This window comes from Pseudomonas sp. EB271-G4-1, assembly GCF_058791355.1.
Genome location: NZ_JBYTEO010000051.1, coordinates 1 through 51198, shown reverse-complemented (window position 1 = coordinate 51198; position 51198 = coordinate 1). Strand labels below are relative to the sequence as shown.

Below are 51198 nucleotides of genomic sequence, written 5' to 3'. Positions count from 1 at the left end.
AATGAGCGGTCACGCGTTAGCGAAAGGGTCGGTCACGATGTACCGAAACGGGCGGTCACGATGGGCCGAAATACGCATTGATGCGGGTGAACGTGGCGGCGAGACTATCAGTGGGCTTTGGGGGTTCACTACTGTGAAAGATGACAAGACGCCATAGGAGCCTGGGCCAAATCTTCGCCGCCTTCTGGCGGATGTACGGCTGGAGAAAATATACCATTCACCAGTAGTAATTGGTGCAGGCCGGCAAACAAGCGGGCGTTTTTGAGTCTACGAACGCTAGAGGCTCAACATTGAGGGCGTCACTCGAAGCGTGCCTTCGGAATATCTCCGCGTTTGTTTTGCAGATAGATCGAGTATGGCAGTACTACCGTGTCTGCCACGCCAGATAGGGCCAAGTCGAAAAGTATTAATGAAGCCGAAGGGTAGCCATCAAAGCCGACAGAATGACGGGGCTCTGCATCCAACGTGCAGTAATTCAGCGCGGCGCCGCTATAGATTCTTGGAATTGAGTCGCAATGTGAGTGCCATCGGGCAAGCTTGTTGCTCGCGATCGTGTCATCTCTGAAGACAGTGTTGAACGTCCCGCAACCCGCTAACAAGGTCGAAATTATTAGAATGCTCGCGAATTTCATTTATGGCGTCCGTGCTTGAGTTGATCATGATGTTCTGGGAAATACTTGGATATTCTGTACGATCCTCGATGGATTGACCACATCCTCATCGGCTTTGGCACTGGAAAGTCGTTCCGATGTCATCATCACCGCCCGCGTCATCTTGATGAATTCCTCATTTTTGTCGATGGTGTCCATCGCGCTTCGGACGTTGTCGGCAACGTCGGTTGATCCATGCTGCTCGGCCCTGTTCGCCAGTTCCAGGATGGCGGTCTCTAGGGCGAGCTGGTTTTCGTTGATCTTGAAGTAGAGGGAAGGGAGCAGGTCTGAGTATGGCATCGGGAATCCTCTGTAGAGATTTCAACGTAGCACCAGGGAATAGTGAAAGTTTGGGATGGTGTTCGTCGGCAGGACGTTGGGGAGGGAATGAAGACACGCGTGACTTTTGCGTGACTTTCTTACGCATTACGTTGCTAGCCATAGGACAACGCAGCCCATGGCTAGCACGCTTTCGTAGCTGCTTGGCGAAAGTGTCAGTTTTCTGCAGAAGCGGCCGATGACCGCGAACCGATGGACCGATGATGCATCAGGGATGAATTAGTGGCCGCTATCGAATAAGGAAGTATCTGGGTGTAAGCCTGCCCGAGTTGCTGGCTCAGGCGCTGCAAATCGTATCGCGTGGCCCGTTCCCGCGCGGCTTCTCCCATAGCAAGAATCTTTTGTGGTTCTCGGCATAGCTGGCGCAACTGATCGGCCACGGCCGCAATGTCTCCATATTCGAAGGTGAAGCCATTGATACCGTCGTCGATCAGCTCCGGCAACGCGCCCCAGCGGTAAGCCAAGACCGGGCGGCGAGCCGCCATGCCTTCCAGCAGGGTACGTCCAAAGGTTTCCTGGCAATGGGACAGGTTAAGCACGATGTTCGCCTGGGCAATCGCGGCCTGCGGGCTTGATGTGTAGGGCATCAGTCGCAAGTTGTCGGGCAGTTCACCGCGTGCTTGTGCCTGACGCAGCGCATCGACACTCGCGTTATCCGGCCCAATTAGCACAAGATGGAGATTCGGTGTATTGCAAGCCAGTTCATGGGCAAGTTTCAGCAAATCCTGCAAACCCTTCTTCGGCAGGTTACTGCTGATCAAGGCTGCGGTTATGCATTGTGGGTTGACAGGGTTGGGTAGGTCGAAGATTTCCGGGTCGATGATGTTGCCGACCACATGTGTCGCGCCGGGCTTGGAAACGTGCTGTGCTGTGAAGTCAGAGTTGGCCAATACATGATCAGCTCGCTCGAGTGCCTCGGCGACAATCAGGGCAGACGGCATGCCAATGCCTTCGCAGAGCTCGGCATCATGGGCAGGGGACTCGTGGATATGGAGGACGCCCGGTATGTTCGCCTGACGCGCCGCGAGCAGCGGCTCTCGCAGCATGATGGTGTTGGCGTGCACCAGATCCACCGCATGGGCGCGAATGAGCTCGCCAAAGCGCTCCACCGCGACTGGACAGGGCGCCGTATCGGCCCGCCAGGGCATTATTGGGATACACGCGACCAAAAGCGAGCGCGCCTGCAGTTCGCCAATATAGGCTGTATTGACCACGCTAGGCACGCTGACCAGAACATTCAGTTCCAGCGCGACACAGGCATCCAGCACATCCAGCAGGCAGCGCTCAGCGCCGAATAGTTGCTCATCGGCAGCATGAGCGCATAACAGCACAGTGGGTCGGCCGGGACGATGGGGTTGGTCCCCGGTCAAAGTGGGGTGGCCGGCTTCATAACCAAGCTGACGGCCGACCTTCATGTAATGCAGCAGTGGCGAAACGTCACCCTCACGAGCCTGCGAGCATTGCTTCAGATACCAGGCCGTATTGAAGTCGGGGCCCGGATCACGGCCCTCTGAAGCACCGTTAGCCAGATAGTGTTGCCAAGGATCGATGCCAGCGGCACGTACGTCCGGATAGCGTTGCAGGTACCAATCTGCTTGGAATAGAGCAGGTGGCGCTGCGTCGATGCTTGCCGAGAAAGCCGGAAGCGCCCTGGCTTCCTGGAGAGAGTCGATTACCTGGCAATCGTGCAGGCGATGAATATGAGGTACCTGGTCCAGAGGGTGGGCCAGCAGGTGACGACCGACGATCAAAACACGGCCTACATCCAATCGTTGCTCGGCCAACACCATGTCCACGCGCCCCTGTACCGCATGGCGGAGGAATGCCCGATCAATCGCGCCCGGGCGTCGATAATCGGGCCAGTGAAACAGAGCGACCCTTCCACCGCTCGCAAGCAGTCGATCCAGCACAGCCCTGGTGGTAGCCCCAGTCTGTGCATCGCTGCTCAGGTCACTAATCAGCAACCAGTCGTAGCTGGCAATGGCTAGTGCATTGCGCAACAGCGGCGCCGGGGCTGGAAATGCGCGTCTGGACGAAGAGGGGGGCAAGCATAGCTCGGCCGAGGTATCCGCCATGGCATGCCAGGTTTCAGCGAGCTCGCTATACAGTTGGCGAAGGCCAAAGAAAGTCGAGCGCAAATGTGTGGCCGACGCCATGGTCAGCGATTCGAGCAATTGCCTGGCAATCACCAGCGGTACACCTGGTTGCACATGAAGGATGGATTCGGCTCCATGGCAGCGCAGAAGACGCTGGCGCAGTTCATGGTCGGCCGCGACCCGGACTTCATCCCATCCACCGATCAGTCGCACGGCTTCACGACGCAACATTATCGTGGATACGCTCGGTTCGATCAGGCGGTCCGCGATACGCCAGCACTGAAAATGCAGACCAGTATCGGCTCTCACCCAATCAGCCAAGGTGCCGACAAGCTTTTTGTCCTGTAAAAAGGGGCCGGCCATGAGTTCCAGGCGTTGTGGGTGCGACCAATCATCACTGTCGTGGTTGGTCAACAACTCACCGGTTGCCTGTTGCAGTGCGGCATTGCGCGCGGCATAAGCGCCGCGATTCTGCGGCTGGCGCAGCAGTATGATCCGTGAGTCCTCCCGAGCGATGAGCGATACAAGCTCTACAGTGGCATCTGTACTGCAGTCATCGACCACAATGATTTCCAGATTGCTCCAGCTTTGCGCCAGCAGGCTGCGCAGGGCTGTCTCGATAAACGCCTCGGCATTGAATGCAGGCATGATCACGCTGATTTTCGGCTGGGCCTTGCGTGGCATGCGAGGTGTGCGCTCGACTTGCAGATTATCCAGGCTCAGCGGCGCATCAGGATTGCGCAGGGTCACGGGGATCAGATCGGCGGCCGCGAAGGCACGGTTGAGCCAGAGTAGACGCAGCGCCGCTTCCGGTTTTTCTTGCCCGAAACCGGTCGGCAGGTATGCGTTAGCCGCCGCCAGACACAGATCAGCCTGCATTCCGTGGCGATCTATAGCCTGTTGCAGGCACGCCTTGGCGAGAGCGTGGCGGTCATTGCGAAGTAGCACTTCAGCGCTCAGCAAAACCGGTCCAAGCTGCCCAAGGTACGGTGGAAGCTTCTCCGCCAGATTAGCGATGAAAGGCAGTGCACTTGACCATGCCGAGGCACTGGCATACCAGCGGGCTAATGCCCAGGAGGCATAGGCCCGCTCGTCAGCATCGTCAGTTTGCTGCCACCAGGCCTCCAATTCAGGCAGCGCCTGTCTTGCGAAACCTCCCCATAAGGCGTCCTCCAGTTGCCGCGCTTGCAGAAGACGAGGAAAGCGGCCTTCTGCGCAGCCGTGCTGTTCATAATGCTGTTGCGGATCAACGCCGGCAGCCGCGACATCCGGATAGGTCGCCAGGTACCACGCGGCATCAACAACATTCTGATCCGGGAGTTCGGGCAGTAACTCAGACATGGGCAGCCATTCGGCTTATCACGTTACGAGCGCGATGCAGGGTGTGCTCGGACTGCCCCATGGCTGCGAGGATCTCGCGATTGGCCAGGTAGTAGTTTTCCAGCTCTTCCTGAACCAAGTGCAGTTGCGCAAGCAGTAGTTCGTTTTCCTCGGTGAGGGACTGCGAGCCTGTGGCAATATCCGCCAGTTCCTTTCGCAGGCGAGCCTCCTCTTGCGCCAGCTTCTCGCGCGCCTGTTCCGCTCTGGTTGCAGCCGCCCGCGCAACCTCCAGCTCCTTGGTCGATTGCTGCTGGACCGCCATCGCCTGAGTCAGCTCTTGCATCTGAGTAGCGTGCTGTTCTTTGAGCGCAACGTTATCCAGATAGTGTTTCTCCAGTTCCTCTTGCACCTGATGCATTTGGGCGAGCAATAGCTCGCTTTCGTCCTTAAGGCTTTGCTCGGCAGCCAGCAGTTTATCTACCTCCTGACGCAAGCCCAGTACGGCCTGCTCGCTCTCGACAAGCTGCATGCTAGCCTCGTGCTGGGCATTGTCCGCTTGTGCCTGGATAGTTTTCAGCTCCTCGCCAGCGCCCTGTAATGCCTTATTGCTCTCACCAAGTTGCTGGGTAATGGTTGGTAGCTGCCTGGCGGCGTGGATCAGATCCAGTAACTCGCTCAGCCCTTCCTTAGGCGGTAAAACGCGATTGGAGCGGAACTCCGGTTCACCCTGAGGCAGCCAGGCTACGGCTTCCAACGCCTCATACAGCGTCCAACATTCGGGAGCCGTTTGTTCGAACAGGCCGGCTAGCACCGATGCCAACGGCGTAGCAGTGGCTATAGCTGATTGCTCATCATGGCACGACAAGCCAAGACGTTCAGCCAGAGGCTGCGCTGCAACCCGGTCGACGTTGACCAAAATGAGGCGCTGGCGAAGGTTGCGGCGCAACTGCAACACAGCACGTTGCTGTACCTGCCACTGCTGCAGCGCAGCCGCAGCGTTGGAGCTATCGCCCTCAGCCAGCCAGGCCCAGGGCGCGCGGTACAACCATACCCATTGGCGTGTGTGCTCCCCAGTGGCCATTTCTGCTTCAGCGATAAACAGCGAAGCAGGTTGCCAGTCCATTGCAAAAGCGCCGTCCAAGGGGGCACCTACACAGGCGAGGCAGGCCTGTTCATTCAGGCCCGAGATTAGGGTTTGCATCGATATCTCCATAGTTAAAACGGCGGCCATTGACGTTGGCGGCGCTCAGTCCTTGCCAAATAGGTCACGGGTGTAAACCTTGTCGCGTATATCGCTAATTTCACGGGTCAGCCTATTGGCAACCACCACATCGCAGCTTCGCTTGAAGACCTCGAGATCGCGCACCACCCGTGAGTTGAAAAAGGTTTCTTCCTCCAATACCGGCTCGTAGACCACAACTTCCACACCCTTCGCCTTGAGACGTTTCATGATGCCCTGAATGGACGAGGTGCGGAAATTGTCCGAACCGACCTTCATGATCAGCCGATAAATACCCACTCGCCGCGGTTGGCGCTTGAGTATGGATTCGGCGATGAAATCCTTGCGTGTGCTGTTGGAGTCGACAATGGCGCGGATCAGCGTTTGCGGTACATCGCTGTAGTTGGCCAACAGCTGCTTAGTGTCCTTGGGTAGGCAGTAGCCACCATAGCCGAAGGAGGGGTTGTTGTAATGGCTGCCGATGCGCGGGTCGAGGCCGACCCCCTCGATAATCTGCCGCGCATCCAGGCCGTGCGTTTCCGCATAGCTGTCAAGCTCGTTGAAATAGGCTACGCGCATGGCCAGATAGGTATTGGAGAACAGCTTGATTGCCTCAGCCTCGGTCGAGTCGGTGAACAGCATCGGCGCATCCTTCTTGATCGCCCCCTGCAGCATCAGCTCGGCGAACAGCTCGGCACGCTGGGAACGCTCGCCGATGACGATGCGCGACGGATACAGGTTGTCGTACAGCGCTCGGCCTTCGCGCAAAAACTCCGGCGAGTAGATGATATTGTCGCAACCGAACTCGCGGCGCATACGCTCGGTGAAGCCTACTGGCACCGTGGACTTGACCACGATAGTTGCCGCTGGATTGATCGCCAGCACATCGCGGATGACCGATTCGACCGAGCTTGTATCAAACCGACTGGTTTCAAAATCGTAGTCCGTCGGTGTGGCAATAATAACGAACTCTGCTCCGTGATAAGCTGCCTCACCGTTGAGAGTGGCGTGCAATTCGAGAGTCCTGGTAAGGAGAAAGTCTTCCAGTTCTTTATCAACGATAGGAGCACGGTGCTGGTTAATGGCTTCCACCTTCGCAGGGTCACAGTCCAGCGTGATTACCTGAGAATGCTGTGCCAGCAGAGCTGCATTGGCGAGGCCTACATAGCCCATTCCGACAACGGCAATTTTCATCGTGTCTTGGCCTTAGGCGAAGCCTTGGATGATTTCAGTCGGTTGACCTCAATCATGTCTTGCCACACCCGGCGAGGCTCGAAGTTCGAGGTGTCATTCGGTTTGTACAATCCCATGTCAATTAACCACTGCTTCCGGTTGCGTTTTGAATATTCGGTCCAGGTGGAGAACTCGGCTCGTAGCCTTGCTTATTATGCTGGACCACACCTCTGCTTTGTTCGCGCTCTTCGTCCGCGTGACATGCGTCATCTCAAACAGAGATGCAGTTGGGGTACCAGCGCTTCAAGGCGCTGGCCAACCTCTGTGCCGTTAGCTCGCTGGGCTGCACCCGCGACGGCCTGGCGTATCGCCGCATATCCCCAGGGTTTATGAGTGCGGATCAACAGCGATTGCTGAACGTCGGCCTTAGAGAACTCTTGATACAAGCTGGTATTGGGGGAAGGCAGTTCCTGCAACCAGTCATCTGGACGCGCGATGGCTATCATGGGAATGTTGCGCTGCTTGCAGAATACAGACAGATATAGGTCAGCCATGCCAGATTCTTGGAAATGTTGGATATCCAGCCCACGCAGCAGCGATGAGTGAAACGCAACAGTGCCAGTACCCAGGTTGTTCACCAGCGCATCATGCTCAAGTTCTCTCTTGAACATCAATACCTTGCGATACACGGAAAAATACCCCTGCGCCTCCTCCGGGAGCAGCACGCCATGCACGCCTATCACCGCCTCACGGCCATAGTGCTCGATTCGCCGGATCATGCTGGCGACATAATCAGGCGGATAGAGGATGTCGTCGTCTGCCGTGAAGTAATAGCAATCCCCGGGCTGCGCCGCGAACGCCAGGAACTTGCCATTGTCGCGGAGCCCTGGATAGTCGTGCGACAGGTAAACCTGGACCTGTGGATGACAGTCTCGGACAAAATCTGGTATCGACTCGTAGCGATCCAGATACACATGCAAGGCATCTACCTGGGGCGCCAGGCTGGCCAACGTCTGGCGCAACAGTTCGGCGCGCTCTGGAATAGAGCACAGGCTAGCTACCACCGGCTGCGTAGGATTGGTTAGGTAGCTCATGTCCGGCATTACCGGTATCAGGTCGCGAATGACCGGATAACGAAAAAAATCCCGGAAACGCTCTACACCAAGCTCATGGTGCTGACGAGTAAAGGCCTCTACATAGTGGGCGCGTGACGCTGATGGGGGGGGCTCGATCGTGCTGTCGACCGCTGGGTCGTTGGAGATCATGTCGGCGTATGGCGACCCCTCGCGCAAGGTGTTGTAGTACAGCGGCAGCTCCAGGTTGCGGACCTCCCTACCTTTATGAGCAACCCAAGCATTCAGCCGCTGAAAAAACTCCTCATCCGAGGCCTTGCTGGTGCAGTTAAAGAAGCCGACCTCATCGAATACCTGACGGCGCACGCCCAGAGTAATCAGGCCGAGCTTGCTAACCATGCCGTTAATAGGCAATACCTGTCCCGAAGGGAAAAGCACCCGCGAATACGCGCCGCGCACACAGACTACGTTCGGCTGCATCAAGTGCTGCATGCCCAGGCGGATGCGCTCGGGGTGGCAAAGGTCGTCGCCGTCCTGGAAGAAAATGAATTCACCGCGAGACAGCTGCAGAGCGTGGTTTTTGGCAAAGTAGGTACCAAGGTTGCTGTTGAGCCGACGGCAGCGTAGGTTGCCGACCGACTTCTGCAGGCGCTGTAGAATCGACCAAGTAGCATCCGTGCTCGCATCGTCTACTATTAGCAGCTCCAGATTCGACCAGTTCTGGCGCAATACCGATATCACCGCTTCCTCGATGGTGTCGGCGACATTGTGTGATGTCATCAGTACCGACACTAATGGCAGCTGTGTGCCATGCATGCCGGGCAAGCTCCGCATGGCCTCGGCCACTCTAAAATACAGATCCTCAAGCATCACCTTGCATCCGTTGGCTGCGTCAACACGGGGCGACGACAATTCGGTCGGCACAGGCGAGGATAGGGACATCACTGGCAAATCCCGTTCGGACAGGGGATCTAGCCCCAGCTTCCTGCGGGCCATGTTCAGCGTGATCAAGTAGAGGTGGGCTAGCTCAGGCTGTTCGGCCATGGCGCGCTGATACAAATCAGCGGCTAGCAGATATTGGCCTGAGAAGAAGGCTGTCTTGGCGTGGCTTATTAGCTGCATTTGGCTGAACTCAAGTTGGAGGGCGTTGTTTTCATGTGTGGTAAAGATCGAAAGTCTCTAGGGAACTTCGAACAGGTCATTCAAGCAGGGTGCCCTCCAATGATGACGCGGGCTCTGGCTGACTATCTGGTTAAAAAACAGAATTATTCTGAGTGTTGCCTAGGGCTTGTTGGAATTTCTCGCTAACCCGCTTACCGAAGCTCGCACACCGAAAAAACGCAAGCTAGCAATGCCCAATTGCTGCTCGGTGATGAGCTACCGTCGAGCAAGAAAAATTTTGCTCAGGGAGCCATTTTAATTAGCACAATTTAAGTATAACAGGGGAGCATATCTTGTACCGCATGCGAGTGGTTACTCCTAGCGATTTGCCCAAGGCGATGCTGGAGCACTGCGACTCGACGCTTGTGAAGCCGAAGCCATTGGCAAATGCCGACGACTGTTCAATGTGATTGCCACTCTGCCGCGACACTCACAAGCAGCCATTTTGTACTTGATTTTCTGTCACGGGGTTTGGGTCAGGTTGTGTTCCGGCTAATAGGTTGGCACGACAACCATAAGAGCAATTGCAGTCTCACTTAAGCGCCTTGCGCCCCACAGGGCTGAGCGATGGCTGCTTGAACATCGGGTGCAACAATCGCGACAGCTTATGGCGACCTTTTTTAAGAGGGAGATCGCGTCTCTAGGACGGTGTCCGTGCGTCACATTGCCGGTAGTTTTTGATAAATTAGCTTACCATGGCTGCTCAGATAGTCTGGATCATAGAGGTGGTCAGCTAGAGGGCCGACGGCTCCGGTGGCAAGTTCATTGGACTCTAGGAATTAGGAGACGTGTGAAAAATAATCTTGCGTGCGCCAGCCAAGCTAGCAAGACTATGGCTTAGATATTCGTAACGGCGAGTGCTGATCACCTTACCAGTAATTGTCATAAGGACTTTGCAAGTCATATCGTCAATGTCGCGCGATAATCTCGCTTACCACGGTTCGTGAAAGTTGCTGGCGCGTGCGTGGTAAATGTAAGTATTTTCATGCCGCCCAGCGAACAACTGGATACGGTGTTGATGGCGATTCCCGTACGAAAACACATTCTCAACGTTTACGGTTGCCGTCGTTAGGAAACCGAGCGGCCACTGCAGGCAAGCTCGATAAGAGATCCAAAAAAGCATGATCAGTCCCAGTGCGCTGGCCATGCTTTCAACCACCTAGTACCTCAATCGCCTGCCATTGCACCGTTTCGAAATCGTACTGAGTCGACCCGATTGGGATATTCTACAGCGGACACCGGCGAACTGGGTGATACAGTGTAGCGATACCACCGGTCCTTTGATGAATTTAATGCTTGACCGGTTGTTGGGAAGTCCGGTGATCCACTGTGATCAAACAAGGGGCCAGGTTGTGAAGGCGCCGGATCGGGACTCATCCAGCTAATCGTGGATATAGGTGCAAGCCGCCGGATTGAATCTTGTGCTGTTCGAATACACCGCCAGTCGTACGCAGGGTGTGCCGTTTAGCCTACTGGAAAGTTATCGCCACTTCGTGATGACTAATACCTACGCGGCTTGCCACTGTTTGGCGTTGCAGCCTAGTGTCGAGCGGTTGGCGTGCATCGCGCATGCACTACGCAGGTTTGTAAACGTGTAGACATGCAGCCAAAGGATAAGATCTGACGCGTCGATATCTCACCTGGCGATGATCTACAAAGTTTTAGGTACGACCGTGAGCTAAAAGAATTCAGCGATGAATAGCTTTTATCGGCAGTAAGTAGTAATGGCTCCCTATCCTGGGTCAGTTGAAAAGCTGGCTTGATAAAACGTTCGCATGTGGGACCACTAAGGGATTGGGTAAGTTTGTGAATTATTTGACCAGTGACTGGAGCTGATTCGTGCGTTACGTCGATGCCGGTTATTTCACTAACGACAAGTCCTAGGCAGAGTTCGTAATAAAACCGTTTGCTATCTGGCGCAAGGCATGCTCGTTGAGTAACACCCTAAAAGGTAAGATCTACGGCCAAGAACTCTCAAGGTGGCTGTGTCATTTACCGGCGCGGCTGCCGCAAGCATAGCCGCTGGAAGATTATAAAGCGCTGTTGCCGTGGGATAGCGCAACAGAGGTCCCACGGTAAACAAGTGCCTAATTTGTTGTGAATCGGTTACTTACCAACCCTAGCGGGCTCACTCTTCTCATGCGCCGCTTGAGGCCAGAGTCAAAGTGGACCTTGAGCACGGTGTAGACCAGTCGACCACAATGCAAATAAGTTTCATGTGGGCGTCTTTTCATTGTTGAGTTGTGTTCACTATAAGCCTGGTACTTCAAGAAGCCGAGGAGAGGGGAAGTCCATCCCATTGTTTTGGGTGTCAACGGTATTCGGGTATAAAGATTGCACTTTTCACCGCCTGATGAAAACACTGATCGTTAGGCCAAGCTATTGACCTTTGCATGATACGAACACGGCTGCTGATTGGACGAAAAATGTTCAATTAATACGAAGAAGTGACATGAAAGGCCGTCGCTCAGGGATGAAAACAAGTTAAGGACAGAAAATGTTTGAATCTGATCAGTCAGCGTTTTTTCAAGCTCTACGCCGAGTTGATCAAGAATACTGAATGTTTAGGGTTTTTCTAGCGAAAATTCAGATGTTGAGACGTAGGCGAACTGCTTAATTTTGTGAATGCCAGATACGCCGCTTAACTTTTTTCAGAGTAACTGCTAGTATCCTAAGAGTGCAGTCTGTTAGTCTAGGTAACTAAAGTTTGGGTAATCATCATTCTAATTGAAGTGGATATTGTGGGGCCCTTACGTGCTATTTGTCTGTCGTGTAGCAAGTCATATAAATGAGGAAAATAGTTTGAGGCTGAATTTAGAAGAGGTTTTAAGCATAAGCTCAACATCGGATGCGATTATAAGTACCGAGCAATGTATCGCTACCATTAGATCAATAGATAATGGAGATAAAATACTTTTTATTGAAATAAATCCTGATACAGAAGTTTTGATAGCGCATGCGCCAGTGCTCTCAAGTAAAAAGCTTGATTTAAAATACAGGTCGCCAAATGTAGATAATCGTTATGGCTATAATAAGCTTACTGGTTGGCAGTTATTAGCAGATTGCGAGCGCTACAGTTTTATATCTAGTAAGCAATATATTTATAGAGAATTGAAGGAGGGTGACTCAAAGCTTCTTGAGTTAATTGAGGAGCGGCCTCTGCAACACTTGCTCGCTGAGGGAGAGCTGAAAATATCTCGTACGGAGTATTCATCCAGTGTGTGCATAGTAATTAGCTCTCATGAATTGTTTGAAAGTGAAGAAAGTCTGGATGCTTATTTGTCAATGTACTATGGTGAGCTTTACGCAAATAATGCCGCCTGCAGTAGCTGGTACTTACCTTATGCTTTAAATACGAAGCTTGCAGAGTCAATAATTCCATATACGCCTGATGGTTATCAAGTTAGCGTTCATCACAGTTCAAAAAAAGAATTGCTACCTTTATTCAGAAAATATCATGATCGTTTTTTGTATAATCTTTTGGTTAATGCGGTTGTGACTGTTACCGAGCACCATCCTAAGGCTGATGGATTGTTTCTTACAACATTCACTTCTTCGTGGTTGTTTAAACGGTACGGGCTTTCTGCGCCATATATTGATACACGACTTAATGAGACATTTTCGAATGCATATGAAGATATAAGAAAAGAGATACCTTCATTGAGTGGGGTTGATATAAGCTTTAATTATGCGGAGTTTCTACTTAGGAAAGAAAAAGGCAACGGGGTTTATCGAACAAAAAATGGACTTTTCTTTCCGGATTATTTTGATCTTGATAGCAAGCACTTTACGCACACTTCCCTAAATCATCAATTGGGGATTGCTTCGTACTTCCTAAAAAAATATGAACAATCCAAAAAATGCATATATTTAGAAACTTATAAAAAGTTAGTGGATTTTATAAGGGATACTGCGCAAAATTGGATTGATAATTGTTCTGGGGATTTATTCTATGAGATAATAAAAGGGAGTGATGGTAGTTGGAAGTTTCAATCGAAAGATTATGTGTATGTGACCCTTAATGACTTGCTTAACGTTCTTAAGAATTACAGATCGTTATTCTTAAGTGATATACCTGAAATAGAGTTATTGATTAAGTCCAAGCTTAATTTTTTAGATGATAGCGGTTTTGGTATTTTTGATTCTTACGCACCAGCGCCATCTGGTGAGGGAATGATGAGTAAGGAAGTGGCAAAGAGGTTGCTTAAAGAAACCGGCATGGACAGGTTTTCAAAGAAAAATTATTTCAAAAAAGATGAACTGCACAACTATTCTTACAACTTTGAGCTAGCCTTGCCTCTACCGGTTTCTCGTGCAATTTCTCGCCTTCAGTTTATTGAATACTCTCAGGGCTCTATTCGTTTCAATGATCCTGCAGTTTTTCATTGGAGTTATGCTATCGAAATTTATAACGATATAGAAATGATTGGGCGAAGTGGGTATTTGTCTAATCCGCTATTCAAAACACCATTTAATAGCAATAAAATTACAAAGCTGAACATATTTATCAAAGATGAAGATTCAAATAGCAGGATAGCTAAAGTCACCTTAACTCCAGTAAATGATAGTGAAGTGCCTTGGCTTAACTAGCTCGTGCTAGTTTTAAATATGATTTAGACTGATTGGTTGCAGAAAGCTATTATGTGCTTTAGAGTTTAAATCAACTACCAAGCTGAAGATGGCCAACTCAATACGCATGAATAAATTTACGCTTAAACATTATTTCAATGATGTCATCGCAAGTGAAGATTTTCATATTGCAATCGATCATGCTGATTGCATAACAGATGAAGGTATATCAATTCCGCCATTAACAGGCTATGAGTTTGCTTGCTATATAAATTATAAAGAGAAAGCTATAATTGATCATAAATACTACCAGTTCATCAACATAATATTTGAACCAGATCTGGAAATTGTTTCCTTCGAGATTTTCGCAAGAAAAAATACCGGTGGAAGGCCGTGGCGTATCATCGGTCGCCCTGTTGAGCGCTTCATAACACTGGAAAACGGCACCACCATCCCTTACAAATTGACTGAAGGGCAAAGTAAAGATCTCGTTATTTATTTTGACTATAGCCGCCTAGTCTCCAAAGTGATGCTTCATGAAGAGTACTGTCCTAGCTTTGGGTTTAAAACTGATAAAAACGTTCTCGTTTTATCCAATAATTTTGGATACTGGGGTACTGCATCTTTATTCGACTCGAATGGAAAATTTATTGTCCCGGGTATATTGAAATTCATAAGCAAAACAATTGAGGAGTTGGGGTGTGAGCGCGTGTTCTTGGTTGGAGCATCTCAAGGCGGTGTCTCTGCCCTTGTATATGGAAGTCTTATTGAAAAATGCACAGAGATTTTTTCCTGTGTTCCTATGCCGATAAACAAAAAAGTAATGCTGAAGCATATGTCGCATACAATTAACTCTGACGACATATGGTTTTCTTCAAAGCTTTTTACGGACTGTTTGTCGCGCCGCAATGTTAATCTTTATTCCACCGTTGGTGATCCCATTTGGGAGTATCATAAGAAACTGGCTGAGATAGGGGGAGATAACATTCGATTCGCCCTGTGCCAAGATTCAAATGTCGGGCACGAGAAATGTCTAAAATATTTCATCAAGGAAATATATCAACGCATAGAGAGTTTATAGTTCCCTATAGTCCGGTCGGGATGATAATCAAAACTATGATACGGCATCGCTCAAGTCAAGTATAGGTTTTTGGCCTGCGCGATTACTAACAATGGGCTGTGATTCTCTAAGTATGCGGGCCATAAGTCCTCAGTAGCTAAACGTCGATGCTGTGCTCCTGAGTTCTCTCCGGAGCCAGCACATCATACTACCAACCGACACCCAACTCGAAAACCGCCCAATCCAGAAACACCGGCTAGCATTTTGCAGCTATCAAACCAGTGTAATACGATTCTTCGTGGATGTGGAATTGGTATGGAGCTTACTACAAAACGATTATGCGAAAAGTCTTCATCAACTTTGAGTTGAAGCTGCAAGGCTCGTCGGAGGAGAAAGGCATTTTGGCGCACAAACGTGTCAGGAGAACTGGCTCATTCGGACGCTGAGAGAATCTCCATTGTATTCGCGACCGGTTCTAAGCAATGAGCTCGACTAGAAACCAGGGCGTATAAATTGAGAAACTCAGCCTCGGTACTTCGAGAGCATGAAGTTTAAACATCGATGGCCACAGTGCGGCGGCTTATTATCTTTAGTCAAAGCGTCTGGAGTCCGAGCGATTTAAACCTTTGCGGATGCAGTCGACGAGGGCATTGTGTTGAGTGTCCGGGAATAGAACTGATTGCTCGACAGTTTTGACATTTGGCACAACTGCCAGGATTAGGTTTTACTCCAACTTCATCACCTGACAGGTATTATCCATGACATGATTTCGATGCCTGTATGTTTACCGAAGATCCAACTCTTCAAGTCCATATGCTTGACGTGTTCGACGCGCTCGCTCGGCAGTAGGTGGTAGGTCACGCATACCGAACACATATTGTTGACCTTTTAGAACAGAACAAGCTGCTGCTTGACCGTTTGATCGATTATAAATCGGAACAAACGGTCGAGCAAATGACGACACAATTGACGTTATTCAACGAGCTGGTGAGCGAATCGTCAAGGTAAGGCAATAATCAGTATGCACAGAGAAAAGCTGGGAGCAATAAGATTGTTTCATTGACTTGACCGATCAAACCATTTGTTTACGCGATTTCCAGGAAGAGATCTTTTACAGATTGAGAAAATATATCAATGTTGTAACTGGCTTGCACGAGGGCGCGACCATCCTCAGATTCGGACTTTATGGAATCTGGTGATTTGCTGAGATCTAAAATTTTCTCTACGATTTCGCTGACTTCCTTACAAATGGATTTTTCCGGCCATATGTATTCTGCACCAGGCCAATACCGTATTATTGATACAGCTCCCCCGGCAAATCCATCTGCTATGGCAAGGTGAAAGCTTTCAGGGCCAGGAAATCCAAAGTCTGTTTCACTCACTGAAAGCACGTAGCCGACACGCTCGTTCTCAAGTGCAGTGGTAATATCGGCATGTCCAAGGAACTGTATGGAGTTGTTTAATTGATTTTCTGAAATTAGCTTGCTGCAGGATGTAAAGTAGCTCATCTCCGACACGTCTTTCGCGATCCAGTTCAACTCTTCTGGGCGTTTACCGAATACTTTTAAGTTGAAGCGTGCATCTCGCTCACGGAGTTTTGCCAGAATTTCCAGTGCGGTTATAAATCCTTTTCTTGATGGTAAAATACCAATAATACCTAAAGTGAAACGTCGATCGTCATGCCATGAACGTCCATATTGCTCAGTTCGAACATAGTTATGAATTAATCTAGCTTTTTTTCTTGGGATATTGGGGTATCGTTCAAGAAGGCGCTCAAAGAAAAAGGTCGAAACTGCTATCACAGCATCGACTGATTCCATCTTCAATCGTTCACCATGCGTTCTTCCAAGTTCCATGCGGTGCATGCGTATTACTAGGCGTTGATTTGGCTTTTTATGCTTCGAATACCATTCCGCATTTCCAAGCAACCACTCGCACCAGATATATTCTGCCCATTCAAGGTGTTCAAGGCTAGTGGCTTCATCATGGGCTTCATGCCCTTTCCACTGATCGATACGTATATCAAAGTATGCGTCAAGCTCTGAAATCGCATCAGCGATAAATTTTAAATCATAGCCAGCAATAAGCAGGCGAGGTCGAATTAGCGAGGAAAAAGTTAGGAAGTCCCCTGCTCTTGTAGCAGCAAGAACATCTTTTAAACGCTGCGTGTAATTGAAGTTCTGAATCAGCAACCAATAACGGTTGACGAATCTGGCTAGGCCCTTGAAAGTTTCATCGTCTATATCGCCACGATTACGAAAAAGGAGAGACTCCAGAGCAACACGCAAACCGACATGGAGTCTTTTCGTGATGTAATTGACTCCGGCTGGCTTCATGATTTCCTGTACAGTTTCCCAGACCTCCAGGTGATCTCGTAGTTCACGGCGCCCATAACGCTGAGTACTTGCTGGTGTGAGTGATGGCAGCTTGTAGTAAATATAAGCTGGTGCTGTAAGGTATTCGATTCGCTCTGAGTTAGACAGGACCTTAGCAAGAAAAACAGTGTCCTCCCCCATGCGTAAATGTTCAGGCCAGTAAATGTTGTTTCTTAAAAGAAGATCTTTTCGAATAAAACTGTCTACTGTGGTGCTTTGCCCAGAAATAATCATCTCTCTGCGCTGTTGTGGCGTAAGGTTTTCGTTCCAGTGAGAAAGCCTGTTCATCACCTTGCGCTGTTTTCCATCCTCAGCAATCAACTCAGAACGAACAAGGTCGGCGCCGGTATTTTCGGCAAGTTTATATAGCTCTTTTAGAGCAGCTGGAATTATTTCATCGTCACAGTCCAAGAAATAAATATATTTCCCTTTGGCTTCTTTGATTCCTCTATTGCGTGGTCTTGATGGAGATCCACTGTTTTTTTCAAGGCAAAATACACGCCAATTTAGTTCTTTTTCACTCTCTTTTTTTATAAGTTCATATGTGCCGTCAGTTGAACAGTCATCGATGAAAATAGCTTCGAACTTATTGCCTTGAAACTCGATTTTTCTAAGAGAAGAAAGGCATCGCCCAATTTTGTCTGCGGCATTGAAGCATGGTATGACTATCGAAATATTTATGGAGGTGCTCATACATAATACCCATACTTGCTTTCATTTCTACTTGTCAGCCATGTGCCAAAACTATTAGCTGGATTGATTGTCATGGCCCCTTCTGCTATCGGAAGGATGCAGTATTTTTTACTGCTGTCATTGGTTAGTACAATAGGGTGTTCTTGCATGTACTGAAGATGTAGGAGGCTGTCTTTAATATGATCCGGGTTTGCAAGGTGGCTTTCATTTATTTCGATAAAGTGCGTTGTTTCAATTGGCTGATAGCGGTCTGGCATTGCGTAGAGTGAAGCATGACTGAAGGAGGTGACGGTTACACCAAAGCGATTGAACTCCTTATAAAAACTGCCGATTTCGAGTTCGGGCATGTCTTTGGAGGCAACTAGCAACAACTTTGAATCATTCAGTGATGCGCCATGCTGTTGAAACCATGCAATGGCTGACAAGGCGTCTGCACGCTTTGTGATTTTTGCGACAAACGTCAATGTGTTATCTCGCTTTGCATAACGGATTCCAATTTTTGTTAATATGCTATGCCAGCGTTGGGTATAAGTATGTTCACTCAGTGCCTTTTTAAGAGCCCTTGCACGAATATCGTCGACCTCGTCCTTCGAGATCGTGCGCAGCCGGTCTGGTTCTTTATCTGGGTAGATTATCAAGTCGCCAAACATTTCCCTTGTTCCCGCGGAATCATTTGAGATGACGAGCGTGTTAGAGGACATCAACTCAAAAACTCGGCGAGCAAACATTGTTGGCGAGTTTGTGACAGTGTTGAAATTTAAGCCGAATAAGCCAGATTTATAGACTTTTGGCATTTCATTGTGAGGCTTAGATGGAAGCAAGAAATTTTCGTATTTTTCCGGCCATTTATGCAGCGGGTCTGAGTCGCCATAGTAGCGATCATAGATTTCAAGTTTAAAACCGTCAGCCACGATGCTGTCGAGTATATCCGACATGTCCATGCTACGTTTTTTGTGATTGGCGTACCAACTACCGGCAAAGACTACATTGCTTGAGCGATGTCCGATTTCAATTGGATTAAATAACTTTGGATTGGTGGCAAACGGTAATGCAAATGCATTTTTAACATTGTAGTTGTTTTTGTAGCTATCCACACATTCAGCTGCGGTAGTGAATACAAAGTCGAATTCTTGAGCTGTTTTTACAAAATCGTGCACTTTATCAGTGTGGTGAGTTGGATCTTCTTTATTCCAGAAAATAGTCGGAATGCCTTTTGATCGGCAATGCTTGAGGATAGAAAGTAATGCGGTTCGGTTTTCTTTTGCAAAGTTTTTGCTCGCGTAAACTCTTCCCTTCCAAGGGCGTTGCTTGGCATCAGGCCCTGACCATGCTGACTCGCAGAAAAATATATCAGGCTGATGTTTCTCAAATAGCTCCTGCCAATTATCTGGCTCAATTGCAATTGCTTGAAATTCATCTGAAAAGCTATTTGTTGTGAATTCGTCGGCAATTAGTGCGACTTTGAATTGGTCGGCATAGAGGAGGCCATTGGAGTCATGAGTTGCTCGGGGAGTGCCAGGCTTGTTTAATATTCCTTGTTTGGCGTCGCAGCGTTTTTTGCATAACGCTATGTTGGCTGCAAAAAATTTGTGTCCGACGAGGTCCCCAGCTTTTTGATAAAGCACCAATGCGTAAGGGTAGTTTTTTTCAGCGAAAGCTTTTTTTGCTTGACTTACAAGACTCATAAATCTTCCCTGCTTATGCGAGCAAGCCGACGGCATCAACAATTGGACCGTGCTGACAAATACTGTCCAATTCTTCAATAAAAAGTCGATGTTTGACCAGAATGCACGCGACATCGGCTGTCTCCAGCGCTTCAGTCAGAGTATTCAGGGTCAGGTTAGGCCGCTTGAGTCCTTGATCCAGACTTTCGATATTGGGTTCCACCGCCATTACCTGGCAGCCCAGATCCGCCACCTTGCGCGTGATGGCCACGGCAGGGCTTTCACGCAGGTCGTCGATATCCGGCTTGAATGCCAGACCCAGGCAAGCCACTCTCACATCTGCCATGGTCATGCCCGGCTTGGCTGCCAGGGTGTCGGTAATGGCAGCCTTGATCTGGTTGAGTACCCATTCTGGCTTGAAGTCGTTGACCTCGCGAGCGGTGCGGATGATGCGGGCTTCATCCGGCGCGGTGTCGACGATGAACCATGGATCGACGGCGATGCAGTGTCCGCCAACACCAGCACCCGGTTGCAGGATATTGACCCGGGGGTGATGGTTGGCTAGGGAGATCAGTTCCCAAACGTTGATGTCGAGCCTCCCACAGATCATTGACAGTTCGTTGGCGAAGGCGATGTTGACGTCACGGAAGCTGTTTTCCGTTAGTTTGCACATTTCGGCAGTGCGGGCGTTGGTGACGATGCACTCACCCTCGACAAAGGTTTTGTAGAGTGCCACCGCCATTTCACTGGCCTTGCGTGTCATGCCGCCGATCACGCGGTCGTTGCTCACCAGCTCGTGTACTACCTTGCCCGGCAGTACCCGCTCTGGACAGTGGGCGACTTGCACGTCGGCTTCTTCGCCGGCCTGCTGAGGAAAGCTCAGGTCCGGGCGGGCCTCGGCCAGCCAGGCGGCCATCTGCTCGGTGGCGCCAACCGGGGAGGTGGATTCGAGAATCACTAGGTTGCCCTTGGTGAGCACGGGCGCAATAGCCTTGGCTGCGGACTCGATATAGCTCAGATCCGGCTCGTGACCATCCTTGAATGGAGTCGGTACCGCTATCAGGAAGGCATCGGCCGGCTCGGGAGTCAGGGTGGCGCGCAGGTAGCCTTCGGTGACGGCTGCGTGTACCAGCATGTCCAGTTCAGGCTCGACGATATGAATCCTCCCACTGTTGATGGTGTTGACAGCAAGTTCGGAAACATCGACGCCAATGACCTTGATCTTGCGTGAGGCGAACAGGGTGGCAGTAGGCAGGCCGATGTAGCCTAGGCCGATCATGGAGATGGTTTGGAAGGATATGGATTGGCGGGGCATGTCTGTTCCTGACAATTAGTGTCGCATTCCTGGCGCTGATTCACCGCGAGGCATGTCGGTTTTAAGTTTTACTGCAGATATCGTGGTGGGTGTGGCTGGGCTTTATTTGCCCAGCAAGGTGTCGATAATGCGCTGGCAGGCCCGACCATCACCGTAGGGGTTATGGGCAAAACTCATGGTCTTGTAGGCCTCTGGGTCCAGCAGTAGGTGATTCAGTGCACGGACGATATTGGCTGTGTCGCTGCCCACCAGCTTGACCGTTCCAGCCGCGACCGCTTCTGGACGTTCGGTGGTGTCGCGCATCACCAGAACCGGTTTACCCAGCGACGGCGCTTCTTCCTGGATACCGCCGGAGTCGGTGAGGATGATGTGCGCGCGGCTCATCATGTGGACAAAGGGCAGGTAGTCGAGAGGTTCAATCAAGTAGATATTGCCGATACCAGAGAGCAAGCGGTTGACCGGCTCGCGCACGTTGGGGTTCAGGTGTACCGGATAGACGATGTCGACTTTCGGATGTTGCTGGGCGACTTCCATCAGTGCCTGGCAAATGCGTTCGAAACCGCCGCCGAAGCTTTCCCTGCGGTGGCCGGTGACCAGAATAAGTTTGCGAGCAGGGTCCAGGAACGCTCCAGGCTCGGCCGCTTTGGCAAATAGCTCCTGATCCACATCCAGCCGCTTCATTACGTCGAGCAATGCATCGATGACGGTATTTCCAGTGACAATGATGCGGTCAGCAGCGATGCCTTCTTTAAGCAGGTTGTCTCGGGAGTTGGTGGTGGGGGCAAAATGCAGCTGTGCCAACGCGCCGGTCAGCTTGCGGTTCCCTTCTTCTGGCCAGGGAGAATAGAGGTTACCGGTACGAAGCCCAGCCTCGACATGAGCAACCGGGATTTGCTGATAGTAAGCAGCCAGACTAGTAGCAAAAGTGGTTGCGGTATCGCCATGCACCAGAACCATGTCTGGCTTGAAATCGCTAAAGACGTTTTTCATGCCTTGCAGGATTGCCGTGCTGACATCGGTCAGATCCTGGCCGGGCTTCATGATGTTGAGGTCGAACTCCGGCTGGATGTCGAACAGATCGAGTACCTGGTCAAGCATTTCGCGGTGCTGGCCAGTGACACAGACTTTCGCATCGAAGCGCTCGTCTGCGGCGAGGGCTAGTGCGAGTGGGGCCATTTTGATTGCTTCGGGACGGGTGCCGAATACGGTAAGAATTTTCACGCAGTTAGACTCACTTTCCATGTTGAGGGTAAACGGAAATCAGGCACGCGTCCTTTTCCATCTTCTGGGTTGTCATCTGCGCGCTCAGGCCCTGGGCTTCGATGTCTTTCAACCAAAGCTGTGCGATTTCTTTCTCGTCGTCGCGGATGTAGTCGTCGAGCAGTATATCGATACGGGCGCTTTTGAGCTGCGCGAGTACGGCCGGGACAGCGGGATAGCGTGCATGCTGCCCGGTTGCAGCCGGAGGTCCATCGACCACCATCAACACCTTCAGGTCCGCCGCGGGGAGGCGCTGCGCCAACTCCTTCAGCGCGGTGTGGCAGCTGTAGTAGGAGTACGTATTACCATTCGGCGCTTGATAAGGCTGCAGTGGTGCGAGTACAAGCTGCACGGCATCGGCCAGCTCTGAATGCTTTAAGTTGGCAAGAGTCTGCGCGTGATATTGCTCTAAATGCTCAAAGGCGACCTGCGAGGTGGCGGGTTTGCCATGGCGCTGGCGGCCGATACGGGCCAGAGCCTTGGCGATCAGTACAGTGGAGGTGCCAGAGCCGAATTCGAGGATCAGGTCATAATCGTTGCTATCGATTAGCTCGAGCAGGTACAGCGCAAAATCTGGGCTGATCGGCCAGCCGTGCATCTGGGGCAGGCGCTCTCCGTGGTTGAGAAAACTCTGGATGCCCTGGAAGGCTTCCAGTTGCTGGGTGGCGTTGAGCATTTCCTTCTTGACTGTATTTTCCAGGGATTTGCCCACGCTGATCAGGTCAGCATTCTGTTTCTTGATTTGTTCACTGAGTGCGGTGTTCTGTTTTTGCAGTTGCTCGGCCATGTGTTGCATGGCACTACCCATGACTGGCACGCGCATGCTGCCGGTGCCTGCGTGCTGCAAGGCTTCCGGCGAGGGCAAGCCCAGTTGGGCCAACTCTTCGCGCGTGCGCGCTTGCACCAGCAGGCGTAAATCTCCGCCTGGCGTGGCGATTCTTACCGAGTTCTCGAAATGCTTGAGAGCCTGTTGCTGACGACCGCCGATTGCTGCGGCGCGGCCTAAGGTATTGTGAACACCGGCAATCAGGATCTGGCTGACCAGCTTTTTGTTGCAGCCCCAATCCTGAGCCAGCCTGGTGAACTGGCGCGCCGCTGACATATTGGCCAGTTGTTGATGGCCTGCTGCCGCAAGTAGAGCCAGCTTGGCGCGGTCGGGATGGTGTTGGAGGGTTTCCCGCTGCAGTTGGGCGAGACTTTGCCAATCGCCGAATTGCCATTGGGTACGGCTGCGCTCCAGCAGATTTTCATCGTAGGGTACCAGTCGCGAGTCTGTATTCTCGCTGCTCTCTACCACTACAGTCGTCTCGGTTTCGCTGTGGTCGTCGCTGGGCCGCGCCTTATGGCGCACCCAGTCGGCAATGGCTTTGAACATAGGAAGTCCCATAGTTAGAGCCCTGGCTCACGAAGTAACAGATCCTTGATCAGTTCGATCTGCGCTTCGGCCTTGATCAGTTCTTCCTGCAGCAGTTGCTGGCGGTGCAGGCTCTCACTGGCTTCGTTTTCGAGCGTCTTGATTTGCAACTGGGCGTTGTCGAAGGTTTTCTTCTGCTCGGCGACGGACTTCTGGACCTGGTCGCGCTCGGCGGTGATCTTGTCTAACTGGGCCTTGCGCTCGCCGGCCAGCTTGGTCTGCTCGTCACGGGCTTTGGTTAGTTCGGTCTTTTCGCTGGCTAATGCATCATGGGCTGTGGCGAGGTTTGAGTTCTCTTTCTCGAGGGCGTCGATTTTCGCCTGGCGTTCACTGGCCAGTTTGGTCTGCTCGTCACGGGCTTTGGTTAGCTCGCTCTTTTCCTTGGTCAAAGCATCGCGTGCGGAGGCGAGTTCGGCGTTCTCTTTGCCGAGGGTGTCGATCTGCGCCTGACGCTCACTGGCAAGTTTGGCCTGTTCGAAGCGGGCTCTGGTTAGCTCGCTCTTTTCCTTGGTCAATGCATCACGGGCGGAGACGAGATCAGCGTTCTCTTTGCCGACGGCCTCGATCTTCGCCTGGCGTTCGCTGGCCAGTTTGGCCTGTTCGTCGCGGGCTTTTGTTAGCTCGGTCTTTTCCTTGGCCAATGCATCACCGACTGCAGCAAGGTCTGCTTTTTCTTTGTCGAGGGCGTCGATCTTCGCCTGGCGTTCACTGGCCAGTTTGGCCTGTTCGTCGGGGGCTTTGGTTAGTTCGCTCTTGTCCTTGGCCAATGCATCGCGGGCGGAGGCGAGGTCGGCTTTCTCTTTGCCGAGGGTGTCGATTTGCGCCTGGCGTTCATTGGCCAGTTTGGTTTGCTCATCACGCGCGACGACAAGTGCGATCTTGTCCTTCCCCAGTGCAGCGTGGGCGACGGTGAGCTCGGTGTGTTCTTTAGTGAGCGTGTCGATCTGTGCCTGTCGCTCATTGGTCAGCCTGGTTTGTTCGGCCAAGGTGGCCTCACATTGCTGCAATTGCTGTTGCAGCGCGACGATTTGCTGTTGGCTGGATTGAGCTGCATGTACCTGTTGCGAGCGCAGTTCCGCGATTTCACTGGTCAGTCGCAGACGCTCTACCACAGAGGGGTTGCGCTTGAATAGCAGTTGGCTCTGCGGGTAGATGGCGTCTGGATCGTCTGATACCAGGTCGTAGCCAATCCCTTGCAGCCAGGTGCTGATCGCACTGGCATCCGCATCGCCCTGATAAAGGGGCTCGCTGCTGCATTCGATCAGCAGCCAGGTGAAAGCCTGCAGGACGGCGGCCGGGGTGCCCTGCAGCAGTTGCAAGGCCTGGCCCGGCGCGGCGATCAACAGCAGATGGGGTTGCTGTTCGTCCAGCTCTTGTTCGGCCAGCAATTGCCCGAGGCTGCGGGCTGGGACTTGCAGTGCTTCGCCACTGCGCAGGTTGGGATAATGCGCGAACAGGTCGATTGCTGTGTTAAGGCTGCTATAGGCGAGGTTGTTAAGTGGCTGCAGCGTTGCCACAGGCTGCTCGTCAGCTGTTACGGCCAGGGCCAGCAGGAGCTCGCCCTGTTCGTGGCGCAGGCGTCGGCCAAGTTCTTCAGCCTGATCGGGATGGGCCTCGGCCAGCAGCAAGTGTCGACAGCCCAGCTGGCGCCAATCTGACAACTGGCTGCCATTGCCGGCGCCAACAATCAGGCCGCTGTGCAGACTATCGAGGCTGTGTTCTTGGATATGTCGCAGCAGCTTATTCATTGGGCGGCAGTCTCGTTCAAGCGGGATTCGACATTGTCCAACAGGGCGTCGAGGATGCGTTGCGCCTTGCGAAGTTCGTGCAATTGCGCCATGCCCGGCAGGCTGGTTTCAGACGGTTCGCAGAGCAGATTGCCAAGTAGTGCAAGGGCCTGATTGTTTTCGGGCTGCTTGAGCAGCAATGACTTGAGTAGGTCGATTGCTTCGTCGCGTTTTCCATCGTCAAGCAGGGCTTCAACGCGTTTCGGCAGGCCGTGATTCTGGATGTAGTGGAGGCGCTTCTGCAGGTTGGCGTCCTGTGGCTGCAGCGCAATGGCGATCTGCATAGCCTCTTCGGCTTCCTCGAACTGGCCTAGCGTGTACTGACTATTGGCGATGCCGAGGTGCGCCCAGTGCAGGCGCAGATCGCTGCCGGCCGCTACGCGGAAAGCTTCGAGCGCCTGGGCGGGCGAATCTTCGAGGATCAGGCACTCGCCCAGCTTGCAATAGCCAAGCGAGTTTTCGCCCAGTGCGTTGTTTATGGCGATCCAAGCGCTGCGGGCTTCGAGCAACTGTCCGGTTTCCTGAAGTCGCGAAGCGAGGCGATAAGCGTCGGCGAAATTGCGCAGCTTGCTGGCGTACGGGGTATAACGGGCGTGGCTCAGCAGCTCGGTCAGCAATTGCAGGCCGAGCGCGCGTGGAATCTGCGGATAGGCTGGCTCGCGTCGCTCCGGACCAAAGTTATGGGGCCCACCTTTGAGTACGGTGCCGGTTCCGGCCTCGCGCGCAATCAAGCTATGTACCTGACCGTCGAACAGCTCATGGGAGAGTTGTAAACCGAACAGGAAGTGACCATCGCCTATGCCTGCATTTTGCAGATCTTCGCGAAACTGTTCTGCGTTGCCATGGGCGACGACTTCACCATTAACGATTATTTCGATGGCAAGACGTTTTTTTGGGTGAGCGGGCGCAAAGGCCCAACCGTAGGCACGGCCGTCCATCACATAGTCGAAGTGGCCGATGACCTCGGTAGTCGATTTGACCGGTGCGGATATGGAAGTCATGGTGTCCTTTCTGCAAGGGAATACTGGTTGATGTTCGCTGGCCGCCCGGATTCATTGCACGACTCTAGCGGGGGAAGTCCTGCCGCTAAGCGAGATCCGATTGGATTGATTTTTCGAAGGTGTTCACTGATCAGCACGCTGCCTTGCGCATCGCTCAGTGCGATCAGCATGTTGCGGCTGGCACCTTTGCTACGGAAACATTTGATTGCGCTATTTCCGATTGGCAAATGGCGAAAGCCAGGACGGCTTTTTATAAAAGTCTCGCAGCAAGAGAAGGCGTGGCGAATTATATATATCGCCAAGTCCAATACCGTGACAAAGGGGGAGTGACTTAGGGCTTCGCTATCCATGCGGTACATCTAGCAATTCCGTTGACCCAGAGATTTATTGGTCGTCTGGGTAAGGGCGAGAAAAGACAACAGAGCCTTTTCAGGGTTCGATGAAACAACGTTTATTTCAATACCGAATTTTACTCGAAAATCTGGGCAAATTCCTACGGAAAATAAAGGTTTTCGATAAAATCCCTCGCGAAAAATTAATCCGGATAGTTGTTGCTCGCAGGCCATTTGTAACCGATTCCACTGATCGATCGCTGTCATATCCAGACTGGAAATACAGGCCGGAAATGCACTGGTTCTTCATAGCTGTGTGCCAATCGAAATAGGTTGGAAGTGTTTGGTCAGGGCTATCACCTGATCATTATCAACCGTGATCTTGGGGATAGCAGGCGATGCCTGAAGTCTTGTCTGGCTGAGCGCCGCTTCTGTCATCAACTCGAGGTCTGTGCAAGTATCGGAAATCAGGGATTGCAGTGTTCGTGCGGCGGCGGGCCGAGGAGGTGTTGCCAATCCTCCATAGGGGCCGCTCAAATAATCAGCCGAGAGTGCCGGGTGGTAATAAGCATCCTGCTGCCCGGATTGAGACCAACGCTCAATGAACATCTGTTGTTCGCGCATAGCCCGGGATTTTTTCTCGGCGGTGTGGTCTTTCCCTCTGCTCGCAGATTCCGCATGTATAAGTTGCGCAAAGGGTGTCCAAATGAGCTTCAAACCATTTTTTTGAATTTTCAGGCAAAAGTCGACATCGTTGAAGGCAACCGGGAATGCGCGTTCATCCAGCCCGCCAAGCCGCTGATATAGCGATTTGCGTACTAGTAGACAGGCAGCGGTAACAGCGCTTTGTTGCCGTGCCAGCTGATTCAGGCCCAGGTAACCAGGGTCCTGTTGGTTGAGGGTGTTACCGGTATGCGCCGCTAACCCGTTGATGCCCACTACAACCCCGCCGTGCTGAACCATGCCGTTGGGCCACAGCAGTTTTGCTCCCACGGCACCGACACCCGGCCGGATCACTTGGCTAACCATTTCCTTGAGCCAGTTCGGTTCAAGGATTTCAATGTCGTTGTTGACCAGGCCGATGAGGTCACCGCTTGCTTTTTCAACGGCTCGATTATTGATGGTGGAATAGTTGAACGGGTAGGGGTGAGCCAATACGGTCACACCGCGCGCGGGCAGACTGGCCAAGTATTCGAGCGCCTGTGGGTCGCTTGACTGGTTGTCGACCACAATGATTTCGAGATTTGGGTAGTCGGTATTCCCCAGCAGCCCTTCAATGCAGGTGCGCAGTAATCCGACCTGATCGCGGGTGGGGATGACAAGGCTGACGCGGGGCAGGGGCCACGGGAGTGGCCATCGGGTACGCAATAGCCCGGGGTACTCCGGCAATGCTTCAACACGAGCGCGCCGTGCCAATCCTTGACTGAGCCATTCCATTGCCTCGCGACGATCCGGCGATGCCGGTGCATCTGCGGGGCTTGCCGGTGATTTGTGATTGCGGTGGTAAAGCACGTGAGGCAGGTGCACCACTGGAGCCTTGCGTCGTTCGCTGGCCAAGGCAATGGCGGCCAGTAAATGATGCCAATCAAGCGCCGTCAGGCCTTGCTCTGGTGTTAGCAACTCCAGGGCTGCTTTAACGATGTGCGCGCTAAATGCGGCACCGGGGCTGAACAGGTCGGCACCGATAAACAAGTCAACATCCCACACGGGTTTAAGCCATGGCAGGCTGCGCTCTCGTTGTGGTCCATCCCGGTCGCAGTCGGCATACGCCCAGGCGCCACCGTCGGACAGTAGGGTGTGTAGTTGGTCGGTCGCATGGAGGGCAAGACGATCACCACCCGTGACGGGAATGATGGTGCTGCACCCTGCAGCAAGCAGTTCGAGCAGGGCAGGGAGGACGTTGTCGGGGTGGCCGATGGCGACTTTACTGGCTTTCATTCGCTGATCGCGAATGCTTGCCAGGCTGATCGAATCATCGTCCTGATTGCCTTCGCTTATCAGCAGCACTCCGGCATTGCCAGGTGCAAGCGCTATGGGCATAGGGCAGGGTTGCTGAAAGCATTCAAACCACTGCGGGTAGTGATGAAAACCAGCGCTCTTAGGTGCCCAGCGGTTTTGCTCGCTGGCCAGTTGCGTGAGCAGGCTCAGGGTGTTCGGGTTACCGGGTGATTGAGCATAGTCACGCAGCAGGCCTTCCAGGCCCTCGGGCCAGCAGCAGATAGTAACCGGGCTGCCGGATAGCGCTTGGCCGAGATCGTTCTCTATGTGCAGGACGTGGGGTTTGCCGTCGGCCAATGCCCAAGGCAGATCGAGATTGAAGCCGTGGTCTGCACTGCTGCGATTGAACAGCGCCACATGACGTAGATCACAGGTAGCACGAAGGTGAACCTGGCTTCCTTCTCGCACGGTGATCTGCATGTGTCGGTTAGGTGCGTCAGGATCCCAGCTCCAGCCGCTCAGTTTCAAACCTCCGTTGTACCAAATCTGGGAAGCGATGGCAGCTGGTTCCTTCGCCCCTGCTCCGAGCAACAGCAGGCTGCCTTCCAGCAATTGGGCCTGGTTAGCGATACGTGCGCTGATCTGACTGGCATTTGTCAGCCAGTTGTCTTTCAGGTGCACGGAGAAACCGTGGAATTGATCACCCATTGTCGCGTTGGGCTGAAATTGATCGGCGCGCACGAGCGCTACGCCGGCGCCATCCACCAGCACTTCGACGACCAGGCGCATACCGGGTTGAGCATTGTCGAGGGCCCAGCCCTGAAGGACGTCGCCGTACAGTCCCGTTATTTCGCCATGGAATTCAGATCGCGGAAGGGAGGTCATGCTATTCATAGGGCGTTCACAGGCAGGGAGAGGCCCTTCCGGAGAGGGGGCAGTTGATCCAGGGGCAGAATGTCTGCCTCGCGAGCGATATCGCTGGCTTCGGCGTACAGTGGCAAACCGTATTCGGCAGCCATGGCTGCCGCGCTCCAACTTGAGTCGGGTGTCGGGTCCAGGCTCAGGGCGGCGGTGCATCCCGTTATGGCCAAGGTTTCGGTGATGCTCAAGCCTGGTAGTTGAACGAGGGCTTGAACGGAGCCCGTCGAAACCAGCTGTGCGAGCCATGGACCGTCGCCCATCACCAGCAACAGATAGGGAAGCTTGTCGCGGTTGAGGCTTCGGCCAAGGTCCAGCCAGCGTCGGGCCAGTTCCGCATCCTCTAATCGGTCGGCAATCAGCAGCGTGCGCGCAGCGACGTGGTTTTTACCTGGTAGGTTGGTGTGCTTGGTTGGCAGCACCAGTTGCGCTTCAGGTAATGCAGTTGCATAGCGGGCTTGCATCGAGCTCCAGGCCAGTTGAACGCTCTGGGCCTGACTGGCGAAGTGGCGCCAGTGCGGGCAGTGGTGCTCGGAAAGCAATGTGTCATCGCGACAGATGACCTGATAGGGGCGTTGCAATTGTGTTGGCAGATCACGGAGTTCTGCGGGGCAGCCAGCCAGTTGCCGGTAGATCAGCTCATCCAGCGGCAGCGACTGCAGATCGCTCAGTAGTTGTTTGGCATCGCTTGGCAGCCGATAGTCGAGCGTGAAGGTCAATGGTTGCAACGCTGCCTGCAAGGTCACCCGGGTATGGTGGCCACGATTTTGATACTTCAATATGAGCGGCGCTGTCGATAGGGCAGAGCCCTCGATGGATAGTTGTCTGGGAGGCTGTCCCTGGTGCTCGGTGAGCATCCAACTGCGCAACTGCTCCAGCCGGGCTCGCTGAAGTGCCTGGCGAGCGGGCTGCAATGGATCGCGCAGGCAAAAGGCGGTGTAACGCGATTCGGCATCCGGGTATCGCCGCCTTAGAATGGCGTTGTTATGTGCCACCCGCAGGATCTTCTCATCTCCGAAAGAGATGCCACCCTGATGCGCAACGAATACCCGAGGGGCGCCCATATGTCGCCAGCCGAAGTTGCGGGCGCGCAGGCACCAGTCGGTTTCCTCGCCGTAGCCGCGCGACAGATGAACCTCATCCAGGTAGCCCACTTCATCCAGCGCGCTGCGCTTTATATACAGGCAGAAGCCGCAGCCCGTTTCGATTTCGACGGCGGCGCTGTCGGTCTGACTGGCCAAGTGGTCCAGTTGTGCCTGTTGCTCGGCGCTGGGCATGGCCTGGCTGACGCGGCTGAGCGGGAAGCTCATCAGTTCGCCGTTATTGGTAAAGGGCGTGACCGAGGCGATGTCTTCTGCTTCGTATGCCACTGCGCGGAGGCGGTCTAGCCAGTTTCCGATGACGCGGGTGTCGGCGTTCAACCAGACCACGTCTCGCTCCGGGCTCAGGGCCATGCCGCGGTTGGTGTTGCGAATAAAGCCCAGGTTGGTCGGGTGGCGCACGTAATGGATCTGCCCGCTGGCGGCCAGCTTCTTGAGGGCTTGGCTCAGGGCTCGATTCGGGCTGGCATCGTCCAGCACCACCAGCCGATGTTCGGTCTGGTTGAGGCTGCGGTTGCGCAGCACGCTGTCAATGCACTCCAGGGTTTCGGCAAGGCCTTCGTACACCGGGACCAGCACGTCGACGGGTTGTTGCCGGGCAACGTTCCCGGCCACTGGCGTTGGCGGAACGAAGGGGGGGAGTATCGACAGTGGGCTGCCCAAAAGAGCGGCGCCATCCTTGAAGTGGATGTGCAGTTCCGGGGTCGGCTGCGAGACCTCCACTTGAATGCCACCATGGTTCGCACTGAACCCCGCCTGTTGTAGCAGAGGGTGAATTGAGTCGGCCAGGAACGGTGTCGTGCGTCCGTTGGCTTGCAGTTGCAGGCGCAGGGGCGTTTGCGGTGCGCGCAGGTTCAGTGCCCAGCCTCGGATTTCCCCGCTCTCGGCATCGTAGCGCACCACACCTACGTTTTTGGGGGCATGGGGTAGCCCGGCCAGCAGGCCAAGCACGAGTTTCAGTTCGTTGCCGTCGTTGATTTCGGGCAGGTGGGCCAGGATCAGCTGGCAGAGTTTTTCCGGCTGTTCGGACTGGCTACGCGCTTGCCAGAGTGCCATGCGCAACGTTGGGTCGTGGGGTTGGTCGCGCCAAGCGGCGCTGAGCATCCGGGTCGCCGCATTGGCGTTATTTTGCGCCAGAAGGCTGCGTGCGAGTAGGGCGCGAACGTCGGTACGCTGTGGCAGCTGATGGGCTGCGCCACTGAGGTAGACGAAGGCGCGTTGCGGGTCTTTATGTTGCAAGGCCTCGATCCCTTTCCAGATCAGGGCCTCGGAACGATATTCGGGGGTATGCAAGGCACATTCGAGGTGAGCCTCGGCACTGTCATGGAGACCGGCTTGGCGGTCGCGATGGAAGTGGTCCATAAGCGATCCCGGCTTATGGTCTATATGTCTTGACATGATTATCTGGGTTTCGCTGTGAAAACAAAAAAGAGGGCCCCGAGAAGGAGCCCCTTTTCAAATACCCCCAGCCTTGCGGCTGGAGGTATTCAGGCTTGTTGCAGGGTGGAGTGTTACGCCACGCCGTGTACTACAACCACGTTGCCGTTGCTGTCGATGCCTTCGTCGGAACCGACGATACCGATGGCCACTTCAGCTTGGGTAGCGCCGTGCTCCAGGGCGTTGGTCCAGGCAGCCTTGCCTTCCGCGTCTGCGTCGCGACCCAGGGCGTTGTTGTAGAGCTCATCGATGAAGTCGGATGCCGACTTGGAAGTGGACTCGGCTGAGCTGCTGATGCTTTGTGCAACCGAGGCACGGTCCGCACCGGCAGTCAGTGCGGCAACCCAGTTCTCCAGACCTGCATCGTCAGCTTCACGACCCAGTACGCTGGTGTACAGCGCCTTGACATAGTCGGTGTCGCTGGCGCTTGCGATTGCAGCCTTGCCTTCATCAGAGTTGGTGAGGCCAGCAATGACGTCGGCACGGCTTGTACCATTGGCCAGCAGGTTCAGCCAGGCCGCCTCGCCGCTAGCGTCCGCATCGCGGCCGAGCAGGGTGGAGTACACGCTTTGAATGAACTCGCTATTCATGTTGTTCTGGAACTCGCTGGAGTTCAGGAAGCCTTGCGCGATGTCGGTCAGTGCAGTGCCGTTAGCAGCATTGGCCCAAGCCTCGGCACCACCTGCGTCAGCATCACGGCCCAGCAGGCCATTGTAGAGGCGCAGTGCAGCCGCTTCTTCATGGGTGCTGGCAACAACAATCGACTCGTTGTTGTCGAAGCTGATGAATTCAACATTCGAAGTGTTGATAGCGTGATCACCGCCGTTCAGGTTCAGCGAATTGCCCGATACGGATGCAGCGAAGTCGGCACGGGATCCTGCAACATGAGCCACATCATAGCCTGCGCCAGCATCGACGGTGTCGTTGCCAGTACCGGTGAAGATCGTGTCGCGGCCAGTGCCAGTCGAGATTTGGTTATCGCCGCTGTTGGCGATAACCACGTTGTTACCGTTGCCCAGGGTCACGGTATCGTTGCCGGCGCCTGTATCAACAGTAGTGTTGCCGTGGCCGACGATGATGTTGTCGTTACCGTTGCCGCTGACGATTACGCGCTCGGCGGTGTCGGCAGAAGAGGTGGTGAAGTCCAGAGCCAGGTTAGCGTCGCTGGCGAAAACGAGTGCCTTGGCGTCGGACAGACCTGGGGTGGTCAGATCAACAGTGACATTAGTACCGGCAGCGCCAACGATGTCAGCGAAGATAGCATGGGTGTTGGTGCCGGTTGGGGCAACAACGCTGCCCACGCCATCCCACGAACCGATAGCGACGGTCTCTGCGTTATCCAGGTTGAGGATTTGCGAGATGGCGTTGGCGGTGGCGCTGGAGATGCTAGCGTTTTGAGCCAGGGCGTCTTTGACGTCGCCGGCCGAGAACGGATTATCGTATTGCATGCTTCAATTCCTGTAGATCAGGCCAATTGGCCCTCATGGCTATATGTTTGCGTAGTCGCAAGGTTTTCCCAGGGAGACTTATAGCGGGGAGCGTTGATCTCAGGATGGGCGAAGATGGAAAGCTTGATTCCAACCAGGGGTTCCTGGCCGCTGGGGCCGAAAAACATCTGGTCAGCAACAATGGGTTGTGGATCGGCGCCTGCGAAGGCGACCTCGCCAGCCAGTCGATAACGACTGCTGTTGGGGCCGGTCAGGCTGAAGCCGACTGCGATCAGGGGCGTGGCCTTGCCACGGGTACCGCAATAGTGACCGGAAAGAACTTTGGGGCTGGGGCCTGAGCCGGCGACGGTACTGGTGTACACCAGGTCAACGCCATCGGGACGGTCTGCCCAGTCAACCAGGAAGCCTTCTATGCCGGTCGTGCCCTGGCGCTCACCGAGCCACTCTTGGGTGGCAGTGACGTCGCCGCGGGACTGGATGTGGCCGATCAATTTTAATGTCCCCGGCGCAACCGCAGGCTGCAACTCGCTGCTGGTTTCTTTAGCGGGGACGGGTGGCGCGAAGTTGCGCATGATGGCGGCGGAAGTGTCGATTCGGTCGATACGCAGATCAACAGGATCAACTTGGACATTGGCCAGGTGGTATTCGGTAATGAGTACGGTAGTTACGCCGTTTTTGACGCGACCGATGATGCAGTCACCCAGTTTGGTTAGCATGTTTTTGCTAACGCCCTCGGCTGGGAAAAAGTCAATAAGACCTTTGCCAAGGGGCGCTTGTTGAAGCGCTATGCAAACAGTTTTGTCTGTACTGGTTTGTGAGGCATAACGAAAGATATACATCCCTGGTTCAAGAAGAGTGACCCGGGAAGTGATCTTAAGTCCATCAGTGCTTTGCGAAGACACGCGGTAAAACTCCTTCAATCCTTGAACTGGATAATCCATACAAGGTTCGACAAATATCTGTTGAACGCATGTGGCCTATATCATTAAAGGCTAATGGCGGATTGGTGGCTTCCTTGACGGCAGGAAGATTAAGCTATCTGGATTTTTTAAACAATCCTGTGCCGAAACAATTTTTGCATGGCAAGGGAGGCTGGCCAAAAAACCTTGCCTGGCCCCCGTGAAATCACGGCATCCGTCTCCTTTCGGGGTGACGCAAACGCCCACCTGGCCAGAGGAGGGCGTCCAAAATTTTTGCAATGCACCTTTCGCAGCCTGGACCTGGTGGTTTGCCTGAGCAAGATCTTGTGCGGCAGGGAAAGGCACGCTGGGAAAATGTTGAGCGGCAAACGATGTGTTCATGGTTGGGGACGGTGAAATACAGGTCACGCGTTTGGGTTGGCCATGCTTGTTGTGCTTTGAGTCTGCCTACTGTTCTCTGGCTGTTAGGCGGAGCATGCAAATTGGCGGCTATGGTAGAGGCAAAAAAACCAATTGTCTTTACCAGCGGTCGACTCGGTACTTGCTTTACTAAAAAAATATTTTTTGTGCGCCCTAAAGAAATCGGGCTTGCTGCCGGGTGTCTTTAGGTCGGTCCTGACCAGCGGGTCAGTATGAGGATGGGTTGTTACACTTGCCCAATTAGTTGAGGGGGAGTGTCGATGGTAAGGGGGTAAAAGAGAGGTTAGTTCGAGCTGGCGTCATTCGTCGCTTCCATCATTAAACTTCCTTTACCAAGCACTTTTTTGGCTGCCGGTGCTGGAGGTGGATGGTACACTTCCGCGCTTTACGCCTTCCCACTCAGTATGGATGCTATGAGTCGCCTACCCGAAAACAACTTGCAAGCCGCCTTGAGGGTTTGCAAGAGCAGCTTTATTTCCGTCGGTTTTTTCAGTCTGTTCGTCAACGCGCTGATGTTGGTGCCGACGTTCTTCATGATCCAGGTTTCCGGTCGCGTAGTGCCCAGCAGCAGCGTCTCCACGCTGGTGATGCTGACGCTCATCCTGACCTTATTGATGTTGACCCTGGGTTCACTGGAGTGGGTGCGCTCACGGATCATGGTGCGTATCAGCAACCGGCTTGACGCCCTGTTGAGCCATGACGTCTATCGAGCCAGCTTCCGCAGGGCTCTGGACAGTGGCGGAATGGATGCGTCGGCCCAATCGCTCAATGACCTCACGTCCCTGCGCCAGTTCCTGAGCGGGAATGGTCTGTTCGCCTTCTTCGATGCGCCATGGTTGCCGATTTATGTCGCGGTCATGTTCATGTTTCACCCTTTATATGGCTGGGTCACCGTTGGTTGCGCAATCGTACTGATCTGTCTGGCGGTGTTGAACCAGCGCTTTACTGGCAAGGCGTTGGTGGAGGCCAACAAGGAAAACGTTGCAGCCTCCCTGCACACTACCAAAACGCTGCGCAATGCCGAAGTCATCGAATCAATGGGAATGCTTCACACCCTGATGAGCCGCTGGGCGCAGCGCCAGCGCAAGGTATTGAGGCTGCAGTCGTATGCCAGCGACAAGAGCGGCATTATTACATCCGTGTCCAAGACGTTTCGTCAGTGGACTCAGTCCATCATGCTGGCGCTAGGTGCTTACCTGGTGATCACCCACGAGATAACGCCGGGCTTGTTGATGGCTGGCTCGCTGTTGCTCGGACGCGCCTTGTCCCCCATTGACCAGATGATCGGCAGCTGGAAGGGCTTTGTCGCTGCGCGGGTGCAGTACAACCGTCTGAACGAAACCCTGGACAAGCTGAGTGCCGAACCTGAGCGCATGAAGCTACCCGCGCCGCAAGGGCATGTTCAAGTCGAGAACCTGATCGTGACCCCGCCGGGTGCGAAAACTCCGGTGATCCGCAATATCAGCTTCGTCGCCCCAGCCGGTACCGTGGTGGGCATTGTCGGGCCGAGCGCGGCGGGCAAGTCGACACTCGTTCGGGCGTTGATGGGGGTATGGGCGCCACAGCATGGCGTGGTACGCCTGGATGGTGCGGATATCAGTGCCTGGGACAAACATGAACTGGGTCCGCACGTGGGTTACCTGCCACAGGACATCGAGTTGTTCGAGGGCAGTATCAGCGAAAACATTGCCCGTTTTGAAGCCATTGATGCCGAAAAAACCGTGCATGCCGCTAAGGTCGCTGGCGTGCATGAGATGATCCTGATGCTCCCCGACGGTTACGACACGGTCATCGGCAGTGACGGTATCAACCTGTCTGGCGGTCAGCGCCAGCGTATTGGCCTGGCTCGGGCGCTCTACGGTAACCCGCGACTGATTGTCCTGGATGAGCCCAACTCCAACCTTGATGATGTCGGTGAGCGTGCTTTGGGTGTCGCCTTGCAGAAGATCAAGGAAACGGGTGCCACGGTGTTCATCGTCTCGCACCGCCCCAATATTCTTGCCCGGCTTGATCGTGTGATGGTGCTGAGTGCCGGCACCATCAGTCTTTATGGGGCGCGTGAGCAAGTTATTGCCGAGTTGGCGGCCCAGCAAGCCAAGACTCAGCAGCGGGTCGCCCAGGCGGCCGCTTCAGATGCGGCTTCGGCCGGCGCGTGAAAGGAATCCATTGATGACCCGTACTACCCTGTTAACCCTCAACGATCACGAGCTCGATGAGGTGCCTACTTCTGACCGAAATATACGCCGGCTCGGCCTGGGGATCGTGCTTGTAACCTTTGGTCTGTTTGGCGGCTGGGCCGCCTTCGCTCCATTGGATAACGCTGTATTTGGCAGTGGCCAGGTCACAGTCCAAAGCTATCGCAAGACGGTTCAGCATCTGGAGGGGGGTATCGTCAAGGAACTGCTCGTGCATGATGGTGATCTGGTGCGCCGGGGCGATCCGCTGATTGTGCTGGATGAGTCGCAGATCAGTGCCGAGTACGAGTCTACCCGTAGCCAGCTGATTGCCGCCAAAACCAGGGAGGCCCGCTTGCGAGCCGAGCGCGATGACTTGCCGGCGTTGCCGACGGTGTCGATTGATGGCCCTGATTCGCAGCGCGCGCAGGAGGCATTGGAGGGCGAAACGCATGTGTTCAATGCTCGGCGTGGTTCGCGTCTTGGGGAAATAGCGGTCAAGAAAGAGCGTATCGCTCAGCTCAGTCAGCAGATCACTGGCCTGGAGACGATGGTCCGTACCAAGGTGGGGCTGGAGCAGTCCTACAGCGGTGAGATCACCGAGCTCAAGGAGTTGTTGGCCCAGGGGTTCGTCGACAAGCAAAGGTTGTTGGAGCAGGAGCGCAAGCTGGACATGCTCAGGTCGGAAGTGGCCGACCATAAATCGAACATCCTGACTACTCGTTTGCAGATTAACGAGACGCAACTGGAAATTGTTCAGCTCACCAAGAACTTCAACTCCGATGTGGTGAAAGACCTTGCCGATGTGCAGAGCCAGGTCTTTGAGCTGCAGGAAAAAGTCAGCGCACTCAAGGACAGGCTCTCGCGGATTGTCATCCGGGCCCCGGAAGGTGGCATGGTGCTGGATATGAAGGTGCATACCGTTGGTGGTGTGATCAGCCCGGCAACACCGTTGATGGACATCGTGCCTGAAGCCTCTCAGTTGGTGGTTGAAGCGCGCGTCGGCACCAATGATATTGATCGAATTTCCTTGGGCAAGACGGCAGACATTCGCTTCACCGCATTCAATTATGCGACCACGCCGGTGATCCAGGGCGAGGTCAGTCGAATCTCCGCGGACCGCTTGACCGATGAGCGTTCCGGTGACAGCTATTACCTGGTGCGGGTGACGCTCACCGACGAGGGTGCGAAAAAGCTTGGCGAACGCAAGTTGTTGCCAGGTATGCCGGCTGAAGTACTGATCAATGCGGGTGATCGAACCATGCTGCAGTACCTCCTGAAACCGGCTCGCAACATGTTCGCCAAGTCGATGATCGAGGAATGATTGTGCGTTTGTTACCTGTTGTGCTCCTCGGTTTATCGGTTTTTCAGGTTCAAGCGGCAGCCGCGCAGGAAGAGCGCGGTGTCAGTGCCAATGATTATTCGGTTGACCTGATGGCGCTGTATCGCGAAGCGCGGTTGGAAGACCCGCGCATCATCTCGGCCTACGCCAAGGCGCGTTCCGCGTCCGAACAGCAGCGCGCCGCGCTGGGTGGATTGCTCCCGCAGGTATCGGCCAACGGCGGTTACAACCGAATCCTGCGCAAAGACGACGCCTCGCGGGAAATCTACGACAACAACAGTTACGGGTTGAGCCTGACCCAGTACATCTATAACAAGCAGGCTTGGGAAAGCTGGCAGAAGTCCAAAAGCGTCAGCCGGCAAAAGGTCTCCGAAGCCGATGAGGCGCAGGCTGAGGCTACGGTGGATCTGGCCAAGCGCTATTTCATCGCGTTGGCGGCCGATGACGACCTGGAGTTGATCATGGCCGAGCGTCGGGCGACGCAAAAGAATCTCGACCAGGTTAATGCGTTGTATGCCCGGCAAATGGCCAAGATCACCGATCAATTGGACCTGCAGGCACGGGTCGACAGCCTGGCGGCCCAGGAAGTCGAGTCGCGTAACCAGGTGCGCCTCAGTCGCGCGGCACTGGCCGAGCTGGTTGGGCGACCCATCAACGAGCGCTTGAGTCGCGTGCGCAGTGATGTGGAGTTCCAGGCGCCTATGGAGAGCCTGGATAACTGGTTGCAGTTGGCAGAGAGCGGTAACCCGGCCCTGAAGGCTAGCCAGAGTGGTGTCGAGGCGGCCGAAGCGGCGGTGCGTGAAGGCAAGGGGGGGCATTATCCGTCCCTGACTTTCAGTCTGAGCGGCCAGCAGAGCGATGTGGGGTATGACAATACACAAACCCCGCGCAGCGACAGCTACGTCGCCACCCTGGGTGTGAAAGTGCCGTTATACAGCGGTGGCTCCACCTCGGCGCGTGTTCGTGGCTTGTATGACGATCAGCAAGTGGCAGAGGAGCAGCTCGAAGGCGTAAGGCGCCAAGTGGTTAAAGAAACCACTAATGCGTACCTGACTGCGCAATCCAGTGTCGAGAAGATCCGTGCGAGCCGAAATGCGCTGTCTTCGGCCAGCCAGTCCAGTATTGCCGCGCAGAAGGCGTTCACCTATGGCGTGGTGAACGCTGTGGATGTATTGGCCAGTGTGCAGAACGAATTCAAGGCGCGCCGCGATCTGCTCAAGGCCCAATACGATTTTGTCATAAACCTGTTTGCGCTCAACCGTTGGGCTGGAAAGCTCTCCGAAGGAAGCGTGGCCAGTGTGAATGCGTGGCTGAGTGCGGACGAAACTAACGTCATTCAACCTGATGCGTCTAATCCGAAGCAGGTCAGTCGCTAGTGTGCTGACTCGTTTGTTGGTCTATCAATGCCGTCCCTTAATCCCAGATTGTCTCACATCCCGCAACAGACACATTTTTGACACCCTCCCCACATCACCTAACGTTGAGGAAGCAGCTGCGGAAAAGCTGCTTCCTCAACCGATGTCATGGAGCGTCATTTATGCGTACAGGCTATTTCTATTTCCTGGTTTTTGCCCTGCTCACCAGTGCTTCTATCACCGCCAATGCAGCGCCTGCGGCCAAGCCGGAGGCATCCAAGGCTCCGGTGGCTATGGAGGCTTCGGCGGGTGTGGAATCAGGCAAGGTGAATCTCAATAAGGCTGATGCGCCCACCTTGCAGCGTGAGTTGTCCGGTGTGGGGGAGGCCAAGGCCAAGGCGATTGTTGCGTATCGTGAAGCTAATGGGCCGTTTGCCTCCACCGAGGAGTTGCTCGAGGTGAAGGGGTTCGGCAAGGCGCTCCTGGATAAGAATCGCGAGAAGCTTCAGGTGAACTAAGCTTGTAAATCTGCCTTGGAAGGCCGGTCATTGACCGGCCTTTTTGCCATCTGGCGGAGGGTGAGCGGTTTTGCCTTTCGTCGCGGAGCAAAAAATTACGACTATCATATGATGCTTAAATTATGGCTATAATAAATACGATTTCCATGTCGGCGCGCTGACAACCTTGGCGCGTATCCTTCCCTCTGGCATCTCCCAGGAGCAATCATCATGACTTCCATCCAGTCCCAAGGCACGGCCCTCGTCACCGGCGCTTCCTCCGGCATCGGTGCTGTCTACGCACAGCGTTTGGCTGCGCGTGGTTTTGATTTGTTGTTGGTCGCCCGTGATCAAGAGCGGCTTGAAGCGGCGGCGAGTGCGTTGCGTGATGCCCATGGTGTTCAGGTTGAGGTGTTGAAGGCGGATTTGACGCAGAAGGATGACGTGCTGAAGCTTGAGCAGCGTCTTCGCAGTGATTCGAGTATCAGTCTGTTGCTGAACAATGCGGGGATAGCGGCGGATGGGTTGTTGGCCAATGCCGATCTGGACCAGCTGGAGCGCATGATTCAGCTGAATATCACGGCGGTCACGCGTTTGGCGTCGGCAGCGGCGGCGAGTTTTGCCAAGGCGGGTCGGGGCACGATTATCAATATTGCATCGGTGGTGGCGTTGTTTCCCGAGCGGTTTAATGCGACGTACAGCGCGAGCAAGGCTTATGTGCTGAGTTTGACTCAGTCGTTGAACGCCGAACTCGACGGCACCGGTGTCAAGGTCCAGGCTGTGTTGCCAGGGGTAACACGCACGGAGATCTGGGAGCGTTCGGGTATCGATGCTTCGCAGATTCCGGAGGATATGGTGATGGAGGCGGGGGAGATGGTCGATGCGGCGCTGGCGGGACTGGATCAGGGTGAGTTGGTGACCATTCCTTCATTGCCGGATGCTGGCGACTGGGATGCATTTGTGGCGGCGCGTCTGGTCATGGCGCCTAATCTTTCGAAAAGCAAGGCGGCTGCGCGTTACAAATGACGCGGGCGAACCGGTGTGAGGTGGTGGCGGTATGAGTGATCGTCGAGTGGTAGTGACAGGTATGGGGCTGGTGTCTCCGCTGGGTAGCGGCGTGGAGGCGGTCTGGGCGCGCTTGTTGGCCGGGCGTTCCGGGTTGCGCAATTTGCCGGATGAAGTAGTGGCCGATCTGCCGGCCAAGGTCGGCGGGGCGGTGCAAACCGTTGCGCAGGACCCGGAGGCAGGTTTTGATCCGGATCGGGCAACGGCGCCCAAAGAACAGAAGAAGATGGATCGGTTCATCCTGTTTGCCAAGGAGGCGGCGCGCCAGGCGATTGAGCAGGCGGGGTGGCAGGCACAAACAGCGCAAGCCCAGGAGCGTACGGCAACCATCATTGGGTCGGGCGTCGGTGGTTTCGGGGCGATTGCCGATGCGGTGCGTACCACGGACAGCCGTGGGCCGCGACGGTTGTCGCCGTTCACCATCCCTTCCTTCCTGGTCAACCTGGCCGCGGGGCATGTGTCGATCGAGCATGGCTTCAAGGGCCCGCTGGGCGCACCGGTCACGGCCTGTGCGGCTGGCGTCCAGGCGATTGGCGATGCGGTGCGATTGATTCGTTGCGGCGAGGCGGATGTTGCGGTGTGTGGGGGCGCAGAGGCGGCGATCGATCGGGTCAGCCTTGCTGGCTTTGCGGCGGCGCGTGCGTTGTCCAGCGCTTTCAACGACACCCCGGAGCGCGCTTCGCGTCCGTTCGATCGCGACCGCGATGGCTTTGTCATGGGTGAAGGGGCTGGCCTGCTGGTGGTCGAATCCCTGGAACATGCCTTGGCCCGTGGTGCTCAACCCCTGGCAGAGGTGGTCGGTTATGGCACCAGCGCCGACGCCTATCACCTGACCGCGGGGCCTGAGGATGGCAGCGGCGCACGCCGGGCCATGTCATTGGCATTGGCTCAGGCGGGGATTTTGCCGGAGCAGGTCCAGCATTTGAATGCGCACGCCACTTCGACACCAGTGGGCGACCTGGGGGAGTTGGCAGCCATCAAGGCGCTGTTCGGTTCGCAAAACGGCATTGCAGTGACCTCGACCAAGTCGGCCACCGGGCACTTGCTCGGTGCTGCTGGCGGGATCGAAGCCATTTTCACGCTGCTGGCGATCCGGGACCAGATTGTGCCGGCGACCCTTAATCTCGATAATCCGGACCCGGCCAGCGAGGGCGTGGACATTGTCCGCGGCCAGGCACGACCCATGGCGATCGAGTACGCGCTGTCCAACGGGTTCGGGTTTGGCGGGGTGAATGCCAGCGTGCTATTCAAGCGCTGGGTTGGCTAGTTGTCCGGCTGATTAAGGTGGGTGCGTGTCACCTCGAGGATCTCGGCAGCCAGCTCGGGGTTCTCGACGCTGCGCGATAGCAGCAGTGCGCCGATCAGTGTGGACATGATGACGATGCTGCGTCGCTCGATGTTTTCGCCCTCGAGGGTGCCCTGGATCTGGCGAAGTCGTGCCTGGAGCACCGCGTCTGATGTAGGGCTTGGCTGGCCGCGCATGCCGAGTTCCGAGGACATGGTCGGCAGTGGGCAGCCTTCGTGGGGCGAGGTCTGGTGCCATTCGGACAGGTAGGCGTTGATGAATGCCTCCAGCGGGCGGTCTTGGGAAAATAGCTCGGCGCAGGTGACGTCCACTTGATCCCCGGCGGCCTGCAGCGCTTTTTCCACCAGCTCGTCCTTGGACTTGAAGTGTGAATAAAAGCCCCCGTGGGTCAAGCCCAGCGCTTTCATCAGCGGTTGCAGGCCGGTCGCGCCGATGCCGTCACGGCGAAATCGCACGGAAGCTTCCTTGATGATGCGTTGGTGGGTCTGGGCTTTATGGTCCTGCGAGTAACGCATCTGATATCTCCGCATCAATGCGCCATATTAACCAATGAAAATTGGATGGTGACTGTACTTCTATTTCTAAAAAGCATGCAGATGCGTCGAACTTGATCGAACCCCAATGAAATATGGCACGAATAGTGATTACTCATTCACCAACGATTGTTGAACAATCCGGGGTAATGAGTATGAACAGCGGGCTGTCATTGGCCGATCAGATCACACTGGAGTTACGTGGCGACATCATTGGTGGGCGATTGCTGCCGGGCATGTCCCTGGTGGAAAGCGATTTGGTGGCCGCCTATAACGCGTCGCGCAATACCATTCGGGAGGCCTTGCACCGCTTGGGGCAGGAGGGTTTGACCCGCTATGTGCGCAACAAGGGAGTCATGGTGCGCCGGCTGGGGATTGAGGATGTGCGGGACCTGTTCCGGGTTCGACGCACGCTCGAATTGCAGGCCATCAGCGCCAGCCGGCCTCTGCGCGAGTATGAGTCCGACCGCATGCTCGAAGCCCTGGAAGCCGCCGAGCTGGCCCGGGAGCGCGAGGATTGGCGCGCCGTCGGCACCCATGGCCTGGCCTTTCACCAACACATTGTCGGGTTGTTGCGCAGTCCTTTGTTCGACGCGTTCTTCACCAACGTCGTCGCGCAATTGCGCCTGGTGTTCTGCAGCGCTCCCGATGAAGCGCGTTTCCAGGCGCCCTGGCTGGCTCGCGATCGGCAAATCCATGAGCTGCTTGCCGAGGGCGACAAGCGCGGCGCCGAAGACGCCATGTGCCTGTATCTCGATGATTCCGAACATCTGCTGTCGCAATTGTTTGCCACTGCTTCCCATCACTGATCGAGGGTGTGTGCCATGTACAAAGACTATCCGGCGGCTTATCAAGTCAGCAAAGGTTCGGCCTTGCAGGTGGACAAGGCTTTCTACGAGCGGGTTCGCGACGCGAAGGACGGGCGTACCCTGATCGAGTCATTCGAAGTGCCGATCCGTACTGGTCGTGCCTGGACGGTGCCGGCCGGGCACGTGTTTCGCGTGACCACGCCGGTCGGGCCGCAGGTGGGGGATTTCAACGTGTGGAACGCCAACGATCCGCGCGAACGCTTGTGGGCGGCGCGGACCCGGCAGTTGCAGGGGGCGCACGTCAGCACCCACGACAGGCTCTGGTCGAACCTGCCATTCTTGCGGCCGCTGGTGACCATCACCGATGACAGCCTCGCCGCGTACGGTATCGACGAACACGGCGGGCGCCTGCACGACTTGCTCGGTACCCGCTGCGATCCGTACGTGAACAAGATGCTCACCGGCGAGGACTTTCACCATCACTGTCATTCCAACCTGACCCGTGCGGTGCTGCCTCACGGCCTGACCGAATTCGATGTGCATGACGTGCTGAACATTTTCCAGTGCACGGGGCTGAACCACGACGACATGTACTTCATGAAGGCCTGTCCGGCGCAGAAGGGCGATTACCTGGAGTTCTTCGCCGAAATCGATTTGCTCTGCGCACTGTCGACCTGCCCGGGAGGCGATTTGTCGCTGGCCATGTGGGGACCTGATGCGCAGGACCCGCTGAGCGTGTGCCGGCCGCTGGGGGTGGAGGTTTATCGACTGGATGATGCGTTGCTTGAGGGTTGGAGCCAGCCGGAGCGTGCGGCGTACCAGGGGATGCATGGGTTGCACATTGCTAAGGCCGATTGGGAATTGTAGATAGGCGAATCACGCAAGAGTACCGCGCCCTGTAGGAGCGAGCATGCTCCGGGCGGCGTTCCGACGAAAAACCTGAGAGCACCGCGGGGTGCCAGACTCCCCGCGTCATCGTTGACCTCCATCGCGAGCATGCTCGCTCCTACAGGCTCTTCCGGTGACTCGCTGTAAAAGCGAAACCCTATGTGGCTGTTACCGCAGGAGTGGATATGTACGCCGTCAACCCACCACGAGATTTTCAAGGCAATTGCATGTCCTTGACCCAGCTCATTTTTTTTAATCCACTCGAACGGTTGTAACTTCGTCCCAGATAGGTACAATGGCGCGGCTCGCCGTCAGGTGAGCGTCGTTATGGTGACCCCATCGGTCCCCCCGCAACGATCAGCCGTGAACCCGGTCAGGCCTGGAAGGGAGCAGCCGCAGCGGTGACATTGTGTGCCGGGGTGTGGCTGGTGGGGTTACCACCTTAACGAACCGCGAGACCCTCTCTCGCGTAATCAATCAAACCGGTTTCCTGTACCGCCATGGCGCCTGCCCATCGCGGCTTTTTGTCGTCTGCGATTTGGTGGCGACATAAAAAAGGAGCTCGACCTGTCGGACGCGACACGTCGATCATCGTTCTTGCTGGCTCTAAGGCTTGGACAAGGCCTGGTCAACCGCTGCAATCAGCTTTCCCAGATCCTTTGGGGGGGCTTTATGTATGACATCGAACAGGTACGCCCGTTGTTCGTCCTCATCGCCAGGGTCGGCGAAAAAGGCTTTCAGCTTCACCCCCAGCACATTGGCAAACATGAACAGTGCGTCCACGCTGGGGGTATAGGTACCGGTTTCGAAGCGGCTGATGGTTTTGGGGTCAAAACCGGTTCTTTCGCCAAGTTCAGCCTGAGTAAGCCCCGCGACCTTGCGGTACCGCCGGATGGCTGGACCCAAACTTGAAATGTGCATCGCTTTAATTCCCATTTAGAATCAAGAACTTAATGATTGATGTAGTAATAGGCAACTGCATTAACCATCACCTTGCTTTGCAAAATGTGATGCATTTCGTAGAATTGCCGTCCAAAAGCGACATTGAGTGAGCTTGTTTCAGATTATGGAATAATATGAAAAAGCCACTATTGCGTAGTTACGCAAGGCGGCGAAAGCCACTTGCAGTCTTGCAGAATATTACCAGCATCGGTGTTGCTGCCTTGAACGGGTTCCACCGCCGGCGACAACGAGCCTGACTCATGGATGAGAAATACCGCAGGGCGGTGGATGCCGCCGCGATTTTTTCCGAGACCGACCTGGGCGGCCGGATCACCCACGTCAATGAACAGTTTTGCGCAGTGTCCGGGTACAGCCGTGAAGAGTTGCTTGGGCAAAACCATCGCATGCTCAATTCCGGCATGCACGCCACTGACTTCTTCGTCGACATGTGGCGCACCATCTCCCGGGGTCATATCTGGAAGGGTGAGATCTGCAATCGTGCCAAGGATGGCAGCCTGTATTGGGTCGAAAGCACCATGGTGCCGGTGATCGAGACTGCCACCGGGCGGGTAGAGCGGTATCTGTCGATTCGCTTTGACATCAGCGAAAAACGCCAGCTCCTGCATTCCCTGCAATGGCGGGTCGGTCATGACGTGCTGACCGGGCTGCCCAATCGTGCATTTCTTTCGGATCTGCTTGATCAGGCGTTGGAGTTCTCCCGGCAGGAGAGCATTCCGCTGGCAGTGTGCATGCTCGATCTCGACGGCTTCAAGGCGATCAATGACGGCTACGGGCATGCCACCGGCGATCTGTTGCTGGTGGAGGTGGCCAAGCGCCTGCGCAACGTCGTGCGTGGCGAGGATGTGGTCGCGCGGCTGGCCGGCGACGAGTTCGTCCTGGTGTTGCGCTACGTCCATGACCTGCCGAAATTGCGGGCCGCGCTGAACCGGATACTGGGGGCGATATCGGCACCGTACTCACTGCACGGCAAGGACATCAATGTGTTTGCCAGCATTGGCGTCACGCTGTTCCCTTACGATAACGAAGATGCCGGGACCTTGCTGCGTCATGCCGATCAGGCCATGTACGTGGCCAAGCAGAGCGGTCGCAAGCGCTTTCACTTGTTCGACGTGAGCCGCGACCGCGAGGTCAAGGCCACTCACGAGACGGTCGAACGGGTGCGTCAGGCGCTGGATGCCGGAGAGCTGCGCCTGCAGTTCCAGCCCAAGGTCAACATGCGCCGTGGCCAAGTCGTTGGCTTTGCGGCGGTGCTGCGCTGGGAGCACCCGCAAATCGGCTTGATGCCTGCCCGGGATTTTTTGCCTCAGGTGGAGGAGACGGACCTGATCATCGATATCGGTGAGTGGGTGCTGGACCGCGTGTTGGCGCAGCTGGATCAATGGCGCCAGGCCGGGCATGACTGGCCGGTGAGCATCAATATCGCGGCGCGGCATTTTCAGCGGGCGGATTTCGTCGAGCGCCTCAAAAACCTGTTGGCGCGGCACGAGCGAGTCGCTCCGCAGCGGCTTGACCTGGAAATCGTCGAGTCGGTCGCGGTCGAGAACATCCAGCATGTCAGTGCCTGTCTGCAGGCTTGCCAGGCGCTGGGGCTGCAGTTTTCGTTGGGGGATTTCGGCACCGGCTACTCATCCCTGAGTTACCTCAAGCGCCTGCGCACCCAGACCATCAAGATCGACAAGTCCTTTGTGCGCGGCATTCTTCATGATGGCGATGACTTGGCATTGACCACGGCCGTGATCGGCCTTGCCCGGGCATTTGGCCGCCAGGTGATCGCCGAGGGGCTGGAAAGTATCGAGCACGGTGAGTTGCTGTTGCGCCTGGGGTGCGAGGTGGCCCAGGGCAATTTCATTGCGCAGCCGATGCCTGCTGACGATGTGCCCGGCTGGGTCGCGGGTTTTGTCGTGCCGGCGCAATGGCGAGCGGCAGATGCCACCGCACAAGGTCATGGCCTGGGTTCAGTCTTGCCTCCGACATAAAGGGCAATGATGTCGTCGATCTCCCCGGACATCTTCATGCGCAGCAGGGTGCGCAGGATGCGCTGCACCGGCACCTTGGGGTCGTTGCGCACGTAGCAGCCGACGCGTTGCTCCTGCAGGAGCGCCACGCTTTGCAGTTGCTGCTGCGGCAACAAGCGCTGGTTGAACCAGTCAAGGGTCCATTGGTTGCTGACCGCATAGCGGTTGCGCCCGGCATGCAGCTTCTCCAGCACCTGTTCCTGATTGCGGGCATCGTCGCGATACAGCCGGTTGGCGTCGAACAGGGGTTGCAGGGTTGGGTAGCTGTAGCCCAGGACCGTCCCGATCGATTGATGGGGCAAGTGTGTTGGCGTGACGGAGGTGTTCGCATCGGGACGGCTGACCAGCAGGTCGGGTTGAGTCCAGAGCGGAATGCTCCAGATATAGTCGCCGGACTGGTTCGGCGTCCAGGACTGCGCGGCGTAGCAGCGTATATCGACCTCGCCCGTTTCCATGGCGTTTTGCACCCGGCCGCGGGGCAATACGTGGAACTGCGCCGGCACGCCGACCTGGGTCGCGAGGCTGAGCATCACGTCATACAGGATGCCCTGGGTCGGCCGGCCACGTTCAAGTTGCACCATCGGCATCGCCCAACTGTCAGGCACCACGAAGCGCAACGGCGCATCAGCGGCCGTTCCGTCCAGGCTTAACAACAGCAGTGCCCCCCAGGCTAACCGCATAAACGCTCCGCTAACTTTGACGCAAAAAGCCCGCAAAATGCAGCTTAGCCAGATTAGACGAGCGCACCGGATGCAATTTGTGCCTTGCTCCGCTAGCATTAGCCGCTTCTGCTTCCTTCGCTGCGACGGTTTTCGATGAGTTATCAGGTTCTTGCACGTAAATGGCGTCCGCGCTCGTTCCGCGAAATGGTCGGCCAGACCCATGTGCTCAAGGCTCTGATCAATGCCTTGGACAGCCAGCGGCTGCACCACGCCTACCTGTTTACCGGTACGCGCGGGGTCGGCAAGACCACTATCGCGCGGATCATAGCCAAATGCCTGAACTGTGAAACGGGTATCACTTCAACGCCCTGTGGCGAGTGCTCGGTATGCCGCGAGATCGATGAAGGCCGCTTCGTCGACCTGATCGAGATCGACGCCGCCAGCCGCACCAAGGTCGAAGACACCCGCGAGTTGCTCGACAACGTGCAGTACGCCCCCAGCCGCGGGCGTTTCAAGGTCTACCTGATCGACGAAGTGCACATGCTCTCCAGCCATTCTTTCAATGCGCTGCTGAAAACCCTCGAAGAGCCGCCACCCTACGTCAAGTTCATCCTGGCCACCACTGATCCGCAGAAACTTCCTGCAACGATTCTTTCGCGTTGCCTGCAGTTCTCCTTGAAGAACATGACCCCGGAACGGGTCGTTGAGCATTTGAGCCACGTGCTGAGTGTCGAGAACGTGCCGTTCGAAGACGACGCGCTGTGGTTGCTCGGTCGCGCCGCCGACGGTTCGATGCGCGATGCCATGAGCCTCACCGACCAGGCGATTGCCTTCGGTGAGGGCAAGGTCATGGCCGCGGACGTTCGGGCGATGCTTGGCACCCTTGATCACGGCCAGGTCTATGACGTCCTGCATGCGCTGATCGAAGGCGATGCCAAGGCCCTGCTCGAAGCGGTCCGCCACCTGGCCGAACAAGGCCCGGACTGGAATGGCGTGCTCTCGGAGATCCTCAATGTGCTGCACCGGGTTGCCATTACCCAGGCCTTGCCGGAAGGCGTCGACAACGGTCATGGCGACCGAGACCGGGTGCTGGCCCTGGCCCAGGCGTTGCCGGCCGAAGACGTGCAGTTCTATTACCAGATGGGCCTGATCGGCCGCCGCGACTTGCCGCTGGCGCCGGATCCCCGTGGCGGCTTTGAAATGGTGCTGTTGCGCATGCTGGCATTCCGGCCCGCGGACACCACGGACGCGCCGAGGCAACCGCTAAAGCCAGTGGGGATCAGCCAGGCCACGGTTGATTCCGCCAAATCAGTGGCTGCCACGCCGGTCGTAGCAAAGGTCGTCGCTGCACCCGTTGCACCTGTCGCGGCGGTGCCTGCGACCCCTGCGCCGGTCGTTGCCGTACCTCAGCCTCAGCCTCAGCCTCAGCCTCAGCCTCAGCCTCAGCCTCAGCCTCAGCCTGAGCCGGTGGTCGAGGCGGTCGTGGTCGAGGAAGTGGTCGACCTGCCATGGAACGATCCGGTCGAGCCAGAAGCCGTTCAACAGCCAGCCGTCGAGCCGGTGCTGGAAACCGCCAGCGAGCAGCCCGAGTTGCCGCCCATGCCGTTGCCGACCCCGGACAGCGTGGTACCGGACGCGCCGGAGTGGGCCGCCGCGCCCATTCCGGAACCGACGGTGGCGCAAGTCGATGCCGCTACCCCAGGCATGGACCTGGATGACGAGCCGCCACTGGACGAAGACTATATCGAGCCAGACATGGACTCGGCCTACAGCTACCTCGACGAACTGGCCAGCGAACACACCGCCGAGCCTGCCGCGGAGCCCGAGCCTGAGCCCGCCGCAGCGCCGGCCACGGGCCTGGCCCTGCAATGGCTGGAGCTGTTCCCGAAACTGCCGATTTCCGGCATGACTGGCAGCATCGCCGCCAACTGCACGCTGGTCGCGGTCGATGGCGACAATTGGTTGTTGCACCTGGACCCGGCCCACAGCGCCTTGTTCAACGCCACTCAACAACGTCGTCTCAACGAAGCGTTGAACCAGTATCACGGGCGGACCCTGACCCTGACCATGGAGCTGATCAAGCCCGAGCAGGAAACCCCGGCCCAGGCGGCGTCCCGTCGGCGTGCGGACCGTCAGCGCGAGGCCGAGGAGTCGATCCACGGTGATCCGTTCATCCAGCAAATGATGCAGCAGTTCGGTGCGGTGATCCGTAACGATACTATTGAACCTGTCGAGGCCCTGGCCAGTCAGGGCTAATAACTGAAGGCGCTCGCCCGTACGGGTTGGGCGTCGTTTAATCCAAGTACTTTTGAGGTGATTCCCATGATGAAAGGTGGCATGGCCGGCCTGATGAAGCAGGCGCAGCAGATGCAGGAAAAAATGGCCAAGATGCAGGAAGAGCTGGCCAACGCCGAAGTCACCGGTAAAGCCGGTGGCGACATGGTCACCGTGGTGATGACCGGTCGTCACGACGTCAAGCGCGTGACCATCGACCCAAGCCTGGTCGAAGGCCTGAGCGAAGATGACAAGGAAATGCTCGAGGCGGTGTTCGCCGCGGCCGTCAACGACGCCGTGCGCAAGATCGAAGCCAACAGCCAGGACAAAATGGGCAGCATGACCGCTGGCATGCAACTGCCACCGGGCATGAAACTGCCATTCTGATTCGCCTTCGGGCGTTGGATGAGCTACAAAAAATGCCAGGCATCGCGCCTGGCATTTTTGTTTCTGGTCACTGATCGTTCCCACGCGCAGCAAAGGAATGCCTAAAGGGACGCTCCGCGTTCCAGCTTCAGAAAGGGACGCGGAGCGTCCCGGGCTGCATTCCCACGCAGAGCGTCACTAGTGTCCGGTAAACATGTTTCATAGCTGAAGGCTGCCTTGGGCAGCCTTCAGCTTTTCTCGCTCCTG

At 55.2% G+C, this 51198-nt stretch carries 32 protein-coding genes, 1 other RNA gene and 2 pseudogenes; 15 read left to right on the top strand and 20 right to left on the bottom strand.

Annotated elements, in window-relative coordinates:
• Window positions 1-299: 299 nt before the first annotated feature.
• The 6 genes and pseudogenes from AC3WWR_RS22755 to AC3WWR_RS22730 all read right to left on the bottom strand — a co-directional run bounded on the left by AC3WWR_RS22755 (window position 300) and on the right by AC3WWR_RS22730 (window position 8992).
• On the bottom strand, window positions 300-632 hold the full coding sequence (locus AC3WWR_RS22755; RefSeq protein ID WP_492599091.1) for a YceK/YidQ family lipoprotein: 333 nt from the start codon (window positions 630-632) through the stop codon (window positions 300-302).
• 111 nt (window positions 633-743) lie between these two features.
• Window positions 744-950: pseudogene (locus tag AC3WWR_RS22750) on the bottom strand (hypothetical protein); the annotation flags it as partial.
• 194 nt (window positions 951-1144) lie between these two features.
• Window positions 1145-4426: a glycosyltransferase gene (locus AC3WWR_RS22745; protein WP_492599090.1), complete on the bottom strand. Its 3282-nt coding sequence runs from the start codon at window positions 4424-4426 to the stop codon at window positions 1145-1147.
• The gene (locus tag AC3WWR_RS22740; RefSeq protein WP_492599089.1) at window positions 4419-5636 is read right to left on the bottom strand and encodes a hypothetical protein; all 1218 of its coding nucleotides are present in this window, start codon (window positions 5634-5636) and stop codon (window positions 4419-4421) included. The genes AC3WWR_RS22745 and AC3WWR_RS22740 overlap by 8 nt, the downstream gene beginning before the upstream one ends.
• A gap of 15 nt (window positions 5637-5651) precedes the next feature.
• Window positions 5652-6818 (bottom strand): nucleotide sugar dehydrogenase, encoded by a 1167-nt coding sequence (locus AC3WWR_RS22735; RefSeq protein ID WP_492599088.1) that lies wholly within the window; start codon window positions 6816-6818, stop codon window positions 5652-5654.
• A gap of 245 nt (window positions 6819-7063) precedes the next feature.
• A complete protein-coding gene (locus AC3WWR_RS22730) occupies window positions 7064-8992 on the bottom strand; it encodes a glycosyltransferase family 2 protein (protein WP_492599087.1) in 1929 nt (642 codons plus the stop codon).
• A gap of 1214 nt (window positions 8993-10206) precedes the next feature.
• Between AC3WWR_RS22730 and AC3WWR_RS22725 the strand changes: the two are divergent.
• The 3 genes and pseudogenes from AC3WWR_RS22725 to AC3WWR_RS22715 all read left to right on the top strand — a co-directional run bounded on the left by AC3WWR_RS22725 (window position 10207) and on the right by AC3WWR_RS22715 (window position 14681).
• Window positions 10207-10629: pseudogene (locus tag AC3WWR_RS22725) on the top strand (IS66 family transposase).
• A gap of 1204 nt (window positions 10630-11833) precedes the next feature.
• A complete protein-coding gene (locus AC3WWR_RS22720) occupies window positions 11834-13621 on the top strand; it encodes a hypothetical protein (RefSeq protein ID WP_492599086.1) in 1788 nt (595 codons plus the stop codon).
• A gap of 88 nt (window positions 13622-13709) precedes the next feature.
• Complete coding sequence (locus AC3WWR_RS22715) at window positions 13710-14681, top strand: hypothetical protein (protein WP_492599085.1); 972 nt, start codon at window positions 13710-13712, stop codon at window positions 14679-14681.
• A gap of 1064 nt (window positions 14682-15745) precedes the next feature.
• On the opposite strand, the gene AC3WWR_RS22710 is transcribed toward AC3WWR_RS22715, so the two are convergent.
• The 11 genes from AC3WWR_RS22710 to AC3WWR_RS22660 all read right to left on the bottom strand — a co-directional run bounded on the left by AC3WWR_RS22710 (window position 15746) and on the right by AC3WWR_RS22660 (window position 34181).
• Entirely contained in the window at window positions 15746-17728 is a 1983-nt protein-coding gene (locus AC3WWR_RS22710) for a glycosyltransferase (protein WP_492599084.1), read from the bottom strand.
• Window positions 17725-19413 (bottom strand): CgeB family protein, encoded by a 1689-nt coding sequence (locus AC3WWR_RS22705; protein ID WP_492599083.1) that lies wholly within the window; start codon window positions 19411-19413, stop codon window positions 17725-17727. Before AC3WWR_RS22705 ends, AC3WWR_RS22710 begins: the two co-directional genes overlap by 4 nt.
• A gap of 13 nt (window positions 19414-19426) precedes the next feature.
• The gene (gene wecC / locus AC3WWR_RS22700; protein ID WP_492599094.1) at window positions 19427-20692 is read right to left on the bottom strand and encodes a UDP-N-acetyl-D-mannosamine dehydrogenase; all 1266 of its coding nucleotides are present in this window, start codon (window positions 20690-20692) and stop codon (window positions 19427-19429) included.
• Between the two features lie 117 nt (window positions 20693-20809).
• Complete coding sequence (gene wecB, locus AC3WWR_RS22695; protein ID WP_492599093.1) at window positions 20810-21883, bottom strand: non-hydrolyzing UDP-N-acetylglucosamine 2-epimerase; 1074 nt, start codon at window positions 21881-21883, stop codon at window positions 20810-20812.
• A gap of 55 nt (window positions 21884-21938) precedes the next feature.
• Complete coding sequence (locus tag AC3WWR_RS22690; protein WP_492599082.1) at window positions 21939-23342, bottom strand: methyltransferase FkbM; 1404 nt, start codon at window positions 23340-23342, stop codon at window positions 21939-21941.
• Between the two features lie 14 nt (window positions 23343-23356).
• Window positions 23357-25129: a hypothetical protein gene (locus AC3WWR_RS22685; RefSeq protein ID WP_492599081.1), complete on the bottom strand. Its 1773-nt coding sequence runs from the start codon at window positions 25127-25129 to the stop codon at window positions 23357-23359.
• A complete protein-coding gene (locus tag AC3WWR_RS22680) occupies window positions 25126-26169 on the bottom strand; it encodes a tetratricopeptide repeat protein (RefSeq protein ID WP_492599080.1) in 1044 nt (347 codons plus the stop codon). Before AC3WWR_RS22680 ends, AC3WWR_RS22685 begins: the two co-directional genes overlap by 4 nt.
• Window positions 26170-26807: 638 nt before the next feature.
• A complete protein-coding gene (locus tag AC3WWR_RS22675; protein ID WP_492599079.1) occupies window positions 26808-29333 on the bottom strand; it encodes a glycosyltransferase family 2 protein in 2526 nt (841 codons plus the stop codon).
• Window positions 29330-31819 (bottom strand): glycosyltransferase, encoded by a 2490-nt coding sequence (locus tag AC3WWR_RS22670; protein ID WP_492599078.1) that lies wholly within the window; start codon window positions 31817-31819, stop codon window positions 29330-29332. Before AC3WWR_RS22670 ends, AC3WWR_RS22675 begins: the two co-directional genes overlap by 4 nt.
• A 149-nt stretch (window positions 31820-31968) precedes the next feature.
• A complete protein-coding gene (locus AC3WWR_RS22665) occupies window positions 31969-33342 on the bottom strand; it encodes a DUF4214 domain-containing protein (RefSeq protein ID WP_492599077.1) in 1374 nt (457 codons plus the stop codon).
• A 17-nt stretch (window positions 33343-33359) separates the two neighbouring features.
• Complete coding sequence (locus AC3WWR_RS22660) at window positions 33360-34181, bottom strand: hypothetical protein (protein WP_492599092.1); 822 nt, start codon at window positions 34179-34181, stop codon at window positions 33360-33362.
• A gap of 914 nt (window positions 34182-35095) precedes the next feature.
• On the opposite strand from AC3WWR_RS22660, the gene AC3WWR_RS22655 reads away from it, so the two are divergent.
• The 6 genes from AC3WWR_RS22655 to fabF all read left to right on the top strand — a co-directional run bounded on the left by AC3WWR_RS22655 (window position 35096) and on the right by fabF (window position 42382).
• Complete coding sequence (locus tag AC3WWR_RS22655; RefSeq protein WP_492599076.1) at window positions 35096-36838, top strand: type I secretion system permease/ATPase; 1743 nt, start codon at window positions 35096-35098, stop codon at window positions 36836-36838.
• A 13-nt stretch (window positions 36839-36851) separates the two neighbouring features.
• Window positions 36852-38180 (top strand): HlyD family type I secretion periplasmic adaptor subunit, encoded by a 1329-nt coding sequence (locus AC3WWR_RS22650; RefSeq protein ID WP_492599075.1) that lies wholly within the window; start codon window positions 36852-36854, stop codon window positions 38178-38180.
• Window positions 38177-39574, top strand: a complete 1398-nt coding sequence (locus AC3WWR_RS22645; RefSeq protein WP_492599074.1) for a TolC family outer membrane protein — start codon at window positions 38177-38179, stop codon at window positions 39572-39574. Before AC3WWR_RS22650 ends, AC3WWR_RS22645 begins: the two co-directional genes overlap by 4 nt.
• Window positions 39575-39735: 161 nt before the next feature.
• Window positions 39736-40071, top strand: a complete 336-nt coding sequence (locus AC3WWR_RS22640) for a ComEA family DNA-binding protein (RefSeq protein WP_492599073.1) — start codon at window positions 39736-39738, stop codon at window positions 40069-40071.
• Window positions 40072-40281: 210 nt separating this feature from the next.
• Complete coding sequence (locus AC3WWR_RS22635; RefSeq protein WP_168757523.1) at window positions 40282-41076, top strand: SDR family NAD(P)-dependent oxidoreductase; 795 nt, start codon at window positions 40282-40284, stop codon at window positions 41074-41076.
• Between the two features lie 31 nt (window positions 41077-41107).
• Window positions 41108-42382 (top strand): beta-ketoacyl-ACP synthase II, encoded by a 1275-nt coding sequence (fabF, locus tag AC3WWR_RS22630; RefSeq protein WP_492599072.1) that lies wholly within the window; start codon window positions 41108-41110, stop codon window positions 42380-42382.
• On the opposite strand, the gene AC3WWR_RS22625 is transcribed toward fabF, so the two are convergent.
• Window positions 42379-42936, bottom strand: a complete 558-nt coding sequence (locus tag AC3WWR_RS22625; RefSeq protein ID WP_020800649.1) for a TetR/AcrR family transcriptional regulator — start codon at window positions 42934-42936, stop codon at window positions 42379-42381. The two genes, fabF and AC3WWR_RS22625, sit on opposite strands and share 4 nt — an antisense overlap.
• Before the next feature lie 173 nt (window positions 42937-43109).
• On the opposite strand from AC3WWR_RS22625, the gene AC3WWR_RS22620 reads away from it, so the two are divergent.
• The 3 genes from AC3WWR_RS22620 to ffs all read left to right on the top strand — a co-directional run bounded on the left by AC3WWR_RS22620 (window position 43110) and on the right by ffs (window position 45085).
• A complete protein-coding gene (locus AC3WWR_RS22620) occupies window positions 43110-43763 on the top strand; it encodes a GntR family transcriptional regulator (RefSeq protein WP_083348494.1) in 654 nt (217 codons plus the stop codon).
• A 15-nt stretch (window positions 43764-43778) separates the two neighbouring features.
• Window positions 43779-44630: an urea carboxylase-associated family protein gene (locus AC3WWR_RS22615; RefSeq protein ID WP_492599071.1), complete on the top strand. Its 852-nt coding sequence runs from the start codon at window positions 43779-43781 to the stop codon at window positions 44628-44630.
• A 358-nt stretch (window positions 44631-44988) separates the two neighbouring features.
• Window positions 44989-45085: signal recognition particle sRNA small type (gene ffs, locus AC3WWR_RS22610), an RNA gene on the top strand.
• Window positions 45086-45257: 172 nt separating this feature from the next.
• Here ffs and AC3WWR_RS22605 read toward each other — a convergent pair.
• Entirely contained in the window at window positions 45258-45572 is a 315-nt protein-coding gene (locus AC3WWR_RS22605; protein WP_020800653.1) for a helix-turn-helix domain-containing protein, read from the bottom strand.
• A gap of 281 nt (window positions 45573-45853) precedes the next feature.
• Here AC3WWR_RS22605 and AC3WWR_RS22600 point away from each other — a divergent pair, with 281 nt between their 5' ends.
• Window positions 45854-47590, top strand: a complete 1737-nt coding sequence (locus AC3WWR_RS22600) for a putative bifunctional diguanylate cyclase/phosphodiesterase (RefSeq protein WP_492599070.1) — start codon at window positions 45854-45856, stop codon at window positions 47588-47590.
• Here AC3WWR_RS22600 and AC3WWR_RS22595 read toward each other — a convergent pair.
• Window positions 47557-48309: a substrate-binding periplasmic protein gene (locus AC3WWR_RS22595; protein WP_492599069.1), complete on the bottom strand. Its 753-nt coding sequence runs from the start codon at window positions 48307-48309 to the stop codon at window positions 47557-47559. The genes AC3WWR_RS22600 and AC3WWR_RS22595 overlap by 34 nt on opposite strands.
• A 135-nt stretch (window positions 48310-48444) precedes the next feature.
• On the opposite strand from AC3WWR_RS22595, the gene dnaX reads away from it, so the two are divergent.
• Both dnaX and AC3WWR_RS22585 read left to right on the top strand, forming a co-directional pair.
• A complete protein-coding gene (gene dnaX, locus AC3WWR_RS22590) occupies window positions 48445-50547 on the top strand; it encodes a DNA polymerase III subunit gamma/tau (RefSeq protein WP_492599068.1) in 2103 nt (700 codons plus the stop codon).
• A 66-nt stretch (window positions 50548-50613) separates the two neighbouring features.
• Window positions 50614-50952 (top strand): YbaB/EbfC family nucleoid-associated protein, encoded by a 339-nt coding sequence (locus AC3WWR_RS22585; protein ID WP_007933349.1) that lies wholly within the window; start codon window positions 50614-50616, stop codon window positions 50950-50952.
• Window positions 50953-51198: the final 246 nt, after the last annotated feature.

What these genes read in the sequence shown, in the direction of transcription:
- AC3WWR_RS22600 (WP_492599070.1), top strand. Translation starts at nt 45,854, where the DNA reads ATGGATGAGAAATACCGCAGGGCGGTGGATGCCGCCGCGATTTTTTCC.
- AC3WWR_RS22660 (WP_492599092.1), bottom strand. Translation starts at nt 34,181, where the DNA reads ATGTATATCTTTCGTTATGCCTCACAAACCAGTACAGACAAAACTGTT.
- AC3WWR_RS22620 (WP_083348494.1), top strand. Translation starts at nt 43,110, where the DNA reads ATGAACAGCGGGCTGTCATTGGCCGATCAGATCACACTGGAGTTACGT.
- AC3WWR_RS22705 (WP_492599083.1), bottom strand. Translation starts at nt 19,413, where the DNA reads ATGAGTCTTGTAAGTCAAGCAAAAAAAGCTTTCGCTGAAAAAAACTAC.
- AC3WWR_RS22585 (WP_007933349.1), top strand. Translation starts at nt 50,614, where the DNA reads ATGATGAAAGGTGGCATGGCCGGCCTGATGAAGCAGGCGCAGCAGATG.
- AC3WWR_RS22645 (WP_492599074.1), top strand. Translation starts at nt 38,177, where the DNA reads ATGATTGTGCGTTTGTTACCTGTTGTGCTCCTCGGTTTATCGGTTTTT.
- AC3WWR_RS22740 (WP_492599089.1), bottom strand. Translation starts at nt 5,636, where the DNA reads ATGGCCGCCGTTTTAACTATGGAGATATCGATGCAAACCCTAATCTCG.
- AC3WWR_RS22625 (WP_020800649.1), bottom strand. Translation starts at nt 42,936, where the DNA reads ATGCGTTACTCGCAGGACCATAAAGCCCAGACCCACCAACGCATCATC.
- AC3WWR_RS22735 (WP_492599088.1), bottom strand. Translation starts at nt 6,818, where the DNA reads ATGAAAATTGCCGTTGTCGGAATGGGCTATGTAGGCCTCGCCAATGCA.
- AC3WWR_RS22605 (WP_020800653.1), bottom strand. Translation starts at nt 45,572, where the DNA reads ATGCACATTTCAAGTTTGGGTCCAGCCATCCGGCGGTACCGCAAGGTC.
- AC3WWR_RS22635 (WP_168757523.1), top strand. Translation starts at nt 40,282, where the DNA reads ATGACTTCCATCCAGTCCCAAGGCACGGCCCTCGTCACCGGCGCTTCC.
- AC3WWR_RS22670 (WP_492599078.1), bottom strand. Translation starts at nt 31,819, where the DNA reads ATGGACCACTTCCATCGCGACCGCCAAGCCGGTCTCCATGACAGTGCC.
- AC3WWR_RS22715 (WP_492599085.1), top strand. Translation starts at nt 13,710, where the DNA reads ATGGCCAACTCAATACGCATGAATAAATTTACGCTTAAACATTATTTC.
- AC3WWR_RS22745 (WP_492599090.1), bottom strand. Translation starts at nt 4,426, where the DNA reads ATGTCTGAGTTACTGCCCGAACTCCCGGATCAGAATGTTGTTGATGCC.
- AC3WWR_RS22655 (WP_492599076.1), top strand. Translation starts at nt 35,096, where the DNA reads ATGAGTCGCCTACCCGAAAACAACTTGCAAGCCGCCTTGAGGGTTTGC.
- AC3WWR_RS22665 (WP_492599077.1), bottom strand. Translation starts at nt 33,342, where the DNA reads ATGCAATACGATAATCCGTTCTCGGCCGGCGACGTCAAAGACGCCCTG.
- AC3WWR_RS22755 (WP_492599091.1), bottom strand. Translation starts at nt 632, where the DNA reads ATGAAATTCGCGAGCATTCTAATAATTTCGACCTTGTTAGCGGGTTGC.
- AC3WWR_RS22730 (WP_492599087.1), bottom strand. Translation starts at nt 8,992, where the DNA reads ATGCAGCTAATAAGCCACGCCAAGACAGCCTTCTTCTCAGGCCAATAT.
- AC3WWR_RS22685 (WP_492599081.1), bottom strand. Translation starts at nt 25,129, where the DNA reads ATGAATAAGCTGCTGCGACATATCCAAGAACACAGCCTCGATAGTCTG.
- AC3WWR_RS22640 (WP_492599073.1), top strand. Translation starts at nt 39,736, where the DNA reads ATGCGTACAGGCTATTTCTATTTCCTGGTTTTTGCCCTGCTCACCAGT.
- AC3WWR_RS22690 (WP_492599082.1), bottom strand. Translation starts at nt 23,342, where the DNA reads ATGTTCAAAGCCATTGCCGACTGGGTGCGCCATAAGGCGCGGCCCAGC.
- dnaX (WP_492599068.1), top strand. Translation starts at nt 48,445, where the DNA reads ATGAGTTATCAGGTTCTTGCACGTAAATGGCGTCCGCGCTCGTTCCGC.
- AC3WWR_RS22710 (WP_492599084.1), bottom strand. Translation starts at nt 17,728, where the DNA reads ATGAGCACCTCCATAAATATTTCGATAGTCATACCATGCTTCAATGCC.
- wecB (WP_492599093.1), bottom strand. Translation starts at nt 21,883, where the DNA reads ATGGCCCCACTCGCACTAGCCCTCGCCGCAGACGAGCGCTTCGATGCG.
- fabF (WP_492599072.1), top strand. Translation starts at nt 41,108, where the DNA reads ATGAGTGATCGTCGAGTGGTAGTGACAGGTATGGGGCTGGTGTCTCCG.
- AC3WWR_RS22675 (WP_492599079.1), bottom strand. Translation starts at nt 29,333, where the DNA reads ATGAATAGCATGACCTCCCTTCCGCGATCTGAATTCCATGGCGAAATA.
- AC3WWR_RS22650 (WP_492599075.1), top strand. Translation starts at nt 36,852, where the DNA reads ATGACCCGTACTACCCTGTTAACCCTCAACGATCACGAGCTCGATGAG.
- AC3WWR_RS22595 (WP_492599069.1), bottom strand. Translation starts at nt 48,309, where the DNA reads ATGCGGTTAGCCTGGGGGGCACTGCTGTTGTTAAGCCTGGACGGAACG.
- AC3WWR_RS22615 (WP_492599071.1), top strand. Translation starts at nt 43,779, where the DNA reads ATGTACAAAGACTATCCGGCGGCTTATCAAGTCAGCAAAGGTTCGGCC.
- AC3WWR_RS22680 (WP_492599080.1), bottom strand. Translation starts at nt 26,169, where the DNA reads ATGACTTCCATATCCGCACCGGTCAAATCGACTACCGAGGTCATCGGC.